Raw genomic sequence first — 55,390 nt, forward strand, 5'->3', positions numbered from 1 at the left:
GGCGGGTGGCGCAGAGCACGCCCAATCCCCTGGCTGCCCTGCGGCAACTGGTGGAATTCCAGGTGGATTTCGCGCTCGGAAAACCGGACGTAATCCGGGTGCAGGACCGTGACTTCAGCAACTTGTCGGAGCAGGACCAGTCCGCGGTGCGTACCCTGCAGCGCAGCTACGTGGAGGTCTGGGTGGACATCCTGGGCAAGGTGCACCCCGGCATCGGTGCGGCTGAACTGCGCATGCGGGCCCACGCGACATTCGGCCTGATCAACTCCACGCCGCACTCCGTCCGGCGCCACGGCACCGGATTGGCGCCCGGGGTTGCCCGCCCCCTGCTTGAACGGATGGCACTGGCAGCCCTGATGGTGGACAGCGCACCTACAGCCGAACGGGGCGCCTAGTCCCCCGGTCAGACCATCGTGAGGACCATTCCCGGCTCGGCAAGGATCGCTCCGACGTCGGCCAGGAACCGGGACCCCTGTTCGCCGTCCACCAGGCGGTGGTCAAAGGACAGGCTCAGCGTGAGCACCTGCCGCAGTGCCACCTCGCCCTTGTACTCCCACGGCATGGTCCGCACCGCACCCAGGCCCAGGATCGCCGCCTCCCCCGGGTTGAGGATGGGGGTACCCGCGTCGATGCCAAATACGCCGATGTTGGTAATGGAGATGGTACCGCCGGACAGGTCAGCGGGCTGGGTCTTGCCAGCCCTGGCGGTTTCCGCGAGCGCTGTCAGCGCCTGGGCAAGCTGCGGGAGCGCCATGGCGTCGGCGTCCTTGATGTTGGGGACCATCAGTCCGCGGGGTGTGGCGGCGGCAATGCCCAGGTTCACGTAGTTGAAGGTGACGATCTCCTGGTTGTCCTGGTCCCAGCGGGAATTCAGCGCCGGGTTCCGCCGCACGGCCACCAGGACGGCCTTGGCAGCGAGCGTCAACGGGGTGAGCCTGGTTCCGGAGAACTCCCTGCTGTTCTTGAGTTTCGCCAGCAACTCAAGGCTGGGCGTGACATCCACGGTGAGGAATTCGGTGGCGTGCGGAGCGGTGAAGGCGCTCTGCACCATCGCCGCCGCGGTGAACTTGCGCACGCCCTTGATGGGAGTCCGGGTCTCCCGCTCCCCCGGCCGGGTTCCACCGGCTACCGGCACGGGTCCGGCCGGCGGCGCAGCAGGCTCGCCCTCGTGCCCTGCAAAGTCCTGGACGTCCTCCCGCGTGATCAGCCCGCCGGGACCTGTGCCGTGCACCTGCGCGAGGTCAACTCCCAGGTCTTTGGCCAGTTTGCGGACGGGAGGCGTGGACCGGGGTCGCTCGGCAGGCTGGACATGGCCAACCTGGACATCGGCAACCTGGACATCGGCAGGCCGGGCGGGCTCAACCACCGGCGCCAGGTTCCCGGAAGCCTCCACCGGGGCGAAGTTCCGCGGCCGCCGCGTTGGCCGGCCGGAACCTTCGACGACGGCGCCGTACCCCACCAGGTTGGGTTCCCGTTTCGGCGTCTCCGCTGCGCTTGGAGCTTCCGCGGGGGCCTCCCCCATCCCCGGCGAAAAGGCGCCGGGCGCCTGCGCAGGTGACGCACCGGCGTCGTCCGGCACCTCGAAGGAGACAATCGGCTTGCCCACCTCCACCACGGAACCCGGCTGTTCGTGGAGTTCCTTGATGACGCCGGCAAACGGCGACGGGAGCTCCACCACGGCCTTGGCGGTTTCCACTTCGGCGATGACCTGGTTCAGGCTGACGGTGTCGCCAACGGCCACTTTCCAGCTGAGGATTTCGGACTCCGTGAGTCCTTCACCCAGGTCGGGGAGCCGGAATTCCTTGATCATGGTGGCGCTCATCCTTCCAGCCCGCTCAGGGAATTGGGGCGGCCCAGGGCGCGGTCCACGCCATCGAGGATGCGGTCCAGGCCCGGCAGGTGGTGCATTTCCAGCTTGGAGTACGGGTAGGGAATGTCGAACCCGGTCACCCTCACCGGAGCGGCCTCCAGATGGTAGAAGCAGCGCTCCGTAATGCTGGCCGCCACTTCCGCGCCCAGCCCGCCGGATTGTGCGGCCTCGTGCGTCACCACCAGGCGCCCGGTCTTCCGCACGGACGCCACCACGGGCTCATAGTCCACGGGCGCCAGCGAGCGCAGGTCGATGACTTCAATGGAGATGCCTTCGTCCGCCGCGGCGGAGGCGGCATCCAGGGCTGTCTTGACCAGGGGCCCGTAGGCCACCAACGTGACGTCGCTGCCGTCGGTCAGCACGCGTGCCTTGTCCATGGGCAGGGCGGAACTCGGGTCCACGGACTCGTCAACTTCGCCTTTGTCGTGGTAGCGGCGCTTGGGTTCGAAGTACAGCACGGGGTCGTCGCAGGCGATGGCCTGCTGGATCACGGTGTATGCGTCCTGCGGGTTGGCCACGGTCACCACCCGAAGCCCTGAGGTGTGGGTGAAGTAGGCTTCCGGGGATTCGGAGTGGTGTTCCGGCGAGCCGATGCCGCCGCCGAACGGCACCCTGATGGTGATGGGCATCCTGACCGCCCCGCGGGTGCGGTAGTGGAGTTTTGCCACCTGGCTGACGATTTGGTCGAACGCCGGGTAGATGAAGCCGTCGAACTGGATCTCCACCACGGGCCGGTAGCCGCGGTAGGCCAGGCCTACGGCGGTGCCCACGATGGCGGACTCCGCGAGCGGGGTGTCCACCACCCGGTGCTTGCCGAAGTCTTTTTGCAGGCCGTCCGTCACCCGGAAGACGCCGCCCAAGGCGCCGATGTCCTCGCCGAGGAGGACCACCTTGGAGTCGTTTTCCAGCGACTTGCGCAGCCCTGCATTGATGGCACGGGCAAAGGTCAACTGGGTCATCAGCGTGCACCTTCCTTGGAAACGGCTCCGTCGGGGTCACCGAAGGACGCCAGGTAACGGGCGTAATGCTCCTGCTGGCGTTCCAGCCAGGAATTGGGCGTGCTGTAGACGTGCTTGAAGATGTCCATGGGCTGGGGGTCCGGCATGGTGGTGCATCCTCGGCGCATCTCCGATGCAACGGCATCGGCTTTGTCCTTGACCTGCTGCTGCAGCTCCGCGGTCAGGATTCCCTTCCGGTCCAGGAGGCCGGCCAGCCGGGAGATGGGGTCCTTGGCGGCCCAGTCCTCCAGTTCATTGGCGTCCCGGTAGCGGGTGGGATCGTCGGCGGTGGTGTGCGGGCCCATGCGGTAGCTGACGGCCTCGATGAAGGTGGGACCGCCGCCGCGACGGGCCCGGTCCAGTGCCAGCCGGGTGGCAGCCATGACCGCCAGGACATCGTTTCCGTCCACCCGCAGGCTTGGGATGCCGAAACCCGTGGCCCGGTCCGCGAGCTGGATGTGGGTCTGCAGCCGTACGGGCTCGGAGATGGCCCAGTGGTTGTTGGTGCAGAAAAACACCACCGGGGCCTGGAAGCTGGCGGCGAACACCATGGCCTCGTTCAGGTCGCCCTCACTGGTGGCACCGTCCCCGAAGTAGGTAACGGCCACGGCGTCGGCGCCGTCATTCTGGATCCCCATAGCGTAGCCCGTGGCGTGCAGGGTCTGGGCGCCGATGATGATCTGCGGCGTTGCCATGTTGATGCTGTACGGGTCCCAGCCGCCGGAGGCGTTCCCCCGCCACACCCGGAGGAGGTCGGTCAGGTCAACACCGCGGCAGTACGCCACTCCGTTCTCGCGGTAGCTGGAGAACACGAAGTCGTCCGCCCGCAACGCCCTTCCGGACCCTATCTGGGCTGCCTCCTGGCCCAGGAGCGGGGGCCACAGGGCCAGTTCACCCTGCCGCTGCAGGGCCGTGGCCTCCACATCGATCCGGCGGATGACGGTCATGTCCTCGAAGAGGGAGCACAACTGATCGTCGGTAATGTCCCGGACCCAGAAATCAAACTCCGGGTGGCTGATGCGCTCACCTGACGGGGTGATCAGCTGGAGGAGATCCGGTCCGGCTTCGCCGGGGGTTTTCGTGCTTTCGGGGGTTTTTGCGCCGCCAGGGCCCGTTTCGTCTGTAGACACGATTGCCGCAACCTTCGTACGTCGTTGACCCGTGGTTTGCGGACTTTTGGCCCTGCCGCCACCGGCCTTCCGGGCGTCATTGCCCCAGATACTGTGACCCTACTCACAATGCCCAACGGGTACAACCACTGCGGCGCTTATTGAGCAGGATGCCCTGTCTGGAGAGCTGGCACCGTGCTAGCGTTGCGCATTATGCGAGCTTTGGATGGCACTGACACCCGCCTGTTGTCGGCACTCGCGCAGGATCCCCGCCGCACCGTGGTGGCCCTCGCGCAGAAGCTGGGTCTGTCCCGCAATACCGTCCAGGCGCGCATGGCCCAGCTGGAAAAGAAGCACGTCTTCCTGTCCTTTGAACGGCGCATCAATCCCGTGGCCCTGGGGTATCCGCTCATGGCTTTCATCTCCGTCCACGTGCAACAGCAGAGGCTCGGGCAGCTGGCGGAGGACATTGCCGCCATCCCCGAGGTGCTGGAAGGTTACGGGCTGACAGGATCAGCGGACCTGCTGCTGCGCGTGGTGGCCAGGGACGCAGAGGATCTCTTCCGTATCAACGGCAAGATCCTGGCCTGTGATGGCGTGGAGCGGGCTGACACCGCCCTGGCGATGGGTGAGTTGATCCCCTTCCGGGTGCAGCCCCTGCTGGACCGCGGCTCGGAGGGCGCATAGCGCAGGCACCGGACCTTCCGCGCGGCGCTGCACGCACGACGGCGGCGGGCAGGGTTATAGGCTGGTTTCCGTCATATGCCGGGCCGGGAGAGGCCCGGGCCAGTTCGCCGGCGCCACAGCGCCTGTCAGACGAGAGGCTTCCCTTTTGAGCAGTCCCCAGGATCCGTACCGGCAGGGCCGGGCGGGCTACACGCCACAGCAGTTTCCAGCACTGCCGGAGCAGCCCGCCCCGTTCGGCCTCCCGGGGGAACCGCCCCGGCAGCGGAGCCGGCGGAAGCTGTGGATCATCCTTGGCAGCATCGGCGGGGTGCTGCTCTTGGTGATCCTCGGCGTCGTCATCCTGGTGAACGTCGTGGGAAGCGCCACCAACCAGGCCAGGGGCCTGGCGGACGGCTTCACCAGGAAAGTCATCGCCGGCGACACCTCCCGCGCCTATGACGAATACCTTGACCCGGCCCTGCAGAAGCAGCTTTCCAAGGAGGCCTTCATCTCAGGGGTGAAGAGCCTGGAGATGGACAGTTCCTGCCAGCCCGCCTACAACGAGCTCAAGGTGGCCACCGACAACGGGATGAAGTCGGCCGAGGTAGTGGGCCAGATCAGCTGCACCGGCAAGAAGGTGGACCTCGCCTACCGCTTCGAAGGCACGGACCGGCTGCTGATGACCAACATCAAACTGCGGCCGGCAGCCTAGCCGGACGGCTGGCGCCCCGGGCAGCGGGGCACAGATCGGGAAAGTGGAAAGGGTACTGATCTTTTTACCCATCCATTCGCGGCCATGATCCGAATCGCTTCCGAGGGTCCCGACCAGGGGCCTGTTTATCGGGCGGGAACTGCTGCCCGCCCTATCGGAAGGAACCGGCCATGCGCAACTCACCCAACCGCCTCGTCGCCACCGTTTTCGGAGCCGTCTACCTGCTGGTGGGCCTCCTGGGCTTCGCTGTCACGTCCGGCGTCGGTTTCGCCGCCACCGAAGGCGCGAACCTCATCATCTTCGAAGTCAATCCGCTGCACAACGTCATCCACCTGGCCATCGGCGCCGCGCTGCTCTTCGCCGGGCTTCGCGGAACGGCCACCGCCCGAACCGTGAACGCCACGGTAGGCGCCGTCTACCTCCTGGTGGGCATCGTGGGTCTGTTCCTGCTCAACTCGCCGCTGAACATCATCGCCCTGAACGGCGCCGACAACGTCCTGCACCTCGCCAGCGCCGTACTCCTCCTCGGCGTGGGCCTGTCGCTGGACAAGTCCCCGGCCACCGCAAGGGCTTAGCCGTGGCGGTCCCGGTACCGGTCCGGCCGATGGCGCCGGACCAGCCAGGCCTGCAGGCGGGCAGTGCTGTTCGACTCGTCACCGGGTTTGCGGGCTTTGGTGCGGGATCGGTCAACCTCGCCATTTCGTCCAGTATCTTTTCGGCAGCAGCGGGACCTGCGGCCACCCCAGCGGTTGCCGCAGGTGTCGCGGCCGGGGCCTGGGGGCTGATGCTGCTCGCCGCTGCCGTGGTGTTCCTGGCAAGGGACCGGCTGCCGGGCGGCCGGAAGTCGCGGTATGTGCTGGCCGGTGCAGCCGCCGTCCACCTGGCCGCGATGGCATCACCTCCCGTTGCCGGCCCGGCCTCGGGCCTCAGCCTGACCCACCTTTCGGCGTTGCTGCTCACGCTGATGATCCTCGCGTCGCTCGGGCGGCTCCAGCGCGAACGGCAGCACCGCGAACCGCGGGTTCCGGCCGCAGGGGCCGGAGGGCGGCCGGGCCGGCTGTTGCTGGGAGCTTTCGCCGGCGCCGTCCTGGTGGCAGGGATTGCGACGCCGGGTCTCGCCGCCTCGACGGCCGGCCAGTACGCCGTCCCGCACGGCGGGCACGGGAACCCGGCGCCGGGCGGCCACCACCAGCACTGAATCCCCCCTTCCGGTGAACCGCGCGGGGGGCGGCAAACGCAAAGAGCCTCCAGGCCGCGGTGAACTGCTCCCCGGAAGTTGGACTGACTAAATAAGAGCCTAAGCCGCGAGGGTCTGGGTCCGGTATTGCACCGGGCTCAGGCCCTTGAGCTTTGTCGAGATTCTTTCGGTGTTGTACCAGCGGATGTATTCGTGCAGTGCCCCTGCCAAGGCGTCGGTGCTGAGGTATCGCACGTGGTGGAAGAGCTCTTCCTTAAGGTGGCCGAAGAAGTTTTCCATCACGGCGTTGTCGTAGCAGTTGCCCTTGCGTGACATCGACTGGCTCGCGCCGGCTTCCTGTAAGAGTTTTCGCCACGAGACGTGCTGGTACTGGAAGCCCTGGTCCGAATGCACGAGTGGCTGCTGGTTATCCTCAAGGCAGGCAAGGGCCTGGCGCAGCGAATTATTGGTGAGCTCCAGATTCGGAGACGGGCTGATCGAGTAGGAGATGATCTGCCGGTCGAAAAGATCCATAACCGGCGAAAGGTAGAGCTTACGGTCGCCGACGCTGAACTCCGTCACATCCGTTACCCACTTCCGGTTCGGGGCATCAGCCTCGAACTCCCGGTTCAACACGTTCGGAGCAACCCGGCCCTGCCCGCCCTGGTAGGAGTTATAACGCTTCTTCCGCCGGACCTTGCACACCAGATTCAGGGACCGCATGAGCTTCAGAACGGTCTTTTTCGCGACCGTCCACCCTTGCTTGACCATCTCGGTGTGGACCCGCCGGTGCCCGTACCGGCCATGGTTCTTCTCGAAAATTTCCCTGACAGCGGCCTTGATGAACTCCTGCGGATCAGGGCCTTGGATGCGTGCCTGATGATAGAAGAACGTCGATCTGGCAAGAGATGCTGCCTGCAGCAGGACCGGAAGCGGGAAGTCAGCCTTGAGAGCGATGAGGGCTTGGACCTTCACCGTCGTTCCTGCGCCCTCAAGGCCCGCAATTTTCCCAGGTAAGCCACTTCCGCCCGCAACCGTTCGTTCTCCCGCCGTAACCGCTCCAGTTCCGATACCTCGGCCGGCTGCGGGGCATCAGGTGCCTTAGGCCTGCCCTTGGACTTGGGACGTAATGCGTCCGGGCCCTCGCGGCGATACGCCCGGGCCCACGTCTTCAGTAGCGTGGGCGAGGACAAACCCACCTCCGCCGCGAGATCCGGGGCAGTCTCACCGGCGATAAACCGTTCAACCAGCGCGAGCTTGAATTCGAACGAGTACACCTGTTTCGTCGGCTTGGCCACCAGCGCTCCTCGACCATGGATCTTCCACCGCCGATAGAGAACCCTTATCGGCGGGCGGGACACCCCTAGCAACGTCGCCGCCGCACTATCCGCGATGCCCTTCTCAAACCACGCTACAGCGGCCTCACGCTGAACCTCAGACAACGAACTACGTGCATGCATAAAACTGCTCCCCGGAAGTCGGAACTGAATTTCTCAGTCCAACTTCCGGGGAGCAGTTCACGGTATGCGGCTGGAGGCTCTTCGCTGTCATGCCGACGCTGCCGGCATATCCACCAGTGGCCAGCTAGTCAGTGGTCCGGCTGTCAGTGGTCCACGGCCTTTTCGGCTCCGATGCCCGTGAGCGAGCGGACTTCCATTTCCGCCTGCTTCGCGGGGTCTTCCGTCCTCTTGTCCAGGGTGGTGCCCAGCCAGCCCAGGAAGAAGGCCAGCGGAATGGACACAATGCCCGGGTTGCTGAGCGGGAAGAGGGCGAAGTTGGCCCCGGGGATCATTGAGGTCTTCGCACCGGAAACCACCGGGGAGAACACGATGAGCAGGATCGCCGCGGCCAGGCCGCCGTACATGCTCCACACGGCACCCTGGGTGGTGAACTTCCGCCAGAACAGCGAGTAGATGATGGTGGGCAGGTTGGCTGAAGCGGCGACGGCGAAGGCCAGCGCCACCAGGAAGGCAACGTTCTGGCCGTTGGCGAAGATACCGCCCAGGATGGCCAGGATGCCGATTACCACCACGGTGCGCCGGGCCACCCGGACTTCAGTCGCCGCGTCGGCCTTGCCCTTGGCGATGACGTTGGCGTAGATGTCATGCGCGAAGGATGCGGCAGCCGTGATGGTCAGGCCTGCCACCACCGCCAGGATGGTGGCGAAGGCGACAGCGGAGATGAAGCCGAGCAGCAGCGGCCCGCCCAGGTGGAAGGCCAGCAGCGGGGCGGCAGCGTTGACGCCGCCCGGGGCGCCCTTGATGGTGTCCGGACCCACCAGGGCCGCAGCACCGTAGCCCAGCACCAGGGTGAACAGGTAGAACAGGCCGATCAGCCAGATGGACCAGACCACGGACTTGCGCGCTTCCTTGGCCGTGGGCACCGTGTAGAAGCGCATCAGGACGTGCGGCAGGGCTGCCGTGCCCAGGACCAGCGCCAGGCCCAGGGACATGAAGTCCAGCTTGGAGGTCTCGGTCTTGCCGTACTGCAGGCCCGGGTTGAGCACGGCCGGGTTGTTGGCCGTCTCCACCGCGCCGCCCAGCAGGGCGGAAAGGTTGAAGCCGTAGATGGCCAGGACCCACAGGGTCATGACTGCGGCGCCTGCGATCAGCAGCATGGCTTTGATGATCTGGACCCAGGTGGTGCCCTTCATGCCGCCGATCAGGACGTACATGATCATGAGGGCGCCGACGACGACGATCACCAGGGCCTGGCCGCCCCAGTCGCTGATGCCCAGCAGGAGCGAAATCAGGCTTCCCGCACCGGCCATCTGGGCCAGCAGGTAGAAGAAGCAGACGGCCAGGGTGGAGATGGCGGCCGCGATCCGCACCGGGCGCTGCTTCAGCCGGAAGGAGAGCACATCGGCCATGGTGAACTTGCCGGTGTTGCGCAGCAGTTCGGCCACCAGCAGCAGCGCCACCAGCCAGGCCACCAGGAAGCCGATGGAGTACATGAAGCCGTCATAGCCGTTGATGGCGATGGCACCGGTGATGCCCAGGAAGGATGCTGCCGACAGGTAGTCGCCGGCGATGGCGGTGCCGTTCTGCGAGCCCGTGAACGAACGCCCGGCAGCGTAGTAGTCGGCGGCAGTTTTGTTGTTGCGGCTGGCGCGGAACACGATCACCATGGTCACGGCCACGAACAGGCCGAAGATGCCCATGTTCAAAAGGGTGGTTTCCTTGAGGGCGGCAACGTCCACCGCGGCTGGGATTGCGATCATTTGTTGGCTCCGCCCACTCGGTTTCCATTCTTATCGAATTCGTGGCCCTCGATCTCATGCCTGATTTCCGAGGCGATGGGGTCCAGTTTCCGGTTCGAGTAGTGGACGTACCAGCCGGTGATGGCAAAGGTCGAGATGAACTGGAGCAGGCCCAGGATCAGGCCCACGTTGATGTTGCCCCAGACCTTGGTGGACATGAACCCCACCGCGTAGTCGGCGAGCAGGACATAGGCGAAGTACCACAGCAGGAAGGCCACTGCCATGGGGAAGACAAAGCTGCGGTGACGCCTGCGCAATTCCTGGAACTGCCCCGTCGACTGGACCTGCTCGAAGTCCACGGACGCCGCTGCGTCCGGAGTATGGGCATCATTACCCATGATTCCTCCTCATTGAGTTGCCGGTACACACCGGGCGGCAGGCCCTGGGACGAAGGCCCCGGACTGGGGCTTCGGACAGGGACACTGCGCAGAGGCACTGCACAGGAACACCGCAGATGTGACACCAATCACTCTGCCGCTGCCGGCCGGCCCGTTCCAGAACTTCGCCGCCCACGGTCGCTCAACGGTTGCGATGCTGCGGCAAACGGCACCCGCCGCTACGCTGGGCACCATGCCGGACTCCCCCCTCCTCACCGCTGCGGCCGTTGCGGTGATCGCCATGGCCATTGCCGTCGTCGTCGGCGTGGGCCTGAAGGTGCTCCGCTCCTTCAGGGACCTTGGCACTGACGCCGAGCGCGCCACCTACCACACGCTCCACGCGGCATCCCAGGCCGGGCAGCACCTGCGCCGCGGCCTGAACCCGGCCGGCGCTGCCAAAGCCAGCCGCCAGCTGCGCACCCTCCTGGGCTGCGACGCCCTGGCTATCACGGACACGTCCGGCGTGCTGGCCTGGGACGGCGGCGCCGAGGACATCCGGCCGCACCTGATGGAACTCGCCGCAGGGGTCCTTTCGTCGGGCCGGACCGCTGTCCTCTCCGCAGGCGTGGACGGAACCGGCGGCCGCCTTGCCGGCGTCATCGCCCCGGTGCGGGCCGGCACCCGTATAGTCGGCGCCGTGGCCGCCTTCGCTCCTTCCGCCGGGGCGGGCCTGGTCAGGGCGACGGGGGAAGTGGCCGACTGGGTGGCGGTGCAGGTGGAGCTCGCGGAACTGGACGCGTCCCGCACCCTGCTGATGGAGGCGGAAGTGCGGGCGCTGCGTGCCCAGATCAGCCCGCACTTCATCTACAACTCACTGAACGCCATCGCATCGTTCATCAATACGGACCCTGAACGGGCCAGGGAGCTGGTGGTGGAGTTCGCGGACTTCACCCGCTACTCCTTCCGCCGGCACGGCGACTTCACCACCCTCGCAGAGGAGCTTCGCTGCATCGACCGCTACCTGCTGCTGGAACGGGCCCGGTTTGGTGAGCGCGTGCAGGTCAGCCTGCGCATCGCCCCCGAAGTGCTCAGCACCGTCATCCCCTTCCTCAGCCTCCAACCACTGGTCGAGAACGCCGTCCGGCACGGGCTCGAGGCCAAGGCGGGACCCGGTCATATCAGCATCACCGCCGAGGACGCCGGCGCATTCGCGGAAGTCACCATTGAGGACGATGGCGTGGGAATGGACCCGGAGCAGCTCCGGTCGGTGCTGGCGGGGCATGCGGACGGGGACCACGTGGGGCTGCGGAACGTGGATGCCCGCCTCCGGCAGGTGTACGGCAACGACCATGGACTGGTGGTGGAAACCGCGCCCGGTGAGGGAACGCTGATCACCATGCGGGTGCCAAAGTCCCAGCCCGGGCACGATGCGTGAGGCGGGCCCTGCAGCTGGAAGTACCCTAGGAGAATGATTAACGTCCTCGTCGTTGATGATGAGCTGCCCGCCGTTGAGGAACTGGCGTTCCTGCTGGGCAGGGACGAACGCATCGGCAAGGTGCTGCGGGCGACGTCCGGCGCTGAAGCACTCACGGCCCTGTCCGCCGGGAGCATCGACGCCGTCTTCCTGGACATCCATATGCCCGCCGTGTCCGGCTTGGACATCGCCGGCGCCATCGCCCGGAGCAGCAATCCCCCGGCCGTTGTCTTTGTCACCGCCGACGAGGAGCACGCCTTGGCGGCGTTCGAACTCGCCGCCGTGGACTACCTGCTCAAGCCGGTGCGTGCCGAGCGCCTGGCCCGCTCCGTGGGGCGGATCAGTGAACTGCGCGACGGCGGCGCGGCACCGGAGATGATCACGGTTGACCAGGGCGGGACCACCAGGATGATCCGCCGCGACGACGTCACCTACGTCCAGGCGCAGGGGGACTACGCGCGGCTGCACACCGCCGATGCCAGCTACCTCATCCGGGTGCCGCTGGCCGACCTTGAACAGCAATGGGGGGACGCCGGCTTCATCCGCACCCACCGCTCCTACCTGGTGGCACTGAAGCATGTGTCCTCAATGAAGCTGGCGGCCGACGGGCCGCGCGTCACGGTGGCGGGCGCGGGCCTCCCCATCAGCAGGCGGCACCTGCCCACCGTGCGGGAAAGGCTGGAGGCCACCAGGATCAGGCCGCACGCATGAGCCGCGTCCGGGTCACCGCACCGCACGCTTTCCCCCGGTCCCCGGCGCAGGGCGGGCGGCGTTCGCTCGAATCGCGTGAAGCCGCACAGGATTCCGAGGTGGGTCAGGTGTTCGTCCGCTCCCTCATCAGGTCCCAGCTGCGGCTGGCCCTGGTGGTGGCGGGCGGCTTCCTGCTGATCCTTGCCGCTTTCCCGTTGATCCTTGTGGTGGTTCCCGGCCTGGCCGAAACCCGGATCGGCGGCCTCCCGTTCGGCTGGCTCCTGCTGGGGGTTGGGATCTACCCGGTGATCGGGTTGAGCGCCTGGCTGTACGTCAGGACTGCGGCGCGCAACGAGGCCCGCTACCGGGACCTGGCCGGCGAACCATGAACACGCGTTCGCACCACAACCCGGTGAGGTACGGGTGAATGCCGGCGTCGCCATGGCAGCCGTGGCGGTGGTGTCCCTTGCCACGGCCATTATTGGTTTCTACGGGCTGCGGATCTCACGCACCACGGGGGACTTCTACGTTGCCTCGCGCACCGTGCGGCCGTGGTGGAACGCGTCGGCGATCGGCGGCGAGTACCTGTCCGCCGCCAGCTTCCTGGGCGTGGCCGGGCTCATCCTGCTGTCCGGGACCGACGCGCTTTGGTTCCCGGTGGGATACACCGCCGGCTACCTGATGCTGCTGCTCTTCGTCGCCGCGCCGCTGCGGCGTTCGGGCGCCTACACCATCCCGGACTTTACCGAATCACGGCTCTCTTCCAGGACGGTGCGGAGGGTTACCAGCCTGGTGGTGGTCGTGGTGGGGTGGCTGTATATCGTCCCGCAGCTCCACGGAGCGGCCCTGACCATCCACATCGCCACGGGCCTGCCGTCCTGGGTGGGTTCCGTGGCCGTCGTGGTGGTGGTTTGCCTGACGGTGGTGGCGGGCGGAATGCGGTCCATAACCTTTGTCCAGGCGTTCCAGTACTGGCTCAAGCTGACAGCCCTGGCCGTGCCCATCCTGTTCATCATTTTCGTGCTGGCGGGCCACGGGGCCCAGCCGCAGTCCGCGCCGGCGGTCAACCCCACGGACCTGGCACCCGCCGGGCTGTACCAGAACGTGTCCCTGCTGGTGGCCCTGCTGTTCGGCACCCTGGGGCTGCCGCACGTGCTGGTGCGTTTCTACACCAATCCGGACGGGCACTCGGCGCGGCGCACCACCCTGATCGTCCTGGGCCTGCTGTCCGTGTTCTACCTCTTCCCCACGGCCTACGGCCTGGTGGCCCGCATGTACGCACCCGGCCTGGCTCGTTCCGGACAGCCGGACGCCATGGTCCTGCGGCTGCCGGGTGAACTCGTCGGCGGGATGCCCGGGGACCTGCTCTCTGCCCTGGTGGTGGCGGGCGCCTTCGCCGCGTTCCTGTCCACCACGTCGGGCCTGGTGGTGTCGCTTGCCGGCGTCATCAGCCAGGACGTCCTGGGCGGCAGCGTCCGCGGTTTCCGCCTCGCCGCCGTCGTGTCCGCCGTCGTCCCCCTTGGCTTTGCCTTCATGACGGGATCCCTGGCACTGGCCGGCAGCGTGGGCCTGGTCTTCGCCTTCACCGCCTCCACCGTGTGCCCGGTCCTGCTGCTGGGCATCTGGTGGCGCGGCCTGACCGACGCCGGGGCCATCGCCGGCATGCTGACCGGCGGGGTGCTGTGCGGCGGGGCAATGATTGCGGGCTCCGTGACCGGTTCGGTGCAGACACCCGCGTGGCTCGCGCAGCCTGCGGCGTGGAGCGTGCCTGCCGCCTTCGCCGTCATGGTCATCGTGTCCCGGGCCACCTCCCACCGGGTTCCCGCCACGATGCCGCGGATCATGACCCGCCTCCATACCCCGGAGCGGCCGCTGGCCACCGAACGGGGGCCGGGAGGACAATAACGCCATGTCCACCCAGGACGGCGGTACGTCCGACCAGCATGGTGCAGTTCCGGCCTCCGTGCGTGCGCAGCTGCTCGCCACGGAACACTGGGGCCTGCTGGCATCCCGCAGCACGGCCCAAGGCGAGGTACTGACCCGCATCAGCATGTTCCTCACCTTTACGTCGGCAAGCCTGGTCAGCGTGGCGCTGGTGGGGCAGGCCACAGGGTTTTCGGATGCCTTTGTCCTGCTGGCCGTGGTTATTCTCTTCATCGACGTGGCGATCGGGCTCCTGACCCAGCTCCGGGTCATGAACGTGGCGCACGAGGACCTCATGTACGTCACGGCCATGAACAGGTTGCGGGCTGCCTACGTGGACCTTGATCCGGGAGTGGCACCGTACCTGATGGCTGCGCACCACGACGACGAGGCAGGCTCCCGGCAGACTTACTACTTCTTTGGGGGCAGGGGCAGCTTCAGCCATGTGGCGGGCAGCAGCATGATCTTCATGGCGACGGCGAACGCCGCCTTGATTGCCATCCTTTCGGGCCTGCTGGTGACTCTGGCCGGAGCGGGTATGGCGGCAGCCATTGTGGCGGGCGCCGCATGCGGTGCAGGGTTCCTTGGCGTGGCCGCCGTGAAGGGGTACAGGGGCTATCGCGATGTATGGCGTCGTTTTGCGCCGCTCTCCCCCACTCCGCCGCGGGACCGGGAATAGCGGCTGCGGGGCGTGGCCCGTCAGTCGATGGCAGCCATCAGTTCGACGACGCGGTCCAGGAAGGCATCCACCTGGGATTCCTCGTAGCCATCCTGGCCAACCGCCGGGCGGAAGACTGCGCGGCGCACGCTGTCCACGCTCAACGGCTTGTCCTGTTCGAGGTAGGCGACAAGTTCGTGGCACAGCCGGTCGACGTCGGCCGTGTTGTAACTGCGGGCCTTCTTCTTGGTGGGCCGGCGGAAGCGGTCACCGTCCGGCCGGTGCAGCCGTCCCCGGAGGATGCCGGAGAGGCTTCCGATCTCGCGCAGCCAGGCTTCCTCGCCCTGGGCCGCGATGAGCTCATCCCGTTCCCGGCGGGCGAAGGCGTCCTCCAGCCGGTCCAGTGCGGCGTCCACGACGGCCGCGGAGTAGCCGCCCTTGACGGGGTCGAAGGACACGGCCCTGACATCGGCGCTGTTGACGGGGTCGGTGGCGGCATGGGGTGTTTCCAGCGAGACCCGCGCCCGCTGCAGGAACTCGTCCACCTGCTTGGCGTTGTACCCGTACTCACTGCGCTGCACGCGCTCAAAGGACGCAGGGATTTGCCGATGAATGTCCAATGCCACTTCGATTCCTTCAATGCTCTTCAGCCGTAGTGCTTCCGCACCAGTCTAGGATGCCGGGGTTGCTTCAGCCGCCCGGGCCCTTTTTATGTCGGACGCCCGGTTGTGCCGGGACTGATGGGTTATGCGCCGGCCACGAGCCCGTACAGGATGAAGGCCACGGGCGAGGCGAAGACGATGGAGTCCAGCCTGTCCATGACTCCCCCGTGTCCGGGCAGGATGCTGCTCATGTCCTTGACGCCCAGTTCACGCTTGACCATGGATTCGCCAAGGTCACCGGCGGTGGCCGCGGCAACGGTTCCCACCGCCAGCACCACCCCTACCCACCAGGGCTTGTCCAGCACGAAGATGGCCGCCAGCACGCCGATCAGCATGGCGCCCGCCGCGGACCCTGCGAATCCCTCCCAGGATTTCTTGGGGCTGATCTTCGGCGCCATGGGGTGCTTGCCGATGGACGCGCCCACCAGGTAGCCGAACGTGTCGTTGGAGACCACCAGCAGCAGCATGACGGCAATCTCCCACGCACCGATGGGGGCGGCGCCGCCGGGCCAAAGCCCCAGCGGCGTGGTACCGGCCGCATGCAGCGGCAGTGCCGCGAAGCTGATGAAGAACGGTACCCAGCCCAGCGTGAAGACACCGGCGAAAATGCTGTTGGCCGATCCGGCGGCGCTTTCGATCGACCGCCACAGCAGGACTGCCACGGCGCTGAGGAGCAGGGCAAACAGTTGGCTCTCGATGCCGCCGAAGTAGGCGGCGAAAGGCAAGGCCACCGTGCCGGTCATGACCGGCACGATGGGCATCCTGGTCCCGTTGTGCTCCAACGCCCGGTAGATCTCCCACACGCCAAAAACGGCGAAGGCCGCGACGATGGCTACGAAAGCCAGCGGGATGAACAGCAGGCCGCCCAGGACGGCCAGCAGCATCGCCAGGCCCACCACGACGGCGGCGGGCAGGTTCCGCCCGGCCTTTGGCGTCGGGTTGCTCCTGGGCTGCTTCCCCCGTGTGCGCGCCCTGGGTGCGGGGGCCTGATCTGCCTGGCCCATCAGACTTCGAGCAGCTCTGCTTCCTTGCGCTTGAGCAGCTCGTCGATGCCGTCCACGTGTGCCTTGGTGAGGCTGTCCAGTTCCTTTTCGGCGCGGGTGCCTTCGTCTTCGCCGGCCTCGCCGTCCTTCACCAGGCGGTCAAGGGTCTCCTTTGCCTTGCGGCGGATGTTGCGGATGGAGATCTTGGCGTCTTCGCCCTTGGTCTTGACGATCTTGACGTATTCCTTGCGGCGTTCCTTGGTCAGCTCCGGGATGGTGATCCGGATGACGTTGCCGTCGTTGGACGGGTTGGCGCCGACCTCGGAATCGCTCAGTGCGCGTTCGATGTCGCGCATGGCGGACTTGTCGAACGGGGTGATCAGGATGGTCCGGGCGTCCGGGATGGCGAAGGAGGCCAGCTGCTGCAGCGGGGTGGGCGAGCCGTAGTAGTCCACCAGGACCTTGTTGTAGAGGCCGGGATTGGCGCGACCGGTACGGATGGAGGCGAAGTCTTCCTTGGCTACCTCAACCGCCTTGTCCATCTTCTCTTCGGCCTCAAGCAAGGTATCTTCGATCACGGTCTCTCCTGACGGTTCTGGTGCAGTCCGGGGCGCCGGTTCCCTGCACTCACGTGGTTCTTTGTTGCCGTTTCCGTCCCCGCCGGGAGGGGCGGGGACGGAACTGTCCTGGAATCATCCTAGCCGGAGCTAGGCAGTGACCAGCGTGCCCAGCTTTTCGCCGAGGATGGCGCGGGTGACGTTGCCTTCACCCTCCATGCCGAAGACCACCATGGAGAGGTTGTTGTCCTTGCACATGGTCATGGCCGTCTGGTCCATGACGCGGATGTCGCGGCGCAGCGCATCGTCGTAGCTCAGGGTCTCCAGGCGTTCCGCGGCGGGGTCCTTCTTGGGGTCTGCGGTGTACACGGCGTCCACCCCGCTCTTGGCCATGAGGACCACGTCGGCATGCACCTCCAGGGCCCGCTGGGCTGCCACGGTGTCGGTGGAGAAGTAGGGCAGGCCGGCGCCGGCGCCGAAGATGACCACGCGGCCCTTCTCCATGTGGCGGATGGCACGGCGCGGAATGTAGGCCTCGGCCACCTGGCCCATGGTGATGGCACTCTGGACGCGGGTTTCCACGCCCGCCTGCTCCAGGAAATCCTGCAGTGCAAGGCAATTCATGACCGTGCCCAGCATGCCCATGTAGTCGGCGCGGGATCGGTCCATGCCGCTCTGGGACAGTTCGGCGCCGCGGAAGAAGTTACCGCCGCCCACCACGATGGCCACTTCCACCTGCGGGACGGCCGCCGCAATCTGCTTGGCGACGTCGCGGACGGTCTCGGGGTCGACACCGAGTTTCCCGCCGCCGAAGACCTCGCCGGAAAGCTTCAGGAGGACCCGCCGCTTGTTCTTCTCGGAATGGATGACAGTGTTGACGGCTTCCATGATGCCTTCCCGTTGATGACTCTGAAAAAAGGGTATCCTGCCGGATCCTGTGGTCGGAACCGGCCGCGCTCCATGTGGACTGCGCGCATGCAAAAGGGGCGGCCACCGAAGTGGCCACCCCCTTGCGGAATCGACTAGGAGCCGACGCGGAAACGCGTGAACGCGGTTCCCTTGACACCGGCCTCTTCGAGGATCTGTGCCACGGACTTCTTTGCGTCCTTCGCGAATGCCTGGTCAACCAGGACCTCGCCCTTGTAGAAGCCCGTCACGCGGCCTTCCACAATCTTGGTGAGGGCAGCTTCGGGCTTGCCTTCGGCCTTGGCGGTCTCCTCGGCAATGCGGCGCTCGGACTCAACGAGCTCGGCAGGAACGTCCTCACGGGTGAGGTAGTTCGGAGCCATGGCGGCGATGTGCACGGCGACGTCGTGGGCGGCGGTGGCGGCGGCTTCGCCTTCACCGTCGACAGCGAACAGGACGCCAACCTGGGCCGGGAGGTCCTTGGAGGTCTTGTGCAGGTAAGCGTCAACCGTTGCACCCTCGATGCGGGAGATGCGGCGGACAACAACCTTCTCGCCCAGGACTGCGCCCTCTTCGATGACGACCTCGGACAGCGGCTTGCCGTCGACCTCGGTGGCGAGCAGGGTTTCGAGGTCGGCAGCGCCGGACTCGACGGCAACGGCCAGGACCTTGTCGGCCAGCTGGATGAACTTGTCAGCCTTGGCAACGAAGTCGGTCTCGCAGTTGACCTCGATCATGACGCCGACGCCATTGCTGACCTTGGCGGCCACGAGGCCTTCAGCGGTGGAGCGGCCTTCGCGCTTGGTAGCGCCCTTGAGGCCCTTGATGCGGATGATCTCGATGGCCTTCTCGGCGTCACCGTTGGCTTCGTCAAGAGCCTTCTTGACGTCCATCATGCCGGCGCCGGTGCGCTCGCGCAGGGCCTTGATGTCCGCGGCAGTGTAGTTCGCCATGTGAACCCCTCTGTCTAGAAAATGTGTGGTGGTGTACGGACCGACAGGACGGCGGCCCACAAGGTGGGCTGCCATCCTGTCAGCAGTTCCGGCTGCGGACAGCGCGGAAAATCCGGATTTAAGTTGTGTTACTTGGCGTCTTCGGCGGGAGCCTCGGCGGCGGCCGGAGCTTCGGCTTCTTCAGCCGGAGCAGCGGGGGCTGCAGCAGCTTCCTCGGCCTTGCTGCCTTCGAGGAGCTCGCGCTCCCACTCAGCCAGCGGCTCTTCCGGAGCTTCGGTGGCGCCCGTGCCGCGGTTGTTGCGGGCGATCAGGCCCTCGGCAACAGCGTCGGCGACAACGCGGGTCAGGAGGTTCACGGAGCGGATGGCGTCGTCGTTGCCCGGGATCGGGAAGTCGACTTCGTCCGGATCGCAGTTGGTGTCCAGGATGGCCACAACCGGGATGTTCAGCTTCTTGGCCTCGTCAACGGCGAGGTGTTCCTTCTTGGTGTCCACGACCCAGAGCAGGGACGGAGCCTTGGTCAGGTTGCGGATACCGCCCAGGTTGGACTCCAGCTTGGTGAGCTCGCGCTTGAGGAGCAGCAGCTCCTTCTTGGTGTACGCGGAGCCGGCGACGTCGTCGAAGTCGATCTCTTCGAGTTCCTTCATGCGCTGGATGCGCTTGGCTACGGTCTGGAAGTTGGTCAGCATACCGCCGAGCCAACGCTGGTTGACGTAGGGCTGGCCCACGCGGGTGGCCTGCTCGGCAATTGCTTCCTGGGCCTGCTTCTTGGTGCCGACGAAGAGCACGGTGCCGCCGTGGGCAACAGTGGCCTTGACGAACTCGTAGGCACGGTCGATGTAGGACAGCGACTGCTGAAGGTCGATGATGTAGATGCCGTTGCGCTCGGTGAAGATGAAGCGCTTCATCTTCGGGTTCCAACGGCGGGTCTGGTGTCCAAAGTGGACGCCGCTGTCAAGCAGCTGGCGCATGGTTACGACGGGCATTCCGACGCTCCTTATTTTCCGGCAGGTCATTCATGAGAAAACCCGGAGGCTTCTTACCCTGCCAATAGTTGACGGTTGATTAGCGTGGCCCGGGCGGGCCGTGCTCCTGGCATCCACCGCCCTTCCCATCAGGACCAAAGCCTGACCGCAGGAAGCGCAGTCCTCCGTGCACGACACCGGGGCGTCGGCAGCCGGAGGGCTGGATGCGCGTAGTCAGCCGCCGCTCCCCCACACTTCTGAATGAGATGTGCCGACGCAATCCGGACAGGGGCATGTACCGCGGGGGTAAACCACTGGGACGGGAAGCGTTGAGGGCGCAGCAAACTGCTCCATCAAGTGTACTACAGGCGTCCCCTTCCACCGGACACCCGGCGCTGCCGGCGCACGCCGCCAGGTGGTTGTCCACATAGGCGGAAAATGCCCTGCCGGTACCACGCGCGGCCGGGCAGGCTGGTCCCATGAAACTACCGGTGCTCCTGGCCGCACTCCTGCTGTTGCCTGCGTCCGTGGCCTCGCCCGGCCCGGCCCTGCCGTCCGGCGCTGGCACACTCCAGGCAGCCACACTCCAGGCATCCACACTCCAGGCATCCACCCGCGCGGCAACCATCCACAGGGACAGAACGACGGCGGCTGCCGCGGGGGGTGCAGCACCTTCCTGGCAGTGGCCGCTGGCACCGCGCCCGCCTGTGCTGCGCGGTTTCAATCCCCCGCCAAAGCCCTGGCTCAGCGGCCACCGGGGCGTTGACCTGGGTTTCGCCGTGGCCGGGGCTCCCGTCACGTCCCCCGCGGCGGGAACGGTGAGCTTCGTGGGGGTCGTGGTGGACCGGCCCGTGATCACCATCGACCATGGCGGTGGACTGCGGAGCAGTTTCGAACCCGTGGAGAGCACCCTGGCAGTGGGGGCCACCGTAACTGCGGGCCAGGTGGTGGGGGCCGTGCTGCCGGGACACTGCCCGGCGGCGCAGTGCCTGCACTGGGGAGTCCGGGACGGAGAGGACTACGTCAATCCGCTGCAGTTCGTCCTGGACCTTCGCCCGTCCATCCTGCTTCCGCTGCCAGGCCCGCCGTGACCTGCAGTCCGGTCGGTACCAGCCGGACAGTGCCTGAGGGCCGGTCGGGAGCGGCGGGCCGGTCGGGAGCGGCGGGTCGGTGGCGGCCAGGCGGTGGGGTGGCACCTTGGGAATGCCGGCTAGACGATGGCCGAGATGCCCGTGATGGCCCGCCCGGTGACCAGCGTGTTGATCTCGGCTGTGCCCTCGTAGGAGTAGATGGCCTCGGCGTCGGCGAAGATCTTGGCCATCTCGAAGTCGGTCACGATTCCGTTGCCGCCAAGGATGCTGCGGCCCAGCGCCACGCTGTCCCGCATGCGCGCCGTGGCGAAAGCCTTGGCCAGCGCCGACTGTTCGTCCCTCGCTGCGCCCTCGTCCTCCAGCTGTGACAACCGGACCATCATCCCCGTCGAACTGACGGTGTTGCCCAGGATCCGGACCAGCTGGTCCTGGATGAGCTGGAAGGAAGCCAGGGGGCGGCCGAACTGGTGGCGCTCCACGGCATAGCGGCGGGCAACGTCGAACGCGGTCAGCTGGAGACCCACGGCCTGCCAGGCGACGGACAGGCGGGTGGCCTTGAGTACTTTGTTGACGTCCCGGAAACTGTTGGCGTTGGCCAGTTTGAAGCGTTCCGGGACCACCACGTCCGCCAGGACAATGTCGGCGTTTTGGACGGTGCGCAGGGAGATCTTGTTCTCGATCTTCGTCGCGCTGAACCCGTCAAGCGTGGTGTCCACCATGAAGCCCTTGACCTGGTTGTCCGCCACGTCCCGGGCGTACACCACCACCCAGTCGGAAAAGGTGGCGTTGCCGATCCACCGTTTTGCCCCGTTGAGGATCCAGTTGCCTCCGTCTTTCCGCGCCGTGGTGCGCGTTCCGCCGGCAACATCGCTGCCGCCCAGCGGCTCGGTCAGGCCGAAGGCGCCGATCTTCTTCAGCGAGTAGATGTCGGGAAGCCACGCGTCCTTCTGCTCCTGGGACGCCAGCAGCTCGATGGAACCGGTGAACAGCCCGTCGTGCACGCCCAGGAATGTGGCGATGGAGGCGTCGGCACGGGTGACCTCGGCGTGCAGCATGCCGGCGAAGAGGTTGGAGTACCCCTGCCGGCGGACGGGGCTGACCAGGTCCAGGCCGGCAAGCTTCGGCACCAGGTCCGCGGGGAACTCACCGCGGTTCCAGCAGTCCACCGCGATGGGCCTGACCTCACGTGCCAGGAAGTCGCGGACCTCGGCGAGGCGGTCCTGTTCCTTGCCGGAGAGAAGCTGTTCGAAGGCAAAGAAATCCCCGTCGGCGTAGGGAAGTTCGTGGGGATCGGCTGCGGAGCTGGCCATGGGTACCTTCTTTGGTGATCAGCGCTGACCATGCCGCGGAGCGGAGCACGGTATGTTACTGGTCAGTAACATACCGCAGGAGGCGGGGTTAACCAAGAAAACCGCGGCCAACGAAGATCGTCGGCCGCGGTTGTCGATTGGCGGTAGGGCTACTCGGACTTGAACCGAGGACCTTAGGATTATGAGTCCCGCGCTCTAACCAGCTGAGCTATAGCCCCAAACCCCCGCAGACACGTGGTCAAACGCCACGCTCCGGCAGGGCAGAAACACTCTAGCAAACCCGGGAAAGGGTTCAGACCACTTTGTCCTCGTAGGTGGCGCCGCGGTAGAGGTCCTCGAAGGTCTGCAGCGTCGTCTGGATACTGTGCGGCTCCACCATGTGGCGGCTGGCACGGCCCATGGCGCGCTGTTCTTCCTTGGGCAGCTCCAGGACCTGGGTGATCTTCTTGGCGAGGTCGTCACTGTCGTTGGGCGTGAACAGATACCCGTTCTCGCCGTCACGCACCAGGTGCGGCAGCGCCATGGCGTTCGCAAGGACCACCGGGGTGGAGGCGGACATCGCTTCCAGGGTCACCAGCGACTGCAGTTCCGCCGTTCCGGGCATGCAGAAAAGGTCCGCCCGGATGTAGGCCTTACGCAGGTCCTCGTCGCTGGCAAGGCCCAGGAACTTCACCCGGTTTCCCAGCCCCAGACGCCGCACCAGGTCCTCCAGGGCGGAGCGCACTTCGCCGCCGCCCACGATCTCCAGATGGACGTTCAGCTCCGGCGGGGTCTTGCCGATGGCCTCGATGAGCACGTCCACATGCTTTTCCTCCGCCAGGCGTCCGGCAAACAGGACGGTGGGGTTGGCATGGGGCTCGATGTGTTCGCCCGGCTTGAGTTCGTAGGCTGCGGAGTCGATGCCGTTGGACAGCGGGAGGACTTTCCGCAGGAAGGCATGGTCGTGCATGGCCCGGGCGGCCAGGGGCGTGGGGGTGGTCACCACGTCTGCCTGTCCCATGACCTTGCCCATGTCCTTCCAGGAGACGCGCCCGATGATGTCCTTGAACCACTGCGGGAAGGGCAGGAAGGGGTTGAGGTTCTCGGGCATGAAGTGGTTGGTGGCGATGATCCTGACGCCGCGTTTCACGGCCTCATAGAGCACGTGCTCGCCGATCATGTAGTGGCTCTGGATGTGCACCACGTCCGGCTTGACCCGCTCGAAGAGCAGGCTGATGTCCTTCTTGATTTCCCAGGGGAAGCAGAGGCGGAAGGTCTCGTGGGTGAACGCCCTGTGCGAGCGCAGCCGGTGCACGGTTGCTTCCTCGCGGAACTCGGTGAAGCTCTTTCCCTTGCTGTCGCGGGACGCCAGAACATGGACGTCATGTCCCCGTGCAGTCATGCCCTTGGCCAGCCGGTATCCAAACTGTGCCGCGCCGTTCACGTCCGGCGGATAGGTGTCCGCCGCGATCAGGATGGTCAGGGGGCGCTGGTCGGCTGGCGTGGTCATATGGAGTACTCCTGATGGTCACGGTGCGGGCAGCGTGGAACTGACAGCACGGTTGGCCGGCGGCGCAGTTGGCCCGCGGCCTCGTGGGATTGCTTGGAATTGCTGGAATGGGCTAGTGGGACGGCCTGCCGGCGGCCTTCCGAGCGTCCTTCTTGCGCTTGGTGACCTCCGGGTGGTGCCGGGAAAGGGCGATAACCCCAACGATAGCAAGGCAGGCGGCCGTTCCCATCGCAATCGCCATGACGGCATGGACGTCGGGACGCAGCTCACCCAGGATGATGATGCCGATCGCGATGCCCACCATGGGGTCGACAACCGTGAGGCCGGCAATCACCAGGTCCGGCGGACCGGTGGAGTAAGCGCTCTGCACGAACCAGGACCCCAGGCCGCCGGCCGCGACGATGGCCACCACCGAGTACCACTGCACGTTCAGCAGGAACAGGCCGTTGGGGTCCAGGAGGTGCTTGCCGATGATCCTGGTCAGGACCGCGACGAAGCCGAACAGGATACCGGCGCCGAGGATGTAGACGAACGCGTTCATGCGGTGCTTGAACATCACGGCCAGCGTGCCGAACAGGCCCACCGCCAGGGCGAGCAGCAGCACGATGGTGAGTTCGTCCGCCAGGCTGACGTGGTGGCTCTCCTGGGTGACGTTGACCGCCAGGAGGACAAAGAGCGCCGAGCCGGTGACGCATGCGGCGATGGACACGGTGGTGGCACGGTTGATGGTCAGGTCCTGGTCCCGGGCGTTGACCACGGTGGTGATCACCAGGGCGATGGCGCCGATGGGCTGGACCACGGTGAGCGGCGCGGAGACCAGGGCCACCGCGTTCATGGCCATTCCGGTGCAGAGCAGCAGGAGCCCGAACATCCACCGGGGGTTGCGCAGGAGGCGCAGGAACCCGTTGGAACTCAGGGCGAGGCCGCCGGTGTCGGCTTTGACAGCGCTGCCTTGGCGCTGGGCGCCCAAGGCCAGGCAGAAGGCGCCCAGCACCGCCAGGCCGACGGCAACCCACACCATCAGCCGTTCCCGCCGTCGTGCTGTTTCAGTTCCCTGCCCTTTCGCAGGATGGCCCAGAAGTAGTTGTAGGCGGCCACCCAGTGGCCAACCAGGCCAAGGCCCAGCACCACCCAGGCGGCGATGAAGAGTTGGCCGGCGAAGCCGGTGTCCAGGCGGGAGAGGACCAACAGCGGCGTCCCCAGGAGCAGCAGCCCGGTCCGAACCTTGCCCACCACGCTGACAGGAAGATCCGGGTGACCGCGGAAAAGGGAGAGCGTCAGGACCAGCAGGACGGCGTCGGGGACTACCAGCGCGGCCAGGTACAGCCAATGCACGACGCCGGCAATCACCAGGGTGAACGCTACGGCGAGCAGCGCCAGCCGGTCGGCGATCGGGTCAAGGACCCTGCCGAGCTTGGAGGCCTGGTCGAAGCGGCGGGCAATGTAGCCGTCGATCCAGTCCGTTCCGGCCATAATTGCCAGGACGACCACGCCGGCTCCATATTCCTTTTGGGCCAGGACGAGCCACATGAAGAGCGGAACGCCCATGAACCGCACCACGGTGAGCAGGTTGGGGATGGTGAGTACGAGGTCGTGGTCCACCTGCGGACGGCCGGGGCGGGCACCTGCACCAATGAACTTCACCCGTCCCCCTCTCCTTCCTGCGCCGCGTGGCGGTCTTTCGGTCATGAGTTGTTGAGCGGAAACGGCCTAGTTGGAGCGGAGCAGCTTTCGGAGGAGGACCACCAGGACGGTTCCGGCTGCCACGAAAGCTGCCAGGGGCTTCCACCGCGTGGACAGGTCCGCGGATCCGGACAACGCCGCGAACCTCTGCCCAGCGGCCTCCACACCGCGCTGCGCCAGCACCTGGCTCTCGCGGGCTTTGACCTGGGCGGCGGCCAGCACGTAGCGGGCCTGCGTCTTGAGGTCCAGCTCCACGCCGAGTTCGTCACGGACCTCGGTGATGTGGTGGCGCCGCTGGCTGAGCCGGCGGACAAGCTCGGGCTCGGATGCGTGCGGGAATTCCTTGTCGTGCTCGGCGGCCTTTGCCGCCTTCTCGGCCTTGGCCTTGGCAGCTGCTTCAGCCTTGGCGGCCTTCGCAGCCTTGCCCTCCGGGCTTTCAGGATCCAGCACAGCCGGGTTGAAGGCGGACCCTTCGCGGGCCACGCCGATATCGTGCCTGATGCCGCGGATGGTTTCCTCCGGCATCAGCGGCATGGCCTTCTTGAACCTCGCGAGGCCAACCAGTCCGCCAATGAGGGCCACCAGCAGGAAAGCGGCGGACACCAGGAGGGCTGCCAACCAGGCGGGCATGATGGTGGCCAGTCCCATGATGGCTGCGACAATCAGGCCCACCACCAGGAAGGCAAGGAACAGGAGCGCCACGGCGAAAAAGGCCGCAGCCACGCCGACCTGGATTCCCTTGCGCTTGAGTTCGATCTTGGCGAATGCGATCTCGTCATTGAGCTGGCGGGGCGCCAACCGGAATAGGAGTCTTGCCGTCCCGGGCAGCGCAGTGATACGCAATCCGGGGCTGGTACGCCCGCTGTGACGTCCGCTCATCGGTTCCGCCTTACTGGTCTCATGGGTCACATACTGCTTCCGTCTACTGCGGAAATGTGCAGCCGCACAGTCCACGCCACCCAAACTACCATTCAGGTTCAGGGCGAACTTGGGGGCTTGCCGGGCGGCGCGGCCTACAACGCTGCAAAAACTGCCGTGGCCGGGCCTAGGATTGTTCTCCGTGACCAATCCCCCCAATCCGGGCGACCTGCTGAGCCGCCGCCGCAAGCTGCTGTACATCCTCCTCCTGGGCGCCCTCACGGCCCTCGGCCCGTTCACCATCGACCTGTACCTGCCGGCCTTTCCCGCGCTGGAGGCAAGCCTGGGGGTAACCGAGGCGCAGGTCCAGCTCACCCTGGCCGGGACAACGGTCGGTTTTGCTTTTGGACAGCTGGTGGTGGGTCCCTTCAGTGACAGGTTCGGCCGGCGGACCCCGCTGATCCTGGCCACGGCAGTGCACATTGCGGCCTCCCTGGGTGCTGCCCTGTCCACGGACATCGCCACCTTGGGAGTCTTCCGTGTGCTCATGGGGGTCGGCGCGGCCGGGGGCGGCGTGGTGGCCATGGCCATGGTGCGTGACCTGTTCTCCGGCTATGCCATGGTGCGGATGTTCTCCCGGATGTCCCTGGTCAACGGGCTGGCACCCATCCTGGCCCCCGTCATCGGCTCACAGCTGCTCCTGGTGATGCCGTGGCCCGGCATCTTTGTGTTCCTGGCGGTATACGGGACGTTGGTGATCGTGGCCGCCCTCCTCCTGGTGCGTGAAACCCTTCCGCCGGAGAAGCGGGGCCAGAGCGGCATGACGGCCCGGCAGCGCTACAAGGCACTCTTCAGCGACCGGACCTTCGTGGGGCTGCTGATGGTGGCCGGCTTCAACTTCGGCGGCCTCTTCACCTACCTCTCCGCCTCCCCCTTCCTGTTCCAGGAAGTGTTCGGATTCTCTGCCCAGCAGTACGGGCTGCTGTTCGGCATCAATTCCCTGGGCATCGTGGCCGGCGTGCAGACCAGTGCCCGGCTGATCAGGATCGTCCCGCCGCAATGGATCCTGGCCGGGGCCACCGCCTGGATGTTCCTGATGGGCCTGCTGATCGTGGTGTTCGACCGGGCGGGCCGTGGGCTGTGGGGCGTGATGGTCCCGCTGTGGTTCTACATCCTGGGCACGGGCTTCATGTTCCCCTGCGTGCAGGTGCTGGCGCTGGCGGGCCATGCGGCCCAGGCCGGGACTGCGGCATCGCTGCTGGGTGCGGCCACGTTCCTCATGGCAGGACTGATTTCGCCCGTGGTGGGCTGGCTGGGCATCACCAGCGCCGCGCCGATGGGTGCGGTGCAGGCCTCCTGCATCCTGCTGGCCATCGCCGCCCTTTGGCTGGTGGTCCGGCCGCGCACCGTACCTTCAATCCACTGAGTGCCTTCAATCCACTGAGTGCCTTCAATCCACCGAGCCCCTTCAATCCACTGAGCCCCTCCGATCCACTGAGCCCCGTCAATCCACTCCACGTTCCAGCCGTCCTGTGAAAGGCAGCCCATGAGCAGCAAACCGCACCGCAACGGCAGGGGACTTTTCCTCGGGGCGGTGCTTGGCGCCGTCGTGGGCTATTTCGCCGGCCGCGCCCTTGGCAACCCTGCCATCGGCATCGTCCTGGGGATGCTGGCAGGCGCCGCCCTCCTCTACCGCGTGAACCCTGGACCAGGGAAAGGTGGACCGGGGAAGGGCGGACCAGGGAAGCGCGGGCGCAGGAACCGCCGCTGACCGACATGCCGCACCGGGGCGGCCTTCCCTGCCCCTGCGGCTGCCTGCAGGGATAAAATAATCCCGTGTCCAGCTGGCAGAACCAACCGCCACTTCCGGCCACATGGCAACGGTGCGACGCCCGAATCCTGCCACTGTGGTGGGAGCGGCTGTGCGCGCAGGCGGGCCAGCAGTCGGCGGCACTGTACGCGGCCGGGCTGTTCACCGAAGACCGGCGCCGGCCCATCGCCCAATGGTTCAACCCCGCCTTCAATGCAGCCCTGCTGGTGGCGCCGGAGACCTCGCCGGAATGGCCCGTGCAGCGGTTCGGCATCTTCTACGCCCCGCCGGACGCCGGTTTTGTCAGGATCCACTCCGCTCCGCACGAATGGAACCCCCGCGAGCCCCGGAAGTCACCTACCGAGAAGGAGGCCTTCGAGGCAGCAATTGCCGAGGCCGAAAGATTCCTGCAAGTGGAAATGGACTTCGTCTAGCCCGGCTTCCCGCCCCGCGGAAAGAAAAAATCCCCGTTCCTCCGGGTGGAGGAACGGGGATTTTTCGTAGCGCTCCTCCTGCTGGACTTGAACCAGCAACCCTTCGATTAACAGTCGAATGCTCTGCCAATTGAGCTAAGGAGGAATGAAGCAGGTATGACATTAGCAAAGGATTCCGGCCCAAGGGAAATCGGCGGTTTCACGGGCCCACACGCCCCATATGGGAGACAAAAAATCCCCGTTCCGGAGGCCGGAACGGGGATTGGAAGCTCCTCCTGCTGGACTTGAACCAGCAACCCTTCGATTAACAGTCGAATGCTCTGCCAATTGAGCTAAGGAGGAATGAAGCGGGTATTAGCCTAGCAAACACCTGCGGCGGAAACGAAATCGGGCGGCCGGTGACCTCTGCCACGCCCGCCCGCTCCAGGCTCCCGCCTACGTCTCCGCGCGCAGTGCCCTGCGTTCCATCTCCAGCATCATCAGTTCACGGTTGAGCCGCTGGTAGGTTTCCGGATCCGTTGCGGCGTCCAGGCGCTGCAGCTGGCCCATCTTGTCCGCCTTGACGCGGGTGATCTGGAGTTCGAAAAGCCGGGACAGGATGTCGCGGCAGTACTTCAGCACGGCTTCCTCCGTGTGGGCAGGCAGCGGCACCACGGCAAGCTCCGAGACGAGCGGGCGGAGGGGCTCGGGAACCTCGTGCATGACGTGCTCCACCCAGCGCACGGGATCGCCCACAAGCCCGGGGCCGGTGGCGCGCATGGCGTCATGGACGGCCTGGAAGGCGGGGGTGGCAAACCTGGCGGCGGCGAACCGCTCCCAAACCCCACCGGCCAGCAGCGACGGCTGCTGCAGCGCCACTTCCAGCGCCTGCCGTTCCATGGACGCCACGGGGTCCCGCGGGTCGGGGCGGTGGTAGGAGGGCACAGCGCCCGACGGCGGCCCGGCAGCCACGCCGGGCCCGCCGGCCTGGGCGGTGGCGGAGTTGGCAGTGGCCGGGTGGGCAGCCCCTCCCCCCTGCTGTTGGCCGGGTGCGGCGGGGCGCCCCGTGTCTCCGCGCTTTACGGCCGCATTGACCAGGCGCAGGACCTCGTTGGGGTCCGGCATGCCCAGCCAGCCGGTCAGCGCCTGGCAGTAGCCGGTGCGGGTGGAGGCGTCGCGGATGGCCGCCACCACGGGCACGGATGCCTTCAGGCCCTGCACGCGGCCCTCGACGGTGTCCAGGTTGAACTGCTTCAGCGTGGTGCGGATGGCGAACTCGAACAGCGGCCGCCGGGACTGGATCAGGGCGTGCACGGCTTCATCGCCCCGGCTGAGCCGGAGGTCGCAGGGGTCGGCACCCGTGGGTTCCACGGCCACGTAGGTCTGCGCGGTGAACCGCTGGTCCTCCTCGAAGGCCCGGAGGGCCGCCTTCTGGCCGGCGGCGTCGCCGTCGAAGGTGAACACCACCTCTCCCCCGGTGCCGTCGTCTGACAACAGCCGGCGGGCTATCTTGATGTGCTCGGTGCCGAACGCGGTGCCACACGTGGCCACCGCCGTCGTAATTCCCGCCAGGTGGCAGGCCATCACGTCGGTGTAGCCCTCCACCACCACCAGCTGGCGGTCCTTGGCGATGCTGCGCTTGGCGAGGTCGATGCCGTACAGGACCTGTGACTTCTTGTAGAGGGTGGTTTCCGGGGTGTTCAGGTACTTGGGGCCCTGATCGTCCTCGTAGAGCTTGCGGGCGCCGAAGCCGATGGTGTCGCCGGCCATGTCCTTGATAGGCCAGATGAGGCGGCCACGGAACCGGTCGTAAATCCCCCGGTTGCCCTCGCTGAACATCCCGGTGAGCTTGAGCTCGGCATCGGTGAAACCGCGGCCGCGGAGATGCTTCAGGAGGGCATCCCACCCTTGCGGGGCGTACCCGCAGCCAAAGTGTTCTGCCGCTGCCCTGTCAAAGCCCCGGCCAAACAGGAAATTCCTGGCCTCGGCGGCGCCGGGGGTGAGCAGCTGGGCGCGGAAGAACTCGTCCGCGATCTTGTGCGCGTCCAGGAGCCGCTGGCGGCGGCCCACCTCCTCGCGGTTGGGCCCGGTCCCGCCGTCCTCGTAGCGGAGCTCGTAGCCGATCCGGGCGGCAAGCTTTTCCACGGCTTCCTGGAAGGAACTGTGGTCCTGCTTTTGCACAAAGGCAATGACGTCACCGTCCTCGCCGCAGCCGAAGCAGTGGTAGCGGCCTACCTGGGGACGGACGGTGAAGGACGGCGAGCGCTCGTCGTGGAAGGGGCACAGACCCTTGAAGGTTCCCAGCCCGGCACCCTTGAGCGTGACGTAGCCGTCCACCACTTCCTTGATGTCCGTGCGCTGGCGTACTTCGTCGATATCTTCACGTTTGATCAGCCCAGCCACACAGCAATCTTAGTGTCAGGCCTGGCCCCTACCGGCCAGGCAGCCGCTGGTCCGGTTGCTGCGGCGTCCGCCCGTGCAGGCTCAGTGCCAGTTTGGGGCAGAGGAAGACGGCCTCCTGGGCGGCTTCCCGGTCGGCTTCCCGCAGGGGCACATCCGTGCGTTCGCGGCCCGCCTTGCCGCGGGCCACGGGATACCCCCAGTCGTCCCGGTCCAGCACGCCGGGAAGAAGTTCGGTGCACAGGCCCCGGCCGTCACAGCTGGTCCAGTCGATGTGCAGGTACGTCGTCATGCCGCTGCGCCTCCCGGGCCCGTGCAGTATCCGGAAAGGTGGGCCCGGAAGTCCGGGGCAAACACCTCAAGGGCGCTGCTGACCAGTCCGGTGGTTCCCTCCGGATGCCGGCATGCGCCGCGGCCGGAAACCAGCCGCCCCAGGCGGTCCAGCTCGGAGGCCAAGCGGGGATTGCGTTCCCCTCCGGCAATCCTGTTCAGGACGGATGCCATGGCCGGCAGGCCGAACATGCATGGCCCGCATTTCCGGGCGGACTGGTTGGCGAGGTAGCTGACAATCCGGGCCGTCGCCTGGATGCCGCAGTCCTGCAGGTCCAGGGCATGGATCACTCCTGCACCCGGCCGGGCGGTCCTGTCCGGCGGTCCCGCGGGCGAGATGGCGTGTGCCCCGGGGCGTACCCACCGGCCGTGGTAGCCGCCCACCAGGACGGCGGACAAGGAGGCGGGATCCATCCCCGCTTCCTTGAGGACCGCGGAAAGTTGCACGCCGCCGGGCACCTCCAGCACCACATCCCGGACCGGGGCGGGGCCGGACACGGACACCAGCCGGGTGCCGGGATCCGTTGCGGTGCCGGCCTGGCGGAACCACTGCGCCCCATAGCGTGCGATCAGGGCAACCTGGGCCAGGGTTTCGACATTGGCCACCAGGGTGGGGCGGCCGTTGAGTCCCGACTCGCTGAGGCGCCCGCGCTGGTCCGTGGGCACGGCGGCACCGTTGGCAATCATGTTGACCACCGCGCTCGACTCCCCGGAGATGAACGTTTCGGGTGACTCCACCAGGCGGATCTTCGCGGCCCCCGGGCGCTCTTTGAGCGCCTGCCGCATGCGGGGCAGGCTGGCCGCCGGCGCGTAGACGTACATGCCGGCGCCGCCCAGGGCAGCGGCCAGGACCAACAGTCCGTCAATGACGAGATGGGGCGCATGGGCCAGGAGCGTCCGGTCCTTGAAGCTGAGCGGTTCGCCTTCGGCGCCGTTGGCGATCACCACAGGTTTGGCGGAAAACAAACCCTTCCTGCCCGGGCCGGCGGCCGCCGTGGCCTTGCGCCAGGTTTCGAAGGCGGCTCCACCCCGGCCAGTCAGTCCGGCCACCGCCAGCGCCTCCAGCAGGCCGCCCGCGGCAGGCTGCGGCTCCCAGGGCCCGAAGGTGTCCAGGTGCTGGGCCCACCCTGCGTCGGGGCCTGCGGCCAGGAGGCGCGGCTCCTGGTGGCTGCTGTCCCGGGATGCCGGCCGGTGACCGCTGTTGTGGGGGTCATCGTGGCCCTTCCGGGACACCTGCGGCTGGATCCCGGGGGCCACCTGGGGGTGTATGTCACGGCTCACGGGAGGTTTCCTTGCCTGGCATGCGAGGTCTCGAGGAAGGACGGGCTCAGCCGCCACAGCAGGGCCGCGGCAACAGCCACCGCGGACGCCACAGCCAGCAGGAGGAACCAGCCGCTTGAGGCGTCGGTGCCGTTGCCGAGGGCGTGCGCCATTGCCACCGGCCACACGCCGTAGCTGAGCCAGTGGACGGCCTTGAAGCTGCGCAGCCCGATCCGGTGGCGCAGCAGCCCCGTCACCACCACAGCCAGGACAAGGTCCAGGGCCACCGTCCCCAGCCCCTGCCAGAACGGCTGGAAAGAACCAAGGAACGGCACCACGATGTCCACCGGGTTCAATTTTGCGTAGGAGTCAAGAAGCAGGGAGCCCACGTGCAGCCCCAGGAAGACCGTGGCGAGCAGGGAGATGTTCCGGTGCAGGAGGCTGATGGAAAACCGGGGCAGCACCATGAACGGCCGGCCGGACCGGTTCAGGATCCCCAGCAGTACGGATCCGGTGAACAGGGCAAGGGACACAAACCCACTGACGCGGCCAAAGGCCCACATCGCTTCATCCATGGCGGACACCCCCACCGGCCGTGAAGCTTCCAGCGCTGGTGCCTGCAGCGTTTGCGGCAGGGTGGCAGCCACCGGCCGGCCAGCCACCGGTGGTTGTCACCCTGCCTCTGCTGTCCACGAGCCGGGCCGGGATCCCTTCGGCCCGGAACCATTCCAGGGCCGCGAAGCCGCGGACTATGGCAGCAGTACTGAACGCGTTGGCTTGCAGGCAGGTAAGGGCCGCCACGGTCACCGAACGCCAAACTGTTTCGGCCGGGAGGCCAAAGCGGGGGTCAAGGATGTGGTGGACGGTCGTCCCTTCGTGCGTCCAGCGGCGCTTTTGGGTACTGGACGTAGCCAGGGCATATCCCGGCGCCAAAGAGATTTGTTGGGCTGGGTCTGCGGGAAGGTCCTGAACCAGGATCTGCCACTGGCCCGGGTTCCCTTCCACCGTGGGTCCCGGCCCTGCGGACGCAAGGTCGCCGCCCAGGCCCACGAGGACCCCGCAGCCCAGCTTCCGGTGCACCTCAGCGGCGGCAAGATCCGCGGCGACAGCCTTGGCTGACGCGCCCAGGTCAAGGCGCAGGTCAGCCGGTACGGTCAGCTTGGCCGAATCGAGTGTGACGCGGGACCAGCCCGGGAGCCTGGGAGCAGGGACGGGCGGCGACGGGATGTGCGGCGACGGCGCGGGCAGCGCCGGCACCGGCACGCTGTGCAGCCCGGGCCGGCCCTGCATCCCCGGGCCGTGGCCCAGGGCTGCCAGGTCTGCCCCGAGCGTGGGATCCACATCGCCGCCGGTCATCTCCGCCACGTCCAGGGCGCGTTCCAGGAGCAGCCGGAACAGTGGGCTTACGCTGACGCCCGACGCCATTCGCGGCTGGAGCCGCACCAGTTCAGAATCGCCGCGGAAACGGCTGCAGGCGAGGTCGACGGCGGCCACCACGCCGCGGACAATGGCTTCCGCCGCGGCAAGCTTGCCGGGATCGGTAACGGTCACGGATGCGTCCAACTGCCAGACTGTCCAGCTGGATTGCGCTGTGGTTTCCGGAGTTGCAGTGGCTTCCAGAGTTGCTGTGGCTTCCGGAGTTATGGTGTCGACGGAGGCTGCTGCGCCGCCGGTGGTGGTGGAACCAGCAACCCCGGTACCGGAAACATCTACGCTGTCCACGTCAGGACCCCGAGGACCTGCCATGGACGGTGCCGCCGTTCCCGGGCTGGACCGGACTGGTGCTGCCGTTATTGCCATAGCTCTTGGAGCGGCGCGTGCTGTTGTCTTTGCGGGTTCCGTAGTCGTCGCCGTCAGAGCGGGAAGAACCGGATTTGGGCGTGCTCCCCTGGGTGCTCTTGTCCTGCGTGCTCTTGTCCTGGGTGCTGCTGTCCTGGGTGTGGGTGGTCCTGGCTATCACGGACGGCGTTGCAGCATAGACGGCAGCCGCCGCCACGCCGGCAGCGGCGAAACTGCCAACGCCCACGGCCGCGGTAATCCCGGTGGCGAGGCGCTTGCCCCTGCTGCGAGTACTCATGACCTGCTCCCGATCCTAGCGGCCCGTCTTTCCTCCCATGGTGCGCTTCATTCCTGTGTAGATCCTTTAAGGAAGCTGTTGATCCGGCCGATGTCCAGGGGCGGTCTTCACGGGCGGTTCACCAGAGCGAGGGCAGGCTCCCCACCAAACGCTCGTACATGGCCAGGGCGGACCCGTCGGTGAGGGACGCCACCTGGTCGATGATCACGCGCAGGCGGGCGCCGTCGTCGTCCGCCGCCCGCCAGTCCGCAGCAAACATCGGCTCCAGATGCCGGTCCCCCGTGGCGCTGAGGGCTGTCACCAGGGCGTGCAGCACCTCGCGCTGGCGCTCATAGATGGGCTGCCGGTGTTCGGTGGTCATCACGAAGGTGGTGGCAAGGCCCTTCATCACCGCGATTTCCATGACGGTCTCGTCCGGGACCATGAGTTCGGCGTTGTAGCGCGTGAGGTTCTCCGGCCCGTAAACGGCCCGGGTGGTTTCCAGGGCGCTCTGGCAGAACCTGCCGATCAGCTGGCTGGTCATGTTCTTCAGGGCAGCCATGGACTTGCGGCTTCCATCCGCCTCGCGGACCCAGACGTCGGTGGCTTCGAGCCGTCCCAGGGCGGCGTCGATGGCGGCGGGGTCGTTGTGCGGGAGATACCACTGCTTGGCGTACCCCACCACCCGGGCGCGGTGGTCCGGGTTGTCCATCCAGCGCAGCTGGAAGTGGCCGGCAACGATCGCGTCCTCCACGTCGTGCACCGAGTAGGAGATGTCGTCGGCCAGGTCCATCACCTGGGCTTCCAGGCAGGTCCGGCGTTCCGGGGCGCCCTCGCGGATCCAGTTGAAGATGGGCAGGTCGTCCTCGTACGCGCCGAACTTGCTGGTGCGCTGGCCGTGGATCACCGGCGCTTCCAGCGCGGACCACGGGTATTTCGACGCCGCGTCAAGGCTGGCGCGGGTGAGGTTCAGTCCGGCAGGCCGGCCGTCAGCAGTGAGCACCTTGGGTTCGAGCCGGGTGAGCAGGCGGAGGGTCTGGGCGTTGCCCTCGAAACCGCCGATGGCATGGGCCACCTCGTTCAGCGCCGATTCGCCGTTGTGGCCGAAGGGCGGGTGGCCCAGGTCGTGGCTGAGGCAGGCGGTGTCCACCACGTCCGGATCGCAGCCCAGGGCACGGCCCAGTTCGCGGCCTACCTGCGCCACTTCCAGGCTGTGCGTGAGGCGGGTGCGGACAAAGTCGTCGGTGTCCGGTGCCACCACCTGGGTTTTGGCGCCCAGCCTGCGCAGGGCCGAGGAATGCAGCACCCGGGCGCGGTCCCGCTCAAAGTCGGACCGGTAGGTGCTCTTCGGCGGCTCCTCAAACCAGCGGGCAGAATCGTGCGTGTCGTACCCGGGGAGCGCCAGGGCGGCGGTGGGGGTTCCTGCCGTCGGTGTTTCAGCCACCGGAAACATCCAGTTCTGCGGCGGAAATATCCCGGGACTGATCATCGTTCAGGGCCCGGGAGTCCAGCCAGTCCTTGGGCAGGGCAGGCCTCTTGGGTGAGCCGGCGCGGCCGCGCGGGCCCTCGGCGTCCACCCCCGGATAGGGCGAATCCAGATCCAGCTCGGCCAGGGTGTCCCGGAGCACCTCCAGGCTGGTGACCAGGGCCAGCCGGGTGCGCAGTTCCCCGCCCACCACGTAGCCCTTGAAGTACCAGGCGATGTGCTTGCGGATCTCGCGCAGCGCCTTCCCTTCATCGCCGAAGGTTTCCACCATCAGTTCTGCATGGCGGTAGACGCCCTCTGCCACTTGCCGCAGGTTGGGCCGGTGGCGGACGTCGCTGCCTTCGAAAGCGGCCTGCAGGTCGCCGAAGAGCCACGGCCGGCCCTGGCAGCCGCGGCCCACGACTACGCCGTCCACGCCGGTTTCGCGGACCATCCGGACGGCGTCCTCCGCGGACCAGATATCGCCGTTGCCCAGCACCGGGATGTCGGGCAGGGCCTCACGGAGCCGGGCGATGGCGGACCAGTCGGCCTTGCCTGAGTAGAACTGGGCGGCGGTGCGCCCGTGGAGGGCGACGGCGGCAACGCCGGAATCGCGGGCGATGCGGCCGGCGTCGAGGTACGTCAGGTGGTCATCGTCGATGCCTTTGCGCATCTTGATGGTCAGTGGAACGTTGCCTCTGGAGGCTTCCCTGACGGCGGTCTGCACGATCGAGGTGAAAAGGTCGGTCTTCCAGGGCAGGGCGGAGCCGCCGCCGCGCCGGGTCACCTTGGGAACGGGGCAGCCAAAGTTGAGGTCGATGTGGTCCGCCCTGTCTTCCTCCACCAGCATCCGGACGGCGGCGCCGACGGTGACGGGGTCCACGCCGTACAGCTGGACGGACCGGACCTTTTCGTCATCGTCATGCGAGATGATGCGGAGGGATTCGGGTGTCCGCTCCACCAGCGCGCGGGAGGTGACCATCTCCGCCACGTACATGCCGCCGCCGTACTCACGGCAGAGCCTGCGGAAGGCGGAGTTGGTGATGCCGGCCATCGGGGCCAGGATCACCGGGGTGTCAACCGTGATGGGTCCCAGCTTCAGGGGCGGGAGTTCCAGCTTGGGAGCGGGGGTAGTTGCTGCAACAGTCACCTGTCCATTGTTGCAAAGCCGGGCAAATCGGCCATTACCGCCAGTGCCAGTCCCGTCGCAGGTTATGGCCACCCGATTTCCAGGCTGGCCGACGCCCAGCAGCACGCGGCAGCAAAGCAGCCCGCTGAAAGGCCGTCCGTCGTAAGGCTGTTCAGCCGCGGTCGGCCCGGCGGCCCCGCCGGGTGGCGGGTTCGTGCACTTGTTCGTTCACTTGTTCGTGCGGGGGTTCGACGGCGGCGCGCCGGCTGCGCTGCTCAAGCGCGGCAGCGGCGAGCGCCCCGGTGTCCGCAACGCCGTCCGTGGGGCTGTGCCCGCCGTCGTTCTTTCCGTCTCCTGCTGCAATGTCCCGCGCCCCAATGTCCTGCGCCTCAGTGTCCCGTGACCCGGCAACCGCAGGCGCGGCGTCCGCGGCCCTGATGCCGGTTGCCTTGACCACGAGCACGGCGATCAGGGTGGTGACGGGGATGGCCAGGACCAGTCCGATCGATCCCACAAGGGTCCGGATGACTTCCTCGGACAGTTCGGCGCTGGTGAGGGTGTCCAGCAGCGGCCGGTCGTAGAGCATGACGATGATGAGGATGGGCAGTGCGGCACCGGCGTAGGCGAAGGCGATGGTGTACACGGTGGAGGCGATGTGGTCGCGGCCGATCCGCATGGCGGAGGTGAACAGCTTCCGCGCACTGCTGGCCGGTGCCAGTTCGTAGAGCTCCCACACCGCGGAGGACTGGGTGATGGTGACGTCGTTGAGGACACCCAGGCCGGAGATGATGAGTCCGCAAAGGATCACCCCCGAGATGGAGATGTTGGCCGAGGTGTTCACCAGAGTGGCGGCGTCGTGGCTGCCCACTCCGGCAAGGTTGGCGGCGTCGGTGGCCCAGGCTGCCAGCAGCGCGGTGATGGCCAGGCCGAAGATGGTGCCCAGGAGTGCGGTGGACGTGCGCGCGGAGAATCCGTGCGCGAAATACAGCACCCCGATCATGATCACGGTGGAACCCACCAGGGCCAGCAGCAGCGGCGGTTTGCCTTCCACCAGGCCTGGAAGCAGGAAGTTGGCCAGCACGAAATAGGCGCCCACCAGCCCGATCAGGGCCCGGAGGCCGCGCCACCTGGCGACGGCGATGACCACCGCGGCGTAGAGCACGGCGAGCAGGACAACCGGCAGCGTGCGGACGAAGTCCACGAAGATGTAGGCCGGTGAGCCCTGCGAGCCCGTGGCGCCCTGGACCTTGGAGAGATTCAGGTACCGGATCTGGTCCCCGGGCTTGACCCCGTGCGAGGAGGCCACATCCGGGTTGATGACCACCTTCACCGGGCTGCCGCCCTTGTCCGGCTCCGTGAAGGCGAAGGTGCAGTCCGAGCCCTGTCCCGGCGGCTGCTGTGTGGAGCCCTGTTGGCCCGTGCCCTGTTGACCTGTCCCCTGTTGGCTGGTGCCCTGTTGACCTGTCCCCTGCTGGCTGGTGCCCTGCATGCAGTTTTCGGTCACCACATTCTGGATGGTGCCCGTATCGAAGGTCACCCCGGGGGCCGTGGAGTACGGGTTGGCGAGCGAGACACCTTCCCTGCTGCCCGACGGCCACAATGCGGCCATCCCGGCCAGGGTCAGCAGCGCCAGCGGAATGAGCACCGCGGCAAGGATACGGTTCGCCTTGCTGCGGGCAGCCATCGCCTGGGGCGTCGGCTCCGAATGATCCAAGGAAGCATGGGAGTGACCGGCGCCCATCAGCAGTACAACCTCATGGTTGAACTCTACGTGGGCCGCCATAGGGTTTATAAATGGACCATCGGGATGGGGAGGAACCAGGCATGGGCAACCGTGGTACGCATGGGCCGGGCGTTCAAGGCGCAGGAGTTCAAGGCGAAGGTGACGCCGGCGGGGTGCAGGCCGGGCAGGCGCCGGTGGTTACCGGCCACCAGCCTGTACTGAGCGTCCTCGAAGCATCCGGCGACACCAAGGGCGTGGTCCTGGTCCTGCACGGCGGCAAGGCCCACAGCCGCGATCCGGTGGAGGCCCGGCACCTGAGCCCGGCCAGGATGGTCCCCTTCGCCAGGCACCTGCACCGCGCCGGCCGGAAACACGGGCTGGCCGTCTGGTCCCTGCGCAACAGCGTCCGCGGCTGGAACGGGCCTGACATGTCGCCGTTGCAGGATGCCCGCTGGGCGCTGGGGAAGATTTCCGAACGCCACCCCGACGTTCCGGTCTTCCTGCTGGGCCACTCCATGGGCGGCCTGACAGCCGTGTGCGCAGCGGACCACGCCCAGGTTGAGGCAGTTGTGGCGCTTGCCCCGTGGCTGAGCCCGCAGACTCCCGCAGCCAGTGTCGCCGGAAGAAAAGTCCTGATCATCCACGGCACCACCGACCACATGACCAGCCCCTCCCAGTCCCTTGCCTTCGCCCGCCGGGCCTCGGCCGACGCCACGAGCATGCAGTATGTGGCCCTCAAGGGCGTTGGGCACTTCATGCTCCGTAAGATCCGGGTGTGGCAGACACTCGCCACCGGGTTCGTCATCAAGTCCTTTGCCGAGAGCACGGGCGCCGCAGTCCGGCCGTCGCCTGCCTTCACCCGGCTGCTGCCGGACTCATCCGCCCAGGTCACCCTCTAGGCAGTTTCCCCATGCCCTGGCGTCCACCAACCAACGACCGCTTCTACCGGCTGATCGTCCGGACCGGGCAGTTCCTGCGCTGGGCGCTGCGGCTGGACGTCCAGGCAACCGGCCTGGAACACCTGCCGGAAAAGGGACCCACCAGGGGGCCCTCGCGGCTGGTGGCCCCCGGCAAGGGGGCGGTGTTCGCCGTCACGCATTTCGGCTACCTGGATTTTGCCGTGCTGGAGCTGCTCCTGTGGCGGCACGCCCGTGCCCAGCTGCGGTTCCTGGTCCACCAGGGCGCGGCAGACCATTGGCTTGCCGGCCCCGCCATCAGCGCCAGCGGCCACGTGGTGGTGGGATATACGGACCGTTCGGACGCCTATGACGCCGCGGTGGCCAAGCTGCGCGACGGCGAGTACCTTGCCGTGTTCCCGGAAGCGGGGGTCAGCCGCAGTTTTACCGTGCGCGAGTGCCGCACTGGGGCTGTCCGGATGGCTGCGGAGGCCGGCGTCCCGGTGATTCCGGTGTCCATCTGGGGCGCCCACCGGGTGTTGACCCGCGGCCACGGCTTTTCCCTGCGCCGCGGCTGGCGGGCGCCGGTACGGGTGCACGTGGCCGAACCGGTGGTCTATCCGCCTGACGTTGACGTTGAAGCGGCCACGGAAGCACTGCGCCGGACACTGCAGTCAGGGATCGACCAGTGCATCGCCGGGTTTCCCCTCCGACCGGAATCCGGCGCGTGGTGGATGCCCGCGCACCTGGGAGGCAGCGCGCCGACCGACGCCGTGCGGCAACTCCTGGACGCAGCAGACGCCGCCGCGGGCCGCCGTCGGGCTCCCCGCCGAAGGCAGGCCCCGCAACGGACGGCCCGCTCCCCCCAAGTGACCCGCACGCAGCGTTGAGGGCCTGTGTGGGCGTCCAACGGGGGCCGCCTGGGGGCAGGCAGGCAGTTCCTTAGTCCGAGACCACCAGGGTTTCAGACCCCGCCAACCGTGCCTTGCCGCTTTCCAGCAGGGGCTCGACGGCGGCGCGCAGGGCGGCCATGGAGTCGTCCAGTTCCAGCATGACCGGGTGCTGGTACGCGATCAGGGCAAGCATGTCCCGGACCGCCTCCGCGGCATCGTCGGCGTCCAGCGAAGGCTCGTGCCCCACGAACACGTCGGTGGGCGTATCCGAACCTGAGCCCGCAGCCGCGTCAGCATGGGGTGCGGCGTCCGGGTCTGCCGGGGCCGCGTAGCTCACCGCGAAGGCACGGATGCGGCCCTTTTTGGTCGGCGCCACGCCTGAGCCGAACGCGGACTCCGGCTGCGCCCGCAGGACGATGGCGCCGTGGGCCCCGGTGAGCTCGTCCAGGAACAGCTTCTGCACCTGCCCCACGGACAGGACGCCTGGCGAGTCCCAGCCATGGATGGAGGTGTAGTACCGGCCCACCACGTCGGTCAGCTCCACGGAGCCGGTGGCCAGGTCCATCACCACGTCCGAGCCGGCGTTCTCGCCACTGGCCGCGCCGCCGTCGTCCTTGGCGGGGAACACCGGAAGCCGCAGGGCGCCCGGCTCCACCACCACAAGGCGGGAACGCTGGATGGGTGCCAGCCCAAACGCCTCGGCAAAGGCCGCCCCCGCGGTGCCGGGCTCCACCTTGGCGCGCAGCCTGGTGACCCCCGACGGCGCGTGTTCGGCCTCGCGCCGCAGCATGGTCAGGAGGCTCGCCCCGATGCCCGCGCGGCGGTGGTCGCGGGCCACCTCGATGTAGCACCAGAGGCGTTCCGGGTGCAGGGAGGCCTCATAGACGACGCCGGCCGCCACCGGAATGCCCACGCCGTCAATGACGTCCTCGGCCACGACGCAGCGGCGCCACGGGGAGCCGTCCCTCCCGTTGGAGGACACGGCCAGGGCCCCGCGGAACTGGCGGGCCTGGGCGGTATCCGGGTCGCCCCAGATTTCCAGGAGCGCCAGGTCGTCGCCGTCCCGCCATTCGCGGTATTCGATGGCCATGCTCAGGCCCCGATCAGCCGTGCCGCCAGGTAGCCCTCCACCTTGTCCAGGGAGACCCGCTCCTGGCTCATGGTGTCCCGCTCGCGGATGGTGACGGCCTGGTCCTCCAGCGTGTCAAAGTCCACGGTGATGCAGAACGGGGTGCCGATCTCGTCCTGGCGGCGGTAGCGGCGGCCGATGGCGCCGGCGTCGTCGAAGTCGATGTTCCAGTTCTTCCGCAGCTGCGCGCCGAGGTCCTTGGCCTTCGGGGACAGGTCCTCGTTGCGGCTCAGCGGCAGCACGGCGGCCTTGACCGGGGCCAGGCGCGGGTCCAGCTTCAGGACGGTGCGCACGTCCACGCCGCCCTTGGCGTTGGGGGCCTCGTCCTCGGTGTAGGCGTCCACCAGGAAGGCCATGAAGGAGCGCGTGAGCCCGGCCGCAGGCTCGATCACGTACGGGGTGTAGCGCTCGTTGGTGGCCTGGTTGAAGTAGCTCAGGTCCTGGCCGGAGGCCTTCGAGTGCGTGGTGAGGTCGAAGTCGGTGCGGTTGGCGATGCCTTCGAGTTCGCCCCACTCCGAGCCCTGGAAGCCAAAGCGGTATTCGATGTCCGTGGTGCCCTTGGAGTAGTGGCTCAGCTTCTCTTTCGGGTGCTCAAAGAAGCGCAGGTTTTCCTCGCGGATGCCCAGGCCGGTGTACCAGGCCATGCGCTCCTTCATCCAGTACTGGTGCCATTCCTCATCGGTGCCGGGCTCGACGAAGAACTCCATTTCCATCTGTTCGAATTCACGGGTGCGGAAGATGAAGTTGCCGGGCGTGATCTCGTTGCGGAAGGACTTGCCGATCTGGCCGATGCCGAACGGGGGCTTCTTCCGGGAGGTGGTGAGGACGTTGTTGAAGTTCACGAAGATGCCCTGGGCGGTTTCCGGGCGGAGGTAGTGCAGGCCTTCCTCGCTGGCCACGGGGCCCAGGTAGGTCTTGAGCAGGCCGGAGAACTCCTGCGGTTCGGTCCACTGGCCGCGGGTGCCGCAGTTGGCGCAGGCAATGTCCTTCAGGCCGTTCTCGGCCGGCCGGCCCTTCTTTTCCTCGTATTCTTCCTCGAGGTGGTCGGCGCGGTAGCGCTTGTGGCAGGAGAGGCATTCCACCAGGGGGTCGGAGAATACCTCCACGTGGCCGGAGGCTTCCCATACCTGGCGGGGCAGGATGACGGATGAGTCCAGGCCCACCACGTCTTCGCGGCCGCGGACCATGGACTGCCACCACTGGCGCTTGATGTTTTCCTTCAGCTCCGCACCCAGGGGGCCGTAGTCCCAGGCAGAGCGCGAGCCGCCGTAGATCTCACCGGCCTGGAACACGAAGCCCCTCCGCTTGGAGAGGGAAATGACCTGGTCGAGGACGGACTTTGCTGCCATGGGGTAACTCCAATTTCTACAGGGCCGCTGGGTGCGGTCCGCGGGTTGTCAGGCCCCGGCCGCCGTATGCCTGGAGGCACAGTGGGCAGGGTGCCGGGGCGAATGAAGGAAGATCGTTGAAAAGCTCGTGTCCTAGCGTACCGGCCGCTGCCTGCGGAGCGCGCCCCGCGGCCACGGCAGAGTTGCCAGGATGATCGCGGCGAGGGTCAGCAGGGTCCCGAGGACGGTGGCCGGGGCGACGACGGTGCCCGGGGCGGGCAGCGCCAGGTCCAGGGCCAGCGAGCCGAGCAGCTGGCCGGCAATCATGCCCAGCCCGGTGACCAGTACGCCAAGGCTGCGGACCAGGAGGGCGCCGAGCCCAATGAAGACGCAGCCCATGGGACCGCCCAGGTAGTACCACCATTCGGACGGCAGCGGGTTGGCTGGGCCGGCCACCGCCAGCTTCACCGCCAGCGCTGTCCAGAGCACGATGCAGCCGGCCACGAAGTTAACCAGGGTGGCCGCGATCGGTGTGCCGTAGTGGACGGTGGCGGTGCCGTTCATGGCCTGCTGGAAGCTCATCAGGAAGCCAGCCGCCACAGGCAGCAGGATGGGAAGCAGCAGGGAGGACGGACCACCGTCGGTTCCGCCGGCCCCCGCGCCGCTGAACCGGGGCGAAACCGCCCAGGCGACGGCGGCGATAGTGAGGACGCAGCCAATGATGCGGATGCCGGTGACGGATTTCTTCCCGGCCGGCCCGATTCCCAGGCGGTCCACCAGCAGGCCGCTCACGGTCTGCCCGGTGACCGTGGCCACGGTGAAGAGTGCCACGCCCAGGATGCCCACCGTGAACGACTGGGCAAAAACGAACAGCGCGCCGATGGCACCGGCCACCACGTAGATACGTGGAAAGGCGCGTTTGCGGACCGCGGGAAGGATGGCCGCCAGCCCCGCCCGCCCGCGCGGCAGGACCAGCGAAATCACGATCATGACCAGCAGGCCTGTGCTGAAACTCACGGCCGCCGCGGCGATGCCGTCACCGAGGCGGGCGCCCAGGGCCCCGTTGATGCGCCCCTGGACTGGGATGGCAAGGCCGGAACCCACGGCCAGGGGCAGGCCTGCGAGCACCGGCAGGCGGGAAGGGGAGGTCATTGAATCCACCTTAGTTCAGGCATTATTGCTCTATGAGCAACCCCATTGACGACGTCCCCATCCGCGACAGCATGATCCGGCTGGGCCAGCTGCTGAAGCTCGCCAACCTCGTGGAGGACGGCGTGGAGGCGGCGGAGCTCATCAAGAACGGGCTGGTCAAGGTCAACGGCGAAATCGACGACCGCCGCGGCCGCCAGCTGCACAACGGCGACGTTGTCACGGTGAACGGACAGAGCGTCCGGGTAGTGGCGCCCGAAACGGACTGACGCAACGCAGGCGCACTGCCCGGCGGAGGACGTGCAGGCCGCGGGACGTGACGTCCGCCGGGACTGCCGGCCGCCGTCGTACGCCTACTTGTTCAGCACCTCGTGCGTGAGGAACTCCCCCACGTGCCCGATCTCCTGCTGGTTGATCCCGTGCCACATGCCCGTGTAGAGCACCTTGGTGAGCTTGACGTGCTTGCGGACCCAGCCCATGGTGTACTCGATCTTGTCCTGGGTGATCACCGGATCCTGCTGGTCCCGGCCCCAGAACATGGGCACGGTGCCGTCCAGCTCATCGTCCCTGAACGAAGGGTCGCCGGCTGCGTCCACCACGAAACCGGACAGTCCGACGACGGCAGCGAAGTCCGTGGGCCGCTGCCGCAGGAGCGTGGTTGCCATGGCCATGCCCATGGAGAAGCCGAGCAGGGTCACCGACGGATGCCCCACCCGGATGGTGTCGATCCACTCCAGTACGTACGCCGAGGCCTTCTTGACCCGCTCCAGCGAGTACTCGATGGAGGCCGTGAGCGGGAACCAGGTGTAGCCGGGGCCCGTGGCGATCGGCGCACGCACGGACGCGACGGCGAAGTCCCCGGGCAGCAGGTCGGCCAGGCTGAGCAGGTCCCGCTCATTGGCGCCGTAGCCGTGGAGGAGCACCAGCAGCGGCTTGCCGTCGCGCTGGTCCTCCGGATGGGACCACAGGACAACGGGGGCAGGAAATACTTCGGCGTCAGTCATGGTTTCCATTCATATCAGTTACCCACAAGTAACAACCTACGTTCGCGTAGGCAGTGAAGCGGAAGGCAGGATAGGACCGTGACTGACGCAAGTGACATCAAGGCCCCGTCCGCGCACCCGGGATCCCACCCGTGGACCCGTTACGTGGCGATGGGCGATTCCTTCACCGAGGGCATCGGCGACCCCGAACCCGCGAGCCCCGGCGGCCACCGCGGCTGGGCCGACAGGGTGGCCGAGGAGCTGGGCAGGACCCAGCCTGACTTCGCCTACGCCAACCTGGCCGTCCGCGGCCGCCTGCTGCAGCAGATCGTTGACCAGCAGCTGGCGCCTGCCCTGGAGCTGAAGCCGGACCTGGTAACCCTGTCGGCGGGCGGCAACGACCTCATCCGCCCGGGCGGCGACCCGGACGTGCTGGCCGAAAAGCTCGATTCCGTGGTCCAGATCCTGTCCCTGGGTGGTGCCACGGTGGTCCTGTTCAACGGACCTGACACCGGCTCGTCAGTGCTCGGCAGGATCCGCAGCAAGGTGGCCATCTACAACGAGAACCTGCGGACGGTGGCAACGCGGCACGACGCCATCATCGCGGACATGTGGTCGCTGCGGCAGTTGAGCGATCCGCAGATGTGGGACCAGGACCGGCTGCACTTCTCCCCGCTGGGGCACCACACCATAGCGGCCATGGTGCTGGACGCGCTCAACGTTGAGCATTCCCTGGAGCCGCTGCAGCCCAAGCCCCTGCCGCCCCGGACCTGGCGCGAGGCCAGGAGCGGGGACCTGGTGTGGGCGCGCGAATACTTCGTGCCGTGGGTGCTGCGGCGGCTGCGCCGCCAGTCCTCCGGGGACGGCATCACGGCAAAGCGGCCGACGCCGGGCCCCGTCTTCGGTCCGGGCGTTCCCTTGGGTGCGGGTGAGGGCCCGTTGGGAACGTCGGAGCCCAGCCGCCGGTAAGGCCGCCCGGGGTTAGGCTGGAAGGACAACACTCGAGAGGCGCGGCACCGTGAGCAGCTTGTTTTTCTGGATTATCGTCCTGTCCTTCGTCGTCCCCATGGCCATGCGGATGTACCGGCGGTCCGTGGCACGGCGGGACCGGGACCAGTCGTTGCCCGGGCGCTTCCCTGAACAGTTCCCGGGGCAACACGGACAAGACGGGTATCCCGGCCCCGGCCAGTACCCGGGACCGGGCCAGTATCCAGGCTCGGCCGGGCCGCAGAGCAACCAGCCCCGCGACGGCTATACCCAGCAGGACTACTTCTCCGGCGGCTTCCGCAGTATCCAGCGGCCGCAGCCCCTGGGCGACCCGCAGCCGTTGCCCCACCAGTACGGCCAGCAGCCTCTGCCGGACCCCGGCTACGGTCCCCCGCAGGGACAGGGGTTTGGTCAGCCAGGCTTTGGCCAGCCCGGCTTTGATCAGCAGGGGTCTCAGCAGCCGCGTCCCGGAGAGCCGACGCCGGGACAGTCCCCAGCGCCGGCCACTCCCCCGCCGCCGGCAGCACCGCAAGGGTACCGCGCCCGCAAGCTCGCGGAACTGGACCAGCAGTACACCAACGGTGAGCTGTCCATGGAGGACTACATGAAGCGGCGCAGCGACATCATGAACGGCTAGTAAAAGGAGCGCCACCGGGCCTGCCCGGTGGCGCTCCTTTATGCGTTCAGTGCTCCTGTCAAGCTCAGTGGACCTGCGGGAAGCCCAGGTCAATCACCGAGGTGGAGGGATCCGGCCAGCGCGTGGTCACCACCTTGCCCCGGGTGTAGAACCGGATGCTGTCCGGGCCGTACATGTGGGTGTCGCCGAACAGCGAGTTCTTCCAGCCGCCGAACGAGAACGTGCCTACCGGAACCGGAATGGGCACGTTGACGCCCACCATGCCTGCCTCGACGTCGAACTCGAACTGCCGGGCCGCCCCGCCGTCACGGGTGAAGATGGCCGTGCCGTTGCCGAACTCGTTGTCGTTGACCAGCTTCACGGCGTCGCCGTAGGTATCGACGCGGACCACGGACAGGACCGGGCCGAAGATCTCGTCGTCGTACACCTTCATGCCCGGCTTGACGTGGTCCACCAGGCTGACGCCGATGAAGAATCCGTTTGAATCGAACTGCTGCGAGCGCCCGTCCACAACCACGGATGCGCCTTCATTTTCGGCCCCCGCCACATAGGAGGCCACGCGGTCCCGGTGCTCCGCGGTGATCAAGGGGCCCATCTGGGACGCGGGGTCCGTTCCCGGGCCGATCTTCAAACCCGCCATGCGGCTGGAGATTGCCTTCACCAGGTCGTCCGCGATGTTGCCCACGGCCACCAGGACGCTGACGGCCATGCAGCGTTCGCCGGCTGACCCGTAGGCGGCCGAAACCGCAGCGTCGGCAGCCATGTCCAGGTCGGCGTCGGGAAGCACCACCATGTGGTTCTTTGCACCGCCCAGCGCCTGCACCCGCTTGCCGTGTTCTGCCGCCCGCTTGTAGATCGACTGGGCAACGGGAGTGGAGCCGACAAAACTCACGGCTTTGACGTCCGGGTGCTCCAGCAGGACATCCACGGCTTCCTTGTCACCGTGGACCACGTTCAGCACCCCGGCCGGCAGGCCCGCTTCGGCGAAGGCCTCCGCGATGAAGACGGCGGCCGATGGGTCCTTCTCGCTGGGCTTCAGCAGCACGGTGTTGCCGCAGGCCAGGGCACTGCCGATCATCCACAGCGGCACCATGGCCGGAAAGTTGAACGGCGTAATGCAGGCTACGACGCCCACCGGCTGGCGGACGGAGTGCACGTCCACCCCGGTGGAGACCTGCTCGGACCGCTCGCCCTTGAGCATGTGGGACAGGCCGGTGGCGAAATCGATGTTCTCCAGGCCGCGGGCGATTTCGCCCTCTGCGTCGGAGAGGACCTTCCCGTGCTCGCTGGTGAGGATGGCGGCGAGCTCGGGCTTCCGCTGGGTCAGGATTTCGCGGACCCGGAAGAAGATGCCGGTCCGCCGGGCCAGGCTGGTGGCCCGCCAGGCCGGCAGCGCGGAACGGGCAGCCGCGATGGCTTCCTCTGTCCGTGCCGCCGAGGCAAGCGCCACCTGTTTCTCCTGTTCACCGGTCGCGGGATTGAACACTGGGCCGAAGCGGTCTGCGTCGCTGACGCGGGTGCCGTTGATGTAGTGCGGGATGGTTTCCACGGGGAGTCTCTTTTCCTGCGTTGCGTGGTGCGGGCTAGTTGGCGGACGGCGCCGGGTTGGCGGGTTCGAGTGAGCCGTCCACGAGCTTGATGATCATGGAGCAGTCCTTGCAGGCGTCACCGGCGTCAATAAGCCGCTGGAACAGCTGCTGGACGTGCCTGCCGATCTCCAGGGGCGTGCCGGTATCCTCGGCTGCGCTGATGGCCAGCCCAATGTCCTTGTTCGCCAGCTCTGTGGTGAAGGTGGGCGCGAAGCCGTTGTTCGAGGCTGCGGTAGGAACCACGCCGGGCACCGGGTACCAGGTCCGCAGTGCCCACGAGTCGCCCGAGGAGACAGAGGCAATGTTCCAGAAGACCTGCTTGTCCAGGCCCAGCCGGTCGGCGAGCACAGCGCCCTCCGCGGTGGAGGCCAGGTTGATGAAAAGCATCAGGTTGTTGCAGATCTTGGCCGCCTGCCCCGTGGTGGGGCCGCCCGTGGGGATGATGTTGGCGGCCATGGGGCCGATGTAGCCCGTGGCGTCCGCCACGGCCCCCTCTTCGCCGCCAACCATGAAAGTAAGCGTTCCCGCTTCCGCCCCGCTCATTCCACCCGACACTGGCGCGTCCACGAAGCGGAAGCCAGCGGCAGCAGCGGCGTCGTGCAGTTCCTGGGCGGAGGCGACGTCGATAGTCGAGGAGTCAATCAGCAGCGTCCGGGTGTCCGCGTGCGCCAGCACGCCGTCCCCGCCGAGATACACCGCACGGGCATGTTCGCCCTTGGGCAGCATGGTGAACACGGCGTCCGCACCATCCACCGCCTCGGCGATGCTGGCGGTCCGCTTGACGCCGCCTGCTTCAGCGGCTGCCAGGGCTGCCGGGTTGAGGTCGAAACCGCGCACATCATGCCCGGCTTTCGCCAGGTTTACGGACATGTGGCCGCCCATGTTGCCCAGGCCAATCCAACCGATAACTGCCACGAGTAAGCTCCTTTGCTTCCATTCCAGCCGTACTGCCGGCATGTCTGTCAACGATCACACCCTGTTAGAGTGCAATCAAGGGGAAAAATCACAGAGGCCATGTGCATTGCTGCACATCGAAGGAAGGACCGCAGTGGACCTGAGACGGTTGCCAAGCCCCGACGACCTGCTCATCCTGCTCACCGTTGCCCGCCTGGGCCGGTTCAACGCGGTAGCCGAGACGCTGGGAACAACCCACACCACCATCTCCCGCCGCATCCTCGCCCTGGACAGGCAACTGGGCGGCCGGACTTTGGAACGCAGCCCGCAGGGTTGGGAGCTGACGCAGCTCGGTGCCGCGGCCGTGGAAGCGGCAGAGGCGATCGAAGGTACCCTTGGCTCGCTGTCCGGCCTGATCAGCCAGGACCAAAGCACCCTCGCCGGCCTGGTCCGCGTCGCCACGACGGACGGCGTGGGAGCAGTGTTCGTCACCCCGTCGCTGGTGCGGCTCCAGCAGCAAAACCCGCAGCTGAACATCGAAATGCTCAGCGCCACCCGGAAAGTCAGCCAGAACCGGTCGGGCGTGGACCTGGAGATCGTGGTGGGCCGGGCGGACGTCACCACCGCGCAGACAATCTTCCTGAGCAACTACTACCTGCGCCTCTACGCCAGCTCAGCGTATGCCGCCCGGCATGGTCTGCCGGAAACGCTCGACGACGTGGGGCAGCACGGGTTTGTGTCCTACGTCGAATCCGCACTCCAGGTGGCGGAGCTGGGGCCGCGCTGGTCTTCGCAGCTTCCGCTGCCCAGGACGAGCTTCCAGGCCACCAGCGTGTTCGCCCAGGTGGAGGCGGTGCGGCAGGGTGCGGGCATTGGGCTGCTGCCCAACTTCATGGTGGCGGGCTGCGGGGACTTCGTGCCCGTCCTGGCAGCCGACTTTGAGCGCCAGCTCCCCATCTGGGCCGTTGCCCGCCCGGAGTCGCTCCGGTCCGCACCGGTCCAGGCGGTGATTGCGGCACTCAAGGCGGAAATGAAGGAGCGCTCCGGGGTGCTGGCGGGGTAAGCGCTGTTCTTGCGGACCCAGGCCCCCCGCACAAGTCAGGCCTGGAACAGCCGCCTTACCACCTGCCCGGATGCCAGCGCGTCCAGGCCCTCATTGATCTCGCTGAGCGGCCGGGTGTCAGTGTGCAGCAGCTCAACCGGCAGCCTGCCTTCGCGCCAGAACGCCAGGTACTGCGGAATGTCGCGCGCCGGCACGGCATCCCCCATGTAGGAGCCCAGCAGCCGTTTTCCCGCCCCGGCCAACTGCAGGGCCGGCACCGTCAACTGGGCGGACGGATGGGGCAGGCCCACCGACACCACGGCGCCTCCCCGCGTCACCTGCTCCAGGCAGGAGGCGATAACGCCTGCTGATCCCACTGCTTCAATGGCAACGTCCACACCGTCCCCGGACGCTTCCGCGATCAGCCGTGCCGCGTCCTCCGGCGTTCCCACCGATGTGGCGCCGGCGTCGCGGGCCAGCTGGTGCTTGCCTTGGTTTGGATCGATGGCAATGACGTCGGCGGCTCCGGCGAGGCGCGCTGCCATGACGGCTGACAGGCCCACGGCTCCGAGGCCGAACACCGCTACGGACTGCCCCGGACTTACAGCCGCGGTATTCAACACTGCACCCATTCCGGTGAGCACGGCGCAACCAAACATCGAGGCAACCGTGTCCGGGACGTCGTCGTCGATCACCACCACCGATTCCCTTGCCACCACTGCGTAATCGGCGAAGGCCGAGACGCCAAGGTGGTGGTTGATCCGTTCCCCTGCCGGAGTCCGCAGCAGTGCCGGCCCGTGCAGCAGGTCGCCGGAGCCATTGACCTCTGCGGCACGGTGGCAGAGGGCCGGCCGGCCGGCCAGGCATGCACGGCACCCGCCACAGCTCGGCACGAAGACCAGCACCACATGGTCGCCCACGGACACGTCGGACACGCCGGCCCCCACGGACACCACCCGACCCACCGCCTCGTGGCCCAAGGCCATGGGCAGCGGCCGGACGCGGGAACCGTCCACCACCGAGAGGTCCGAGTGGCAGAGGCTGGAGTAGGTGATGGCAACACCAAGCTCACCGGCGCGGGGCTCCGGCTGCTCCAGTTCCTGCACCAGCAGCGGAGCGGCCTCGGAGTAGGTCTGCTTCCCGTTGCCGGCCCCCGTGGTGGGGGCGGCGGGAACGGTGGAGTACAGGACGGCGGCTTTCACGGATCCTGCTACTTCTTGCGGGCGGCAAGGAGGTCGGCGGTGCCCTGGGCGTCGGCGGCGTCCACGTCGTGCAGCGAGATGCCGCGGGTTTCCTTCAGGAAGTAGACCGCGACGGCGGTAATGGCGCAGGCGATCAGCAGGTAGACCGCCACGGGGACGGAGGACTTGTAGGCGCCCAGGAGCGAGGCGGCGATGATCGGGGCCAGGGATCCTGCAACGATCGACGTCACCTGGTAGCCCAGGGAAACCCCGGAGTAGCGCATCCGGGTGGGGAACATTTCCGCCATGATGGCAGGCTGCCCGGCGTACATGAAGGCGTGGAACACCAGGCCGATCATGATGGCGGCCAGGATGATGGCATCGTTCTTGGTGTCCATCATGGGGAAGGCGAAGAAGCCCCAGGTGGCCCCCATGATGGCGCCGGCCATGTAGACGGGCCTGCGGCCAAACCGGTCCGACAGCTTGCCCACCATGGGCACGACGGCGAAGTGCAGGGCGTGGGCAAGGAGCAGCAGGAGGAGGATGCGGGTGGTGTCGGCCTGGACCACGGTTTTCAGGTAGGTGATGGAGAACGTGACCACGAGGTAGTACAGGATGTTTTCCGCCAGGCGCAGGCCCATGGCGGTGAAGACGCCGCGGGGGTAGCGCCGGAATACCTCAGCGACGCCGTAGCCCTTGTGGCCGGCTTCGACCTCTTTGCGGGCTTCGAGGAAGATCGGTGCGTCATTGACCTTGGTGCGGATGTAGTAACCGATCAGGACGATCACCGCGGACAGCCAGAACGCTACGCGCCAGCCCCACCCCAGGAAGGCGTCCTGGGTCAACGTGGAGGACAGGGTGAACAAGACGGCGGTGGCAAGCAGGTTTCCCAGCGGCACTGCCGACTGTGGCCAGCTGGCCCAGAAACCGCGGGATTTGCTGGGGCTGTGTTCGGCCACGAGGAGGACGGCGCCGCCCCACTCGCCGCCAACGGCAAAGCCCTGGGCGAACCGGAGGACCACCAGCAGTGCGGGAGCCCAGTAGCCGATCTGCTGGAACGTGGGCAGGCAGCCCATGAGGAAGGTGGAGACGCCTACCAGGATGATGCTCAGCTGCAGCAGCTTCTTGCGTCCGAACTTGTCGCCGAAGTGGCCAAAGACGATGCCGCCGATGGGGCGGGCCACGAAACCGACGGCATAAGTGAGGAAGGCGGCGATGATGCCATCCAGTTCTGTGCCGGCGTTGGGGAAGAAGGCCTTTCCGAACACCAGGGTGGCAGCCGAGGCGTAGAGGAAGAACTCGTACCACTCAACAACGGTTCCGGCCATGGAGGCCGTAACCACCTTCTTAAGGCCTGAAGCCTTGACGTCGGTTTCCTCTGTGCGCCTTGCGGCGGAGCTTTCCGTACTCATGCGAACTCCTTCGGCGTCGTCGTCGACACCACGGGGACCAATCAATGGCGGCCGGGTGTGATGCACACCACGAACGCACCGGATTCGATTGAGTATGGTCTGCCTGCGGTGCAACCTCAACGCCGATTAGTGCAGAAGGCATCTGCAGGAATGCACATGCGCGGCGCTAGGCCAGGAAGCTGCTCCGGAGCTGGCTGCCCAGCTGCCCGATCTCTGTCAGGAACCCGTCGTGCCCGATCGGCGCCTGGATGACGTGCACGTCCACGTCCCCCGGCAGGGCCTGGGCCAGCTCACGGGACTGCGACGGGAAATACAGCCGGTCCGAATCCACGGCGGCCACGAAGAACCTGGCGGTGGACCTGGCCAGGGTTTCGGCCAGGGTTCCGCGGCCCCGGCAGATGTCATGGCTCATCAGCGCCTCGGTGAGGGCGATATAGCTGTTGGCGTCGAAGCGCTTCACGAGCTTGCTGCCCTGGTGGTCCAGGTAGCTTTCCACCTGGTAGCGGCCGCGGGCGGCCAGAGCCTCACCCTTCAGGGGCGACTCCGGCGCCTGGGGTTCCCGGCCGAAGCGGCCTTCCAGTTCAGCCGCGGACCGGTAGGTGATGTGGGCGATGCGCCGGGCAAGTGCCAGCCCGGCTTCCGGGCAGGGGCCGCCGTAGTAGTCGCCGCCGTTGAAGTGCGGGTCCTGCCGGATGGCCAGGGTCTGGGCCTGCGCGAAGGCGATCTGTTCCGCCGTGCTCGCGGCGCCCACGGAGATGACGGCGCAGCGCTGCACCCGCTCCGGGTAGGTCACTGCCCATTCAAGGGCGCGGGCGCCGCCCATGGATCCGCCCAGGACAGCGAACCAGCTGCTGATGCCCAGCTGGTCAGCCAGCCGGGCCTCTGCCACCGTGCTGTCCCGCAGGGTGACCAGGGGGAAGCGGGAGCCCCAGGGGGCTCCGTCCGGGGCGGCCGACGACGGGCCCGTGGACCCGTAGCAGCCGCCCACGATGTTGACGGACACCACGAAGAACTTGTCCGTGTCCACGGGAGCGCCGGGACCGGCCAATTGTTCCCACCAGCCTTCTTCGTCCGTGTCACCGCGGGTCACGTGGGTGCTGCCGGTCAGGGCGTGCTCGATCAGGATGGCGTTGCTGGCGTCGGCGTTGAGCGTGCCCCAGGTTTCGTAGGCCAGCGTGACGTCCGGGAGGTATCCCCCGGCTTCAAGTTCCAGCCCTCCGATGGAGGCGTAGCGGACAATTCCGTGTTCGGGGATGGTGGTTCGGGCGACGGTAACCGTCATGGCAAGACCTCTTCTACGCGCTTGCCTGCCGTCGTCTGACCGGCAGGCCAGGTCCTCACCCGGGGCACCCCACCGCGGATGGAGGGTTGCCGGCCAGCAAGCCGGGGCTGTCACTGGCACTCATGACCTGGTTCGAGTGTACGAAACACCCCCCGCTCCAGGCCAAGAGTGTGACTGGTTGTGACTTCCCCGCTTGCCGGCCCTCCCGGCGTCAGCCCTGGCGCGCTTTTAGCTCTGGGCGCCTTTGGCAGCGCGGAAACCCGCTTCCAGGTCGGCCAGGATGTCATCGATGTGCTCCAGGCCAACAGAGAGCCGGACCAGTCCCGGATTCACCCCGGCCACCGCTTGCTGCTCCGGCGAGAGCTGGCTGTGGGTGGTCGACGCCGGGTGGATGACCAGGGAGCGGACGTCGCCGATGTTGGCCACGTGGGAGTGCAGCTCCAGGGCGTCGACGAAGCGCTTGCCCGCCTCCGCTCCGCCGGCAAGGTTGAAGGCCACGACGGCGCCCGTTCCCTTGGGCCCGTACTTGCGGCCACGCTCGTACCAGGGGCTGGAGGGCAACCCGGCGTAGGCGACGGATTCGACGTCGTCCCGTCCTTCCAGCCAGCGCGCCACTTCCGTGGCGTTGGCAACGTGGCGTTCCACCCGCAGGCTCAGCGTCTCCAGGCCCTGGGAGATCAGGAAGGCGTTGAAGGGGGAAACCGCCGAGCCAAGGTCGCGCAGCAGCTGGACGCGGGCCTTGAGGATGTAGGAGAGGTTGGCACCCAGCGCACCGTCGGCGCCTAGGTCGCGGGCGTAGACCAGGCCGTTGTAGGTGGGGTCCGGGGTGTTGAAGCCGGGGAACCGTTCAGGGTCCTTGCCGAAGTCGAATTTGCCGGAGTCCACGATCACGCCGGCAATTGCGGAGCCGTGGCCGCCCAGGTATTTGGTGGCGGAGTGGATCACGATGTCCGCACCCCACTCCAGTGGGCGGATCAGGTAGGGCGTGGACAGGGTGTTGTCCACGATCAGTGGCACGCCTGCCTGGTGGGCCACCTCGGAGATGCCGTCGATGTCCAGGACGTCCTGGCGGGGATTGGACACCACTTCACC

At 67.1% G+C, this 55,390-nt stretch carries 57 protein-coding genes, 3 tRNA genes and 1 riboswitch (2 of these 61 only partly in view); of the genes, 20 read left to right on the forward strand and 40 right to left on the reverse strand.

Translation table 11 applies throughout. The features are described 5' to 3' along the window. Positions 1-395 carry the 3' portion of an SACE_7040 family transcriptional regulator gene (locus AC6JAM_RS01560; protein WP_018771671.1) on the forward strand. 286 nt of this gene lie to the left of the window's left edge, so the window shows 395 of its 681 coding nt (coding positions 287-681); its start codon lies beyond the left edge, outside the window; its stop codon occupies positions 393-395. 8 nt (positions 396-403) lie between these two features. On the opposite strand, the gene AC6JAM_RS01565 is transcribed toward AC6JAM_RS01560, so the two are convergent. The 3 genes from AC6JAM_RS01565 to pdhA are packed head-to-tail and all read right to left on the reverse strand — an operon-like array spanning position 404 to position 3,998. Next, complete coding sequence (locus AC6JAM_RS01565) at positions 404-1,822, reverse strand: dihydrolipoamide acetyltransferase family protein (protein ID WP_497933849.1); 1,419 nt, start codon at positions 1,820-1,822, stop codon at positions 404-406. Beyond that, complete coding sequence (locus AC6JAM_RS01570; protein WP_018771669.1) at positions 1,819-2,829, reverse strand: alpha-ketoacid dehydrogenase subunit beta; 1,011 nt, start codon at positions 2,827-2,829, stop codon at positions 1,819-1,821. Before AC6JAM_RS01570 ends, AC6JAM_RS01565 begins: the two co-directional genes overlap by 4 nt. Next, complete coding sequence (pdhA, locus tag AC6JAM_RS01575) at positions 2,829-3,998, reverse strand: pyruvate dehydrogenase (acetyl-transferring) E1 component subunit alpha (protein WP_056389949.1); 1,170 nt, start codon at positions 3,996-3,998, stop codon at positions 2,829-2,831. Before pdhA ends, AC6JAM_RS01570 begins: the two co-directional genes overlap by 1 nt. Positions 3,999-4,190: 192 nt before the next feature. Here pdhA and AC6JAM_RS01580 point away from each other — a divergent pair, with 192 nt between their 5' ends. The 4 genes from AC6JAM_RS01580 to AC6JAM_RS01595 all read left to right on the forward strand — a co-directional run bounded on the left by AC6JAM_RS01580 (position 4,191) and on the right by AC6JAM_RS01595 (position 6,553). Further along, positions 4,191-4,664, forward strand: coding sequence for an Lrp/AsnC family transcriptional regulator (locus tag AC6JAM_RS01580; RefSeq protein ID WP_142073819.1), 474 nt, complete (start codon positions 4,191-4,193; stop codon positions 4,662-4,664). A 145-nt stretch (positions 4,665-4,809) separates the two neighbouring features. After that, positions 4,810-5,355, forward strand: a complete 546-nt coding sequence (locus tag AC6JAM_RS01585) for a hypothetical protein (protein ID WP_497933852.1) — start codon at positions 4,810-4,812, stop codon at positions 5,353-5,355. 170 nt (positions 5,356-5,525) lie between these two features. Next, entirely contained in the window at positions 5,526-5,930 is a 405-nt protein-coding gene (locus AC6JAM_RS01590; RefSeq protein ID WP_056389952.1) for a DUF4383 domain-containing protein, read from the forward strand. A 2-nt stretch (positions 5,931-5,932) separates the two neighbouring features. Next, the gene (locus AC6JAM_RS01595; protein ID WP_497933853.1) at positions 5,933-6,553 is read left to right on the forward strand and encodes a hypothetical protein; all 621 of its coding nucleotides are present in this window, start codon (positions 5,933-5,935) and stop codon (positions 6,551-6,553) included. Positions 6,554-6,652: 99 nt separating this feature from the next. Here the strand turns inward: AC6JAM_RS01595 and AC6JAM_RS01600 are convergent, their stop codons facing one another. From AC6JAM_RS01600 to AC6JAM_RS01615, 4 genes are all read right to left on the reverse strand, one after another. Next, positions 6,653-7,507, reverse strand: coding sequence for an IS3 family transposase (locus AC6JAM_RS01600; RefSeq protein ID WP_018772269.1), 855 nt, complete (start codon positions 7,505-7,507; stop codon positions 6,653-6,655). After that, positions 7,504-7,830 carry a helix-turn-helix domain-containing protein gene (locus AC6JAM_RS01605; RefSeq protein WP_018772270.1) on the reverse strand — a complete coding sequence of 109 codons (327 nt, stop codon included), beginning with the start codon at positions 7,828-7,830 and terminating at the stop codon, positions 7,504-7,506. The genes AC6JAM_RS01600 and AC6JAM_RS01605 overlap by 4 nt, the downstream gene beginning before the upstream one ends. A 305-nt stretch (positions 7,831-8,135) precedes the next feature. Next, on the reverse strand, positions 8,136-9,752 hold the full coding sequence (locus AC6JAM_RS01610) for a monocarboxylic acid transporter (RefSeq protein ID WP_018771663.1): 1,617 nt from the start codon (positions 9,750-9,752) through the stop codon (positions 8,136-8,138). Further along, positions 9,749-10,129, reverse strand: coding sequence for a DUF485 domain-containing protein (locus tag AC6JAM_RS01615; protein WP_056389964.1), 381 nt, complete (start codon positions 10,127-10,129; stop codon positions 9,749-9,751). The genes AC6JAM_RS01610 and AC6JAM_RS01615 overlap by 4 nt, the downstream gene beginning before the upstream one ends. 232 nt (positions 10,130-10,361) lie before the next feature. On the opposite strand from AC6JAM_RS01615, the gene AC6JAM_RS01620 reads away from it, so the two are divergent. Genes AC6JAM_RS01620 through AC6JAM_RS01640 form a run of 5 tightly spaced genes read left to right on the forward strand, consistent with a single transcriptional unit; the run spans position 10,362 to position 14,874 of the window. Beyond that, positions 10,362-11,543, forward strand: a complete 1,182-nt coding sequence (locus tag AC6JAM_RS01620) for a sensor histidine kinase (RefSeq protein WP_026266130.1) — start codon at positions 10,362-10,364, stop codon at positions 11,541-11,543. Positions 11,544-11,576: 33 nt separating this feature from the next. Beyond that, positions 11,577-12,293 (forward strand): LytR/AlgR family response regulator transcription factor, encoded by a 717-nt coding sequence (locus AC6JAM_RS01625; RefSeq protein WP_497933856.1) that lies wholly within the window; start codon positions 11,577-11,579, stop codon positions 12,291-12,293. Next, on the forward strand, positions 12,290-12,661 hold the full coding sequence (locus tag AC6JAM_RS01630; RefSeq protein WP_018771659.1) for a DUF485 domain-containing protein: 372 nt from the start codon (positions 12,290-12,292) through the stop codon (positions 12,659-12,661). The genes AC6JAM_RS01625 and AC6JAM_RS01630 overlap by 4 nt, the downstream gene beginning before the upstream one ends. A gap of 52 nt (positions 12,662-12,713) precedes the next feature. After that, complete coding sequence (locus AC6JAM_RS01635; RefSeq protein WP_377204789.1) at positions 12,714-14,177, forward strand: sodium/solute symporter; 1,464 nt, start codon at positions 12,714-12,716, stop codon at positions 14,175-14,177. Between the two features lie 4 nt (positions 14,178-14,181). Beyond that, positions 14,182-14,874 carry a hypothetical protein gene (locus AC6JAM_RS01640; protein ID WP_224084398.1) on the forward strand — a complete coding sequence of 231 codons (693 nt, stop codon included), beginning with the start codon at positions 14,182-14,184 and terminating at the stop codon, positions 14,872-14,874. A 20-nt stretch (positions 14,875-14,894) separates the two neighbouring features. Here the strand turns inward: AC6JAM_RS01640 and AC6JAM_RS01645 are convergent, their stop codons facing one another. The 6 genes from AC6JAM_RS01645 to rpsB all read right to left on the reverse strand — a co-directional run bounded on the left by AC6JAM_RS01645 (position 14,895) and on the right by rpsB (position 19,900). Continuing rightward, entirely contained in the window at positions 14,895-15,479 is a 585-nt protein-coding gene (locus AC6JAM_RS01645; protein WP_018771656.1) for a DivIVA domain-containing protein, read from the reverse strand. A 119-nt stretch (positions 15,480-15,598) separates the two neighbouring features. After that, positions 15,599-16,519, reverse strand: coding sequence for a phosphatidate cytidylyltransferase (locus AC6JAM_RS01650; RefSeq protein WP_018771655.1), 921 nt, complete (start codon positions 16,517-16,519; stop codon positions 15,599-15,601). Further along, complete coding sequence (gene frr / locus AC6JAM_RS01655; protein WP_018771654.1) at positions 16,519-17,076, reverse strand: ribosome recycling factor; 558 nt, start codon at positions 17,074-17,076, stop codon at positions 16,519-16,521. The genes AC6JAM_RS01650 and frr overlap by 1 nt, the downstream gene beginning before the upstream one ends. A gap of 129 nt (positions 17,077-17,205) precedes the next feature. Further along, positions 17,206-17,943, reverse strand: coding sequence for a UMP kinase (gene pyrH / locus AC6JAM_RS01660; protein WP_497933857.1), 738 nt, complete (start codon positions 17,941-17,943; stop codon positions 17,206-17,208). Between the two features lie 134 nt (positions 17,944-18,077). After that, a complete protein-coding gene (gene tsf, locus AC6JAM_RS01665; protein ID WP_018771652.1) occupies positions 18,078-18,914 on the reverse strand; it encodes a translation elongation factor Ts in 837 nt (278 codons plus the stop codon). A 128-nt stretch (positions 18,915-19,042) separates the two neighbouring features. After that, entirely contained in the window at positions 19,043-19,900 is an 858-nt protein-coding gene (gene rpsB / locus AC6JAM_RS01670; RefSeq protein ID WP_018771651.1) for a 30S ribosomal protein S2, read from the reverse strand. Between the two features lie 458 nt (positions 19,901-20,358). Here rpsB and AC6JAM_RS01675 point away from each other — a divergent pair, with 458 nt between their 5' ends. Beyond that, complete coding sequence (locus tag AC6JAM_RS01675; RefSeq protein WP_497933859.1) at positions 20,359-20,970, forward strand: M23 family metallopeptidase; 612 nt, start codon at positions 20,359-20,361, stop codon at positions 20,968-20,970. 119 nt (positions 20,971-21,089) lie between these two features. Here AC6JAM_RS01675 and AC6JAM_RS01680 read toward each other — a convergent pair whose 3' ends face one another. The 6 genes from AC6JAM_RS01680 to AC6JAM_RS01705 form a co-directional block, all read right to left on the reverse strand. After that, positions 21,090-22,280, reverse strand: a complete 1,191-nt coding sequence (locus AC6JAM_RS01680) for an acyl-CoA dehydrogenase family protein (RefSeq protein ID WP_497933860.1) — start codon at positions 22,278-22,280, stop codon at positions 21,090-21,092. Positions 22,281-22,424: 144 nt separating this feature from the next. Continuing rightward, positions 22,425-22,498 (reverse strand) — tRNA-Ile (locus AC6JAM_RS01685). Between the two features lie 74 nt (positions 22,499-22,572). Beyond that, entirely contained in the window at positions 22,573-23,769 is a 1,197-nt protein-coding gene (locus AC6JAM_RS01690; RefSeq protein ID WP_268002860.1) for a glycosyltransferase, read from the reverse strand. Between the two features lie 112 nt (positions 23,770-23,881). Next, the gene (locus AC6JAM_RS01695) at positions 23,882-24,790 is read right to left on the reverse strand and encodes a DMT family transporter (protein WP_018771647.1); all 909 of its coding nucleotides are present in this window, start codon (positions 24,788-24,790) and stop codon (positions 23,882-23,884) included. Then, positions 24,790-25,413 carry a CDP-alcohol phosphatidyltransferase family protein gene (locus tag AC6JAM_RS01700; protein WP_018771646.1) on the reverse strand — a complete coding sequence of 208 codons (624 nt, stop codon included), beginning with the start codon at positions 25,411-25,413 and terminating at the stop codon, positions 24,790-24,792. Before AC6JAM_RS01700 ends, AC6JAM_RS01695 begins: the two co-directional genes overlap by 1 nt. A gap of 66 nt (positions 25,414-25,479) precedes the next feature. Continuing rightward, entirely contained in the window at positions 25,480-26,331 is an 852-nt protein-coding gene (locus AC6JAM_RS01705) for a phage holin family protein (RefSeq protein WP_026266129.1), read from the reverse strand. Positions 26,332-26,512: 181 nt separating this feature from the next. Here AC6JAM_RS01705 and AC6JAM_RS01710 point away from each other — a divergent pair, with 181 nt between their 5' ends. From AC6JAM_RS01710 to AC6JAM_RS01720, 3 genes are all read left to right on the forward strand, one after another. Further along, complete coding sequence (locus AC6JAM_RS01710; protein ID WP_497933861.1) at positions 26,513-27,736, forward strand: multidrug effflux MFS transporter; 1,224 nt, start codon at positions 26,513-26,515, stop codon at positions 27,734-27,736. An 81-nt stretch (positions 27,737-27,817) separates the two neighbouring features. Next, on the forward strand, positions 27,818-28,081 hold the full coding sequence (locus AC6JAM_RS01715) for a YMGG-like glycine zipper-containing protein (protein ID WP_497935869.1): 264 nt from the start codon (positions 27,818-27,820) through the stop codon (positions 28,079-28,081). 65 nt (positions 28,082-28,146) lie between these two features. Beyond that, on the forward strand, positions 28,147-28,554 hold the full coding sequence (locus AC6JAM_RS01720) for a hypothetical protein (protein WP_018771642.1): 408 nt from the start codon (positions 28,147-28,149) through the stop codon (positions 28,552-28,554). A 72-nt stretch (positions 28,555-28,626) separates the two neighbouring features. On the opposite strand, the gene AC6JAM_RS01725 is transcribed toward AC6JAM_RS01720, so the two are convergent. From AC6JAM_RS01725 to AC6JAM_RS01775, 11 genes are all read right to left on the reverse strand, one after another. Then, positions 28,627-28,699: transfer RNA gene (locus tag AC6JAM_RS01725), tRNA-Asn, on the reverse strand. Positions 28,700-28,823: 124 nt separating this feature from the next. Next, positions 28,824-28,896, reverse strand: a tRNA-Asn gene (locus AC6JAM_RS01730). A gap of 93 nt (positions 28,897-28,989) precedes the next feature. After that, on the reverse strand, positions 28,990-30,936 hold the full coding sequence (dnaG, locus tag AC6JAM_RS01735; RefSeq protein ID WP_497933864.1) for a DNA primase: 1,947 nt from the start codon (positions 30,934-30,936) through the stop codon (positions 28,990-28,992). A gap of 28 nt (positions 30,937-30,964) precedes the next feature. Then, positions 30,965-31,225: a ferredoxin gene (locus AC6JAM_RS01740; protein ID WP_497933865.1), complete on the reverse strand. Its 261-nt coding sequence runs from the start codon at positions 31,223-31,225 to the stop codon at positions 30,965-30,967. Then, complete coding sequence (locus tag AC6JAM_RS01745) at positions 31,222-32,544, reverse strand: NADH-ubiquinone oxidoreductase-F iron-sulfur binding region domain-containing protein (protein ID WP_497933866.1); 1,323 nt, start codon at positions 32,542-32,544, stop codon at positions 31,222-31,224. The genes AC6JAM_RS01740 and AC6JAM_RS01745 overlap by 4 nt, the downstream gene beginning before the upstream one ends. Beyond that, a complete protein-coding gene (locus AC6JAM_RS01750) occupies positions 32,541-33,098 on the reverse strand; it encodes a ferric reductase-like transmembrane domain-containing protein (protein WP_223994590.1) in 558 nt (185 codons plus the stop codon). Before AC6JAM_RS01750 ends, AC6JAM_RS01745 begins: the two co-directional genes overlap by 4 nt. Beyond that, positions 33,091-34,245, reverse strand: a complete 1,155-nt coding sequence (locus AC6JAM_RS01755; RefSeq protein ID WP_497933867.1) for an FAD:protein FMN transferase — start codon at positions 34,243-34,245, stop codon at positions 33,091-33,093. The genes AC6JAM_RS01750 and AC6JAM_RS01755 overlap by 8 nt, the downstream gene beginning before the upstream one ends. Before the next feature lies 1 nt (position 34,246). Beyond that, complete coding sequence (locus tag AC6JAM_RS01760) at positions 34,247-34,600, reverse strand: hypothetical protein (protein WP_056390000.1); 354 nt, start codon at positions 34,598-34,600, stop codon at positions 34,247-34,249. Between the two features lie 118 nt (positions 34,601-34,718). Continuing rightward, on the reverse strand, positions 34,719-36,032 hold the full coding sequence (locus AC6JAM_RS01765) for a deoxyguanosinetriphosphate triphosphohydrolase (protein WP_051081449.1): 1,314 nt from the start codon (positions 36,030-36,032) through the stop codon (positions 34,719-34,721). Beyond that, positions 36,016-37,194: a tRNA dihydrouridine synthase DusB gene (dusB, locus tag AC6JAM_RS01770; protein WP_497933869.1), complete on the reverse strand. Its 1,179-nt coding sequence runs from the start codon at positions 37,192-37,194 to the stop codon at positions 36,016-36,018. The genes AC6JAM_RS01765 and dusB overlap by 17 nt, the downstream gene beginning before the upstream one ends. Before the next feature lie 151 nt (positions 37,195-37,345). Then, positions 37,346-38,857: a YibE/F family protein gene (locus tag AC6JAM_RS01775; RefSeq protein WP_497935870.1), complete on the reverse strand. Its 1,512-nt coding sequence runs from the start codon at positions 38,855-38,857 to the stop codon at positions 37,346-37,348. A gap of 140 nt (positions 38,858-38,997) precedes the next feature. On the opposite strand from AC6JAM_RS01775, the gene AC6JAM_RS01780 reads away from it, so the two are divergent. Both AC6JAM_RS01780 and AC6JAM_RS01785 read left to right on the forward strand, forming a co-directional pair. Continuing rightward, entirely contained in the window at positions 38,998-39,795 is a 798-nt protein-coding gene (locus AC6JAM_RS01780) for an alpha/beta hydrolase (RefSeq protein WP_497935872.1), read from the forward strand. Positions 39,796-39,806: 11 nt separating this feature from the next. Further along, positions 39,807-40,682 carry a lysophospholipid acyltransferase family protein gene (locus AC6JAM_RS01785; RefSeq protein WP_497933871.1) on the forward strand — a complete coding sequence of 292 codons (876 nt, stop codon included), beginning with the start codon at positions 39,807-39,809 and terminating at the stop codon, positions 40,680-40,682. 52 nt (positions 40,683-40,734) lie between these two features. On the opposite strand, the gene AC6JAM_RS01790 is transcribed toward AC6JAM_RS01785, so the two are convergent. The 3 genes from AC6JAM_RS01790 to AC6JAM_RS01800 form a co-directional block, all read right to left on the reverse strand. Continuing rightward, a complete protein-coding gene (locus tag AC6JAM_RS01790; protein ID WP_144600384.1) occupies positions 40,735-41,775 on the reverse strand; it encodes a GNAT family N-acetyltransferase in 1,041 nt (346 codons plus the stop codon). Between the two features lie 2 nt (positions 41,776-41,777). Continuing rightward, positions 41,778-43,163 (reverse strand): glycine--tRNA ligase, encoded by a 1,386-nt coding sequence (locus AC6JAM_RS01795; RefSeq protein ID WP_018771628.1) that lies wholly within the window; start codon positions 43,161-43,163, stop codon positions 41,778-41,780. 132 nt (positions 43,164-43,295) lie between these two features. Beyond that, on the reverse strand, positions 43,296-44,294 hold the full coding sequence (locus AC6JAM_RS01800; protein WP_134164489.1) for a DMT family transporter: 999 nt from the start codon (positions 44,292-44,294) through the stop codon (positions 43,296-43,298). A gap of 32 nt (positions 44,295-44,326) precedes the next feature. On the opposite strand from AC6JAM_RS01800, the gene AC6JAM_RS01805 reads away from it, so the two are divergent. Further along, entirely contained in the window at positions 44,327-44,560 is a 234-nt protein-coding gene (locus AC6JAM_RS01805) for an RNA-binding S4 domain-containing protein (RefSeq protein ID WP_056390008.1), read from the forward strand. 84 nt (positions 44,561-44,644) lie between these two features. On the opposite strand, the gene AC6JAM_RS01810 is transcribed toward AC6JAM_RS01805, so the two are convergent. Beyond that, positions 44,645-45,295: an alpha/beta hydrolase gene (locus AC6JAM_RS01810; protein WP_056390009.1), complete on the reverse strand. Its 651-nt coding sequence runs from the start codon at positions 45,293-45,295 to the stop codon at positions 44,645-44,647. 78 nt (positions 45,296-45,373) lie between these two features. Here AC6JAM_RS01810 and AC6JAM_RS01815 point away from each other — a divergent pair, with 78 nt between their 5' ends. Both AC6JAM_RS01815 and AC6JAM_RS01820 read left to right on the forward strand, forming a co-directional pair. Next, entirely contained in the window at positions 45,374-46,243 is an 870-nt protein-coding gene (locus tag AC6JAM_RS01815; RefSeq protein WP_018771624.1) for an SGNH/GDSL hydrolase family protein, read from the forward strand. Between the two features lie 49 nt (positions 46,244-46,292). Then, a complete protein-coding gene (locus tag AC6JAM_RS01820) occupies positions 46,293-46,898 on the forward strand; it encodes a hypothetical protein (RefSeq protein ID WP_144600392.1) in 606 nt (201 codons plus the stop codon). A gap of 64 nt (positions 46,899-46,962) precedes the next feature. Here AC6JAM_RS01820 and AC6JAM_RS01825 read toward each other — a convergent pair whose 3' ends face one another. Continuing rightward, the gene (locus AC6JAM_RS01825; RefSeq protein ID WP_018771622.1) at positions 46,963-48,447 is read right to left on the reverse strand and encodes a CoA-acylating methylmalonate-semialdehyde dehydrogenase; all 1,485 of its coding nucleotides are present in this window, start codon (positions 48,445-48,447) and stop codon (positions 46,963-46,965) included. A gap of 34 nt (positions 48,448-48,481) precedes the next feature. Next, positions 48,482-49,402 (reverse strand): 3-hydroxyisobutyrate dehydrogenase, encoded by a 921-nt coding sequence (gene mmsB, locus AC6JAM_RS01830; protein ID WP_497933874.1) that lies wholly within the window; start codon positions 49,400-49,402, stop codon positions 48,482-48,484. 139 nt (positions 49,403-49,541) lie between these two features. Between mmsB and AC6JAM_RS01835 the strand changes: the two genes are divergently transcribed. Beyond that, positions 49,542-50,444 (forward strand): LysR family transcriptional regulator, encoded by a 903-nt coding sequence (locus AC6JAM_RS01835; RefSeq protein ID WP_026266127.1) that lies wholly within the window; start codon positions 49,542-49,544, stop codon positions 50,442-50,444. Between the two features lie 35 nt (positions 50,445-50,479). On the opposite strand, the gene AC6JAM_RS01840 is transcribed toward AC6JAM_RS01835, so the two are convergent. The 4 genes from AC6JAM_RS01840 to AC6JAM_RS01855 form a co-directional block, all read right to left on the reverse strand. Beyond that, positions 50,480-51,625 carry a zinc-binding dehydrogenase gene (locus AC6JAM_RS01840; protein WP_495635521.1) on the reverse strand — a complete coding sequence of 382 codons (1,146 nt, stop codon included), beginning with the start codon at positions 51,623-51,625 and terminating at the stop codon, positions 50,480-50,482. Between the two features lie 8 nt (positions 51,626-51,633). Then, the gene (locus AC6JAM_RS01845) at positions 51,634-53,016 is read right to left on the reverse strand and encodes an MFS transporter (protein WP_018771618.1); all 1,383 of its coding nucleotides are present in this window, start codon (positions 53,014-53,016) and stop codon (positions 51,634-51,636) included. A gap of 166 nt (positions 53,017-53,182) precedes the next feature. After that, positions 53,183-54,298 carry a homoserine O-acetyltransferase MetX gene (gene metX, locus AC6JAM_RS01850; protein WP_144600399.1) on the reverse strand — a complete coding sequence of 372 codons (1,116 nt, stop codon included), beginning with the start codon at positions 54,296-54,298 and terminating at the stop codon, positions 53,183-53,185. A 12-nt stretch (positions 54,299-54,310) separates the two neighbouring features. Then, a riboswitch (SAM riboswitch) is annotated at positions 54,311-54,426 on the reverse strand. Positions 54,427-54,526: 100 nt separating this feature from the next. Beyond that, positions 54,527-55,390, reverse strand: partial view of a bifunctional o-acetylhomoserine/o-acetylserine sulfhydrylase gene (locus tag AC6JAM_RS01855; RefSeq protein WP_497933876.1) — the 3' portion only. 459 nt of this gene lie beyond the right edge of the window; only the last 864 of its 1,323 coding nucleotides appear in the window; the start codon falls outside the window, past its right edge; its stop codon occupies positions 54,527-54,529.

This window comes from Arthrobacter sp. GmRoot5-12, from assembly GCF_059739365.1.

Bases quoted from the DNA above. Each gene is read 5' to 3' on its own strand.
- AC6JAM_RS01565 (WP_497933849.1), bottom strand. From the start codon at position 1,822: ATGAGCGCCACCATGATCAAGGAATTCCGGCTCCCCGACCTGGGTGAA.
- AC6JAM_RS01570 (WP_018771669.1), bottom strand. From the start codon at position 2,829: ATGACCCAGTTGACCTTTGCCCGTGCCATCAATGCAGGGCTGCGCAAG.
- AC6JAM_RS01580 (WP_142073819.1), top strand. From the start codon at position 4,191: ATGCGAGCTTTGGATGGCACTGACACCCGCCTGTTGTCGGCACTCGCG.
- AC6JAM_RS01590 (WP_056389952.1), top strand. From the start codon at position 5,526: ATGCGCAACTCACCCAACCGCCTCGTCGCCACCGTTTTCGGAGCCGTC.
- AC6JAM_RS01610 (WP_018771663.1), bottom strand. From the start codon at position 9,752: ATGATCGCAATCCCAGCCGCGGTGGACGTTGCCGCCCTCAAGGAAACC.
- AC6JAM_RS01615 (WP_056389964.1), bottom strand. From the start codon at position 10,129: ATGGGTAATGATGCCCATACTCCGGACGCAGCGGCGTCCGTGGACTTC.
- AC6JAM_RS01620 (WP_026266130.1), top strand. From the start codon at position 10,362: ATGCCGGACTCCCCCCTCCTCACCGCTGCGGCCGTTGCGGTGATCGCC.
- AC6JAM_RS01625 (WP_497933856.1), top strand. From the start codon at position 11,577: ATGATTAACGTCCTCGTCGTTGATGATGAGCTGCCCGCCGTTGAGGAA.
- AC6JAM_RS01630 (WP_018771659.1), top strand. From the start codon at position 12,290: ATGAGCCGCGTCCGGGTCACCGCACCGCACGCTTTCCCCCGGTCCCCG.
- AC6JAM_RS01635 (WP_377204789.1), top strand. From the start codon at position 12,714: ATGGCAGCCGTGGCGGTGGTGTCCCTTGCCACGGCCATTATTGGTTTC.
- AC6JAM_RS01640 (WP_224084398.1), top strand. From the start codon at position 14,182: ATGTCCACCCAGGACGGCGGTACGTCCGACCAGCATGGTGCAGTTCCG.
- AC6JAM_RS01650 (WP_018771655.1), bottom strand. From the start codon at position 16,519: ATGGGCCAGGCAGATCAGGCCCCCGCACCCAGGGCGCGCACACGGGGG.
- pyrH (WP_497933857.1), bottom strand. From the start codon at position 17,943: ATGGAAGCCGTCAACACTGTCATCCATTCCGAGAAGAACAAGCGGCGG.
- tsf (WP_018771652.1), bottom strand. From the start codon at position 18,914: ATGGCGAACTACACTGCCGCGGACATCAAGGCCCTGCGCGAGCGCACC.
- rpsB (WP_018771651.1), bottom strand. From the start codon at position 19,900: ATGCCCGTCGTAACCATGCGCCAGCTGCTTGACAGCGGCGTCCACTTT.
- AC6JAM_RS01675 (WP_497933859.1), top strand. From the start codon at position 20,359: ATGAAACTACCGGTGCTCCTGGCCGCACTCCTGCTGTTGCCTGCGTCC.
- AC6JAM_RS01680 (WP_497933860.1), bottom strand. From the start codon at position 22,280: ATGGCCAGCTCCGCAGCCGATCCCCACGAACTTCCCTACGCCGACGGG.
- AC6JAM_RS01690 (WP_268002860.1), bottom strand. From the start codon at position 23,769: ATGACCACGCCAGCCGACCAGCGCCCCCTGACCATCCTGATCGCGGCG.
- AC6JAM_RS01695 (WP_018771647.1), bottom strand. From the start codon at position 24,790: ATGGTGTGGGTTGCCGTCGGCCTGGCGGTGCTGGGCGCCTTCTGCCTG.
- AC6JAM_RS01705 (WP_026266129.1), bottom strand. From the start codon at position 26,331: ATGAGCGGACGTCACAGCGGGCGTACCAGCCCCGGATTGCGTATCACT.
- AC6JAM_RS01740 (WP_497933865.1), bottom strand. From the start codon at position 31,225: ATGACGACGTACCTGCACATCGACTGGACCAGCTGTGACGGCCGGGGC.
- AC6JAM_RS01750 (WP_223994590.1), bottom strand. From the start codon at position 33,098: ATGGATGAAGCGATGTGGGCCTTTGGCCGCGTCAGTGGGTTTGTGTCC.
- AC6JAM_RS01760 (WP_056390000.1), bottom strand. From the start codon at position 34,600: ATGAGTACTCGCAGCAGGGGCAAGCGCCTCGCCACCGGGATTACCGCG.
- AC6JAM_RS01765 (WP_051081449.1), bottom strand. From the start codon at position 36,032: ATGTTTCCGGTGGCTGAAACACCGACGGCAGGAACCCCCACCGCCGCC.
- AC6JAM_RS01775 (WP_497935870.1), bottom strand. From the start codon at position 38,857: ATGGCTGCCCGCAGCAAGGCGAACCGTATCCTTGCCGCGGTGCTCATT.
- AC6JAM_RS01780 (WP_497935872.1), top strand. From the start codon at position 38,998: ATGGGCAACCGTGGTACGCATGGGCCGGGCGTTCAAGGCGCAGGAGTT.
- AC6JAM_RS01785 (WP_497933871.1), top strand. From the start codon at position 39,807: ATGCCCTGGCGTCCACCAACCAACGACCGCTTCTACCGGCTGATCGTC.
- AC6JAM_RS01790 (WP_144600384.1), bottom strand. From the start codon at position 41,775: ATGGCCATCGAATACCGCGAATGGCGGGACGGCGACGACCTGGCGCTC.
- AC6JAM_RS01795 (WP_018771628.1), bottom strand. From the start codon at position 43,163: ATGGCAGCAAAGTCCGTCCTCGACCAGGTCATTTCCCTCTCCAAGCGG.
- AC6JAM_RS01800 (WP_134164489.1), bottom strand. From the start codon at position 44,294: ATGACCTCCCCTTCCCGCCTGCCGGTGCTCGCAGGCCTGCCCCTGGCC.
- AC6JAM_RS01805 (WP_056390008.1), top strand. From the start codon at position 44,327: ATGAGCAACCCCATTGACGACGTCCCCATCCGCGACAGCATGATCCGG.
- AC6JAM_RS01810 (WP_056390009.1), bottom strand. From the start codon at position 45,295: ATGACTGACGCCGAAGTATTTCCTGCCCCCGTTGTCCTGTGGTCCCAT.
- AC6JAM_RS01845 (WP_018771618.1), bottom strand. From the start codon at position 53,016: ATGAGTACGGAAAGCTCCGCCGCAAGGCGCACAGAGGAAACCGACGTC.
- metX (WP_144600399.1), bottom strand. From the start codon at position 54,298: ATGACGGTTACCGTCGCCCGAACCACCATCCCCGAACACGGAATTGTC.